At 68.5% G+C, this 57,671-nt stretch carries 46 protein-coding genes (1 of these 46 running past the window's edge); 22 read left to right on the top strand and 24 right to left on the bottom strand.

What is annotated here, in order from left to right:
• From cblC to WS49_RS25285, 4 genes are all read left to right on the top strand, one after another.
• On the top strand, positions 1-1,992 hold the 3' portion of the coding sequence (cblC, locus tag WS49_RS25300; protein ID WP_059534438.1) for a cable pilus usher protein CblC. The gene continues 711 nt to the left of window position 1, outside the view; only the last 1,992 of its 2,703 coding nucleotides appear in the window; the start codon falls outside the window, past its left edge; the stop codon is at positions 1,990-1,992.
• 75 nt (positions 1,993-2,067) lie between these two features.
• Positions 2,068-3,234, top strand: a complete 1,167-nt coding sequence (locus WS49_RS25295; RefSeq protein WP_059534436.1) for a CfaE/CblD family pilus tip adhesin — start codon at positions 2,068-2,070, stop codon at positions 3,232-3,234.
• Entirely contained in the window at positions 3,234-3,416 is a 183-nt protein-coding gene (locus WS49_RS36200) for a CS1 type fimbrial major subunit (RefSeq protein ID WP_059534434.1), read from the top strand. The genes WS49_RS25295 and WS49_RS36200 overlap by 1 nt, the downstream gene beginning before the upstream one ends.
• Before the next feature lie 276 nt (positions 3,417-3,692).
• Complete coding sequence (locus tag WS49_RS25285; RefSeq protein ID WP_059534432.1) at positions 3,693-4,862, top strand: CfaE/CblD family pilus tip adhesin; 1,170 nt, start codon at positions 3,693-3,695, stop codon at positions 4,860-4,862.
• Positions 4,863-4,885: 23 nt separating this feature from the next.
• Here the strand turns inward: WS49_RS25285 and WS49_RS25280 are convergent, their stop codons facing one another.
• The gene (locus WS49_RS25280; protein ID WP_059534430.1) at positions 4,886-6,028 is read right to left on the bottom strand and encodes an FAD binding domain-containing protein; all 1,143 of its coding nucleotides are present in this window, start codon (positions 6,026-6,028) and stop codon (positions 4,886-4,888) included.
• A gap of 291 nt (positions 6,029-6,319) precedes the next feature.
• Complete coding sequence (locus WS49_RS25275) at positions 6,320-7,039, bottom strand: TetR/AcrR family transcriptional regulator (protein WP_059534428.1); 720 nt, start codon at positions 7,037-7,039, stop codon at positions 6,320-6,322.
• 365 nt (positions 7,040-7,404) lie between these two features.
• Here WS49_RS25275 and WS49_RS25270 point away from each other — a divergent pair, with 365 nt between their 5' ends.
• From WS49_RS25270 to WS49_RS25260, 3 genes are read left to right on the top strand one after another with little or no spacing between them, the layout of a single operon-like run.
• Positions 7,405-8,130 (top strand): YoaK family protein, encoded by a 726-nt coding sequence (locus tag WS49_RS25270; protein ID WP_059534426.1) that lies wholly within the window; start codon positions 7,405-7,407, stop codon positions 8,128-8,130.
• Between the two features lie 49 nt (positions 8,131-8,179).
• Positions 8,180-9,121, top strand: coding sequence for a hypothetical protein (locus WS49_RS25265; RefSeq protein WP_059534424.1), 942 nt, complete (start codon positions 8,180-8,182; stop codon positions 9,119-9,121).
• A 14-nt stretch (positions 9,122-9,135) separates the two neighbouring features.
• Positions 9,136-10,578 (top strand): alginate export family protein, encoded by a 1,443-nt coding sequence (locus WS49_RS25260; RefSeq protein ID WP_059534506.1) that lies wholly within the window; start codon positions 9,136-9,138, stop codon positions 10,576-10,578.
• A 13-nt stretch (positions 10,579-10,591) separates the two neighbouring features.
• Here WS49_RS25260 and WS49_RS25255 read toward each other — a convergent pair whose 3' ends face one another.
• Positions 10,592-11,497 (bottom strand): LysR family transcriptional regulator, encoded by a 906-nt coding sequence (locus WS49_RS25255; RefSeq protein ID WP_059534422.1) that lies wholly within the window; start codon positions 11,495-11,497, stop codon positions 10,592-10,594.
• A 104-nt stretch (positions 11,498-11,601) separates the two neighbouring features.
• Here WS49_RS25255 and WS49_RS25250 point away from each other — a divergent pair, with 104 nt between their 5' ends.
• On the top strand, positions 11,602-12,252 hold the full coding sequence (locus WS49_RS25250) for a DsbA family oxidoreductase (protein ID WP_059534421.1): 651 nt from the start codon (positions 11,602-11,604) through the stop codon (positions 12,250-12,252).
• Positions 12,253-12,524: 272 nt separating this feature from the next.
• On the opposite strand, the gene WS49_RS25245 is transcribed toward WS49_RS25250, so the two are convergent.
• A complete protein-coding gene (locus WS49_RS25245) occupies positions 12,525-13,433 on the bottom strand; it encodes an AraC family transcriptional regulator (RefSeq protein ID WP_059534419.1) in 909 nt (302 codons plus the stop codon).
• Between the two features lie 417 nt (positions 13,434-13,850).
• Here WS49_RS25245 and WS49_RS25240 point away from each other — a divergent pair, with 417 nt between their 5' ends.
• The 3 genes from WS49_RS25240 to WS49_RS25230 all read left to right on the top strand — a co-directional run bounded on the left by WS49_RS25240 (position 13,851) and on the right by WS49_RS25230 (position 19,510).
• The gene (locus WS49_RS25240) at positions 13,851-16,742 is read left to right on the top strand and encodes an ATP-binding protein (RefSeq protein ID WP_059534504.1); all 2,892 of its coding nucleotides are present in this window, start codon (positions 13,851-13,853) and stop codon (positions 16,740-16,742) included.
• Positions 16,743-16,862: 120 nt separating this feature from the next.
• A complete protein-coding gene (locus WS49_RS25235; protein ID WP_059534417.1) occupies positions 16,863-18,743 on the top strand; it encodes an amidohydrolase in 1,881 nt (626 codons plus the stop codon).
• Between the two features lie 95 nt (positions 18,744-18,838).
• Positions 18,839-19,510, top strand: a complete 672-nt coding sequence (locus tag WS49_RS25230) for a hypothetical protein (protein WP_059534415.1) — start codon at positions 18,839-18,841, stop codon at positions 19,508-19,510.
• A 77-nt stretch (positions 19,511-19,587) separates the two neighbouring features.
• On the opposite strand, the gene WS49_RS25225 is transcribed toward WS49_RS25230, so the two are convergent.
• From WS49_RS25225 to WS49_RS25165, 13 genes are all read right to left on the bottom strand, one after another.
• Complete coding sequence (locus WS49_RS25225; RefSeq protein ID WP_059534413.1) at positions 19,588-20,700, bottom strand: alkene reductase; 1,113 nt, start codon at positions 20,698-20,700, stop codon at positions 19,588-19,590.
• Between the two features lie 161 nt (positions 20,701-20,861).
• Entirely contained in the window at positions 20,862-22,079 is a 1,218-nt protein-coding gene (locus WS49_RS25220) for an MFS transporter (protein WP_059534411.1), read from the bottom strand.
• Positions 22,080-22,422: 343 nt separating this feature from the next.
• Positions 22,423-23,340 carry a LysR family transcriptional regulator gene (locus WS49_RS25215; protein WP_059534409.1) on the bottom strand — a complete coding sequence of 306 codons (918 nt, stop codon included), beginning with the start codon at positions 23,338-23,340 and terminating at the stop codon, positions 22,423-22,425.
• A 70-nt stretch (positions 23,341-23,410) separates the two neighbouring features.
• The gene (locus tag WS49_RS25210; RefSeq protein WP_059534407.1) at positions 23,411-25,672 is read right to left on the bottom strand and encodes a xanthine dehydrogenase family protein molybdopterin-binding subunit; all 2,262 of its coding nucleotides are present in this window, start codon (positions 25,670-25,672) and stop codon (positions 23,411-23,413) included.
• The gene (locus WS49_RS25205) at positions 25,672-26,172 is read right to left on the bottom strand and encodes a (2Fe-2S)-binding protein (protein WP_059534405.1); all 501 of its coding nucleotides are present in this window, start codon (positions 26,170-26,172) and stop codon (positions 25,672-25,674) included. Before WS49_RS25205 ends, WS49_RS25210 begins: the two co-directional genes overlap by 1 nt.
• Entirely contained in the window at positions 26,169-27,449 is a 1,281-nt protein-coding gene (locus tag WS49_RS25200) for a c-type cytochrome (RefSeq protein WP_059534502.1), read from the bottom strand. The genes WS49_RS25205 and WS49_RS25200 overlap by 4 nt, the downstream gene beginning before the upstream one ends.
• A gap of 452 nt (positions 27,450-27,901) precedes the next feature.
• Positions 27,902-29,026 (bottom strand): FAD binding domain-containing protein, encoded by a 1,125-nt coding sequence (locus tag WS49_RS25195; RefSeq protein WP_059534500.1) that lies wholly within the window; start codon positions 29,024-29,026, stop codon positions 27,902-27,904.
• Between the two features lie 167 nt (positions 29,027-29,193).
• Positions 29,194-30,339 carry an amidohydrolase family protein gene (locus WS49_RS25190; protein ID WP_082725577.1) on the bottom strand — a complete coding sequence of 382 codons (1,146 nt, stop codon included), beginning with the start codon at positions 30,337-30,339 and terminating at the stop codon, positions 29,194-29,196.
• Positions 30,336-32,015: a cation/acetate symporter ActP gene (actP, locus tag WS49_RS25185; RefSeq protein ID WP_059534403.1), complete on the bottom strand. Its 1,680-nt coding sequence runs from the start codon at positions 32,013-32,015 to the stop codon at positions 30,336-30,338. The genes WS49_RS25190 and actP overlap by 4 nt, the downstream gene beginning before the upstream one ends.
• Entirely contained in the window at positions 32,012-32,371 is a 360-nt protein-coding gene (locus WS49_RS25180; protein ID WP_059534401.1) for a DUF485 domain-containing protein, read from the bottom strand. Before WS49_RS25180 ends, actP begins: the two co-directional genes overlap by 4 nt.
• Positions 32,372-32,452: 81 nt before the next feature.
• Complete coding sequence (locus WS49_RS25175; RefSeq protein ID WP_059534399.1) at positions 32,453-33,679, bottom strand: FAD binding domain-containing protein; 1,227 nt, start codon at positions 33,677-33,679, stop codon at positions 32,453-32,455.
• Position 33,680: 1 nt separating this feature from the next.
• A complete protein-coding gene (locus WS49_RS25170; protein WP_059534397.1) occupies positions 33,681-34,163 on the bottom strand; it encodes a VOC family protein in 483 nt (160 codons plus the stop codon).
• A gap of 134 nt (positions 34,164-34,297) precedes the next feature.
• The gene (locus WS49_RS25165; protein WP_059534396.1) at positions 34,298-34,570 is read right to left on the bottom strand and encodes a ubiquitin carboxyl-terminal hydrolase 14; all 273 of its coding nucleotides are present in this window, start codon (positions 34,568-34,570) and stop codon (positions 34,298-34,300) included.
• Positions 34,571-34,779: 209 nt separating this feature from the next.
• Between WS49_RS25165 and WS49_RS25160 the strand changes: the two genes are divergently transcribed.
• A complete protein-coding gene (locus tag WS49_RS25160; protein WP_059534496.1) occupies positions 34,780-36,051 on the top strand; it encodes an NAD(P)/FAD-dependent oxidoreductase in 1,272 nt (423 codons plus the stop codon).
• A gap of 32 nt (positions 36,052-36,083) precedes the next feature.
• On the opposite strand, the gene WS49_RS25155 is transcribed toward WS49_RS25160, so the two are convergent.
• Positions 36,084-41,168: a trifunctional serine/threonine-protein kinase/ATP-binding protein/sensor histidine kinase gene (locus tag WS49_RS25155; RefSeq protein ID WP_059534394.1), complete on the bottom strand. Its 5,085-nt coding sequence runs from the start codon at positions 41,166-41,168 to the stop codon at positions 36,084-36,086.
• A gap of 346 nt (positions 41,169-41,514) precedes the next feature.
• Between WS49_RS25155 and WS49_RS35315 the strand changes: the two genes are divergently transcribed.
• The 3 genes from WS49_RS35315 to WS49_RS25140 all read left to right on the top strand — a co-directional run bounded on the left by WS49_RS35315 (position 41,515) and on the right by WS49_RS25140 (position 44,204).
• Positions 41,515-43,002 carry a winged helix-turn-helix domain-containing protein gene (locus WS49_RS35315; RefSeq protein WP_059534392.1) on the top strand — a complete coding sequence of 496 codons (1,488 nt, stop codon included), beginning with the start codon at positions 41,515-41,517 and terminating at the stop codon, positions 43,000-43,002.
• Between the two features lie 55 nt (positions 43,003-43,057).
• Entirely contained in the window at positions 43,058-43,429 is a 372-nt protein-coding gene (locus WS49_RS25145; protein ID WP_059534390.1) for a response regulator transcription factor, read from the top strand.
• Positions 43,430-43,547: 118 nt separating this feature from the next.
• Positions 43,548-44,204 (top strand): response regulator transcription factor, encoded by a 657-nt coding sequence (locus WS49_RS25140; protein ID WP_257127700.1) that lies wholly within the window; start codon positions 43,548-43,550, stop codon positions 44,202-44,204.
• Between the two features lie 74 nt (positions 44,205-44,278).
• Here WS49_RS25140 and WS49_RS25135 read toward each other — a convergent pair whose 3' ends face one another.
• Together WS49_RS25135 and WS49_RS25130 are read right to left on the bottom strand one after the other, a co-directional pair.
• A complete protein-coding gene (locus tag WS49_RS25135) occupies positions 44,279-45,703 on the bottom strand; it encodes an efflux transporter outer membrane subunit (RefSeq protein ID WP_059534387.1) in 1,425 nt (474 codons plus the stop codon).
• Positions 45,700-46,728 carry an HlyD family secretion protein gene (locus WS49_RS25130; protein WP_059534386.1) on the bottom strand — a complete coding sequence of 343 codons (1,029 nt, stop codon included), beginning with the start codon at positions 46,726-46,728 and terminating at the stop codon, positions 45,700-45,702. Before WS49_RS25130 ends, WS49_RS25135 begins: the two co-directional genes overlap by 4 nt.
• An 83-nt stretch (positions 46,729-46,811) precedes the next feature.
• Here WS49_RS25130 and WS49_RS25125 point away from each other — a divergent pair, with 83 nt between their 5' ends.
• The gene (locus WS49_RS25125) at positions 46,812-48,392 is read left to right on the top strand and encodes an MFS transporter (RefSeq protein WP_059534494.1); all 1,581 of its coding nucleotides are present in this window, start codon (positions 46,812-46,814) and stop codon (positions 48,390-48,392) included.
• Between the two features lie 130 nt (positions 48,393-48,522).
• Here the strand turns inward: WS49_RS25125 and WS49_RS25120 are convergent, their stop codons facing one another.
• Positions 48,523-49,344, bottom strand: coding sequence for an alpha/beta fold hydrolase (locus WS49_RS25120; RefSeq protein ID WP_179949138.1), 822 nt, complete (start codon positions 49,342-49,344; stop codon positions 48,523-48,525).
• 557 nt (positions 49,345-49,901) lie between these two features.
• Here WS49_RS25120 and WS49_RS25115 point away from each other — a divergent pair.
• A complete protein-coding gene (locus tag WS49_RS25115) occupies positions 49,902-50,327 on the top strand; it encodes a DUF3331 domain-containing protein (RefSeq protein ID WP_059534384.1) in 426 nt (141 codons plus the stop codon).
• Positions 50,328-50,352: 25 nt separating this feature from the next.
• Here WS49_RS25115 and WS49_RS25110 read toward each other — a convergent pair whose 3' ends face one another.
• A complete protein-coding gene (locus WS49_RS25110) occupies positions 50,353-50,994 on the bottom strand; it encodes an HD domain-containing protein (protein WP_059534383.1) in 642 nt (213 codons plus the stop codon).
• Between WS49_RS25110 and WS49_RS35310 the strand changes: the two genes are divergently transcribed.
• The 3 genes from WS49_RS35310 (at position 50,993) to WS49_RS25100 (ending at position 54,922) form a co-directional block, all read left to right on the top strand.
• Complete coding sequence (locus WS49_RS35310; RefSeq protein ID WP_156441448.1) at positions 50,993-51,298, top strand: hypothetical protein; 306 nt, start codon at positions 50,993-50,995, stop codon at positions 51,296-51,298. The two genes, WS49_RS25110 and WS49_RS35310, sit on opposite strands and share 2 nt — an antisense overlap.
• Positions 51,299-51,491: 193 nt before the next feature.
• On the top strand, positions 51,492-53,285 hold the full coding sequence (locus WS49_RS25105) for an ATP-binding protein (RefSeq protein WP_059534382.1): 1,794 nt from the start codon (positions 51,492-51,494) through the stop codon (positions 53,283-53,285).
• Between the two features lie 173 nt (positions 53,286-53,458).
• Positions 53,459-54,922 (top strand): mechanosensitive ion channel family protein, encoded by a 1,464-nt coding sequence (locus WS49_RS25100; RefSeq protein WP_059534381.1) that lies wholly within the window; start codon positions 53,459-53,461, stop codon positions 54,920-54,922.
• Positions 54,923-54,948: 26 nt separating this feature from the next.
• On the opposite strand, the gene WS49_RS25095 is transcribed toward WS49_RS25100, so the two are convergent.
• Positions 54,949-55,857 carry a LysR family transcriptional regulator gene (locus WS49_RS25095; RefSeq protein WP_059534380.1) on the bottom strand — a complete coding sequence of 303 codons (909 nt, stop codon included), beginning with the start codon at positions 55,855-55,857 and terminating at the stop codon, positions 54,949-54,951.
• A 153-nt stretch (positions 55,858-56,010) separates the two neighbouring features.
• Positions 56,011-56,292 carry a XapX domain-containing protein gene (locus WS49_RS25090; protein ID WP_059534379.1) on the bottom strand — a complete coding sequence of 94 codons (282 nt, stop codon included), beginning with the start codon at positions 56,290-56,292 and terminating at the stop codon, positions 56,011-56,013.
• A gap of 308 nt (positions 56,293-56,600) precedes the next feature.
• Between WS49_RS25090 and WS49_RS25085 the strand changes: the two genes are divergently transcribed.
• Positions 56,601-57,287, top strand: a complete 687-nt coding sequence (locus tag WS49_RS25085) for a hydrolase (RefSeq protein ID WP_059534377.1) — start codon at positions 56,601-56,603, stop codon at positions 57,285-57,287.
• A gap of 169 nt (positions 57,288-57,456) precedes the next feature.
• Positions 57,457-57,624, top strand: coding sequence for a DUF1427 family protein (locus tag WS49_RS25080; protein ID WP_059534375.1), 168 nt, complete (start codon positions 57,457-57,459; stop codon positions 57,622-57,624).
• The last annotated feature ends 47 nt before the right edge of the window (positions 57,625-57,671 follow it).

The following is a 57,671-nucleotide window of genomic DNA, read 5'->3' as shown; positions in this document are numbered from 1 at the left end:
GGCCGGATGGACAACCGCAATCTCGCGAGCGCGCTCGGCGGCAACTTCGGGTTCACGATGCTGCCGGTCGGCACGCTCGACGGCGTGCGCGTCGGCACGACGCTGGCTTATGTGAACCCCGAAGTTGCGCAGCAGGGCACACCGGTCACGCTGCTGTTGCCGCGCGATTCGCGTATCGACGCGTACCGCGGCCAGGAGCTGCTGGGCACGTTCTACATGAAGGCCGGCGTCAATGCGCTCGATACGTCCCGCTTTCCGGAAGGCACGTATCCGCTGACGCTGCGCGTGTTCGAGAACGGCGTGCAGGTGCGCACGCAAACGACGCCGTTCACGAAGACGGGCGGCGGTGTCAATTCGCGCACGCGACAATGGTTCGCGCAGGCCGGCCGCCCGTCCGACCGGGACGCGCCGGACGGCATGGCGGCGGCAGCCGGCGTGCGGATTCCGCTGTTGCGTGAAATGGCGCTGACGAGCGGTATCGCGAGCGTCGGCCGGCACGTGTACAACGAAACGGCGCTGGAGTGGCGACACGCGTTTCCGCTGGGCGTGCTCTCGGCCGGCGGTTCGTTTTTCGTGGGCAACGACGGCTCGCGCGGCAACACCCAGCAGATTTCGTTCGCCGACGGCGTGTCGTGGAGCGTGTACCGTTACCAGATGCGCGGCGCGGCATGCAATGGTCCGGCCGTGTCATATCGCGACATCGGCTGCTACGACATGCTGAACGCGACCGTGTCGTTTCCGATGGGCAACTGGTCGGCAATGCTCGGCTATACGTACAACAAGAGCGTCGGGCGGTCGCGGAACTGGCAGCCCGACACATCGGACCGTCCGTGGGCGACGCCCGTGTTTCGTGAAGGCGATCAGGTGTCGCGTGCGCTCCAGGCGTCGCTGTCGCGATCCTTCACATGGCGCAAGGTCAGCACGAACTTGCGCGTCGGCGCGTACGCCAACCGCAACACCGGTGCCCGCAGCGAGTACGGCGGCTACGTCGGTGTGACGCTGTCGATGGCCGAACCCGCGAGGCAGCCCGGGCGCGCGTCCGCTTACACGTCGGCGGGTGTCGACGTTCGCGCGGATCGCAACAGCACGACGACGAACTACACGCTCGACCGCAACTGGAACTGGCAGGGCGATGCCTACCGGGAAGTCGCGCTCGGCGTGTCGGGCTATGGCACCGACAGCCTGACCGGCACCGTGCAGGGCCGCTGGAGGGGGCGCTACGGCGACGTCGCCGCGTCGGTCGCGAACAGCTACAGCCGTGACAGCGGCGGCAATAATCCGTCGGTGACGGCGAGCTATTCGTCGTCGTTCGCGGTGGCGCGCCAGGGCGTGTTCCTCGGCGCATCCGCGTCGCAGTCGGATCCGCTGGCGGGGTTCGCCGTCAGGGTCGGCAAGCGCGACGATGCGAGCGGCATGGCAGCCGAGGTGCGCAGCGATTCGAGCGCGCGGATCAAGGTGGGTTTCGGGCAGCGCGCGCTGTTGCCGGTGTCGGCCTTCACGCCGGTGACGACCGAAGTGAACGACGCGGGCGCGCATGCGTCCGCGGGTGCGACGAGCGTGACCGAGGGGCTCGGCAAGCGCACGCTGTTCATGGTGCCGGGGCAGCTCGCACTGCGCAACGTCGACGCGAAGGTGACGTACACGTACGTCGGCCAGGTTTTCTCGAAGGGTGGCATGCCGCTGTCGGACAGCGTGATTCTCAACGGCGCGATGCCGTTGATCGACAGTCAGGGCGGATTCATTGCCGAACTCGACCATAAGGAAAACGAACTGTTCGTCGTGGACGGGCCGACGCTGATGCGATGCCCGCTGCACGTGAAGCGCAAGCAGGACGTGCTGATGATGGTGGGCAAGGTGCGCTGCGAAGTGGCCGGGCCGGATGCGCTGCCGGAATCGCTGCGCAAGCAGGCCCGCGTGCGCAAGCTGCTGGAGCATCGCTATGTGATGTCGATGCGGGCGCGGACGACAGGCGTGACCGACACGGAGCAATGACGCGCACGACCTGTGCCGGCAGGCACCTCACGCTGCCGCTTGCTTTGCCGAAACGATAAGGAAACAGCTACTCAAATGCTTCTGATCAATCGAATTCGCTATTGGGAAATCGTCTTGGCGGCCATGCTGGGCGCAATCTCGCTCGATGCGTCGGCGGCCTCCGAGGCGCCCGCGAATCGTAACGATACTGTGGGAGCCACGCTGGATCGCGGCGCGCCGACGGCGGACGTCATGGTATTCAACGGCGCGTCGGGCGGCTACGACACGGCCGATTTCAGGAAGTGGGGGCGAAATTCGTGGACGTGCCAGTCGTCTACCGACACGGCGACCGGTGCGTGCGCGACCGAGCCGAAATGGGAGGTGGCGGGCGATTCGACCTCGATCCGGCTTTCCTTCAAGGAAGAAACAACTGGCGCCACGGCCGTACTGAATCTGCATGGACAAAATGGGTATAGCCGTCACTTGGATTGCAGCGGCAACCCTGGTCCCGAAGTCGTGTCGATCTCCAGAGAGCCGATCGAGATGGCGCAGGCCGCTACCGTGGGCATTTGCAACACCATAGGCTGGGACGGTCGCAAGCTCTTCGTCAAGATTCCCTCCGCGGAACTGAAGAAGCTCCCGTCCGGCGGAACCTGGAAGGCGAACCTTCAGTTGAACCTGCGACAGTGGGACGTCGGGGGAGTCAACCCGAAGATCGCCACGTTCAAGGCATCAATCAGGCTGGACGTGACCGACACGAACAACATCCAGGTCTATCTGCCGGAATTCACGAGCGCGACACCCACCGTGGACCTCAAGCTGCGCAAGCTGCCGAACGGCAGCCGGATGTCGGGCACGTCGAACGTCGACATGTGCCTGTACGACGGCTACAACTCGCAGAGCACGTGGTTCGACGTGTCGGCGAGCGACGGTCTCACGGTCGATCGCCGCGACAAGGGCCAGTATTCGGTGCTGCTCGATAAGGACAAGAGCGGCGCGTACGAATCGCGCATCGATTACAACGTGAGCCTGACGTACGCGGGCAAGAAAATCGCGCTGCCGAACAACGAGACGGTGCGCCTTCAAGGTGTGAACAACAGCGCCGGCCGGTCGGTATCGCTGCCGGGCATTTCGGTGCCGGTCATCTGCACCCCGACGCCGCTGACACTCGAGACGCCGGAATTCCAGTCGGTGTGGAAGCGTCCGGGCAAGTACAGCAACAAGCTGACGATCACGTTTACGCCGTCGTCGGCGAGTCTCTAGTGCGCTCTGCGTCCACGGCGACGCTGAAGGCAGCCGATCCGTTCCCGGGTGAACTGGTGCAGGGTTCGAACGTGCTGCCGTTGTCGGTCGCTCAGAAGACTGTCGAGACCGTCGCGGCTTCCGGCAACTACCGGGGCGTCGTCAGCTTGATCGTCACGCAAGGCGCTGCATCGGGTGGCTAAACCCGAGCGTTTCGCTGGCGGGCGTGCCTGACAGGCGCGCGTGCAGAAGCTGCCGCAGCAGCGCTGTCTAATGTCGTCGGTGCGGGCGGACCGATCCTCCTGCGTCATGTTGGACGTTGATCCGCTTCGATGATCGAGGTGCCGCTGAAACGGCATCGCTTTTCGAGGAGCAAGCGCGCGATGCATTGCTTCTCGTCGCATGAAGTGCAGCCACGGTAGTGGCCGTCGCGCAGGGGCGCTGACGGACACCCCGGACACGAGGAGACTGCGATTCAAATGACACGAGCGAACAAATTTCACTGGCGAGCCGTTGTGCTCGCCGCTGCGGTAGGGGCGATCCCGGTCGATGCATCGGCGGCGCTCCAGGCGCCAGCAGACCGCAATGATACGGTGGACGCCACGCTGGATCGAGGGACGGCGCAGGCGGCGGTAAAGATCTTCGACAAGGCATCAGGCGGCTACGATACGAACGACGCCCCAAAATGGGGACGAAATTCGTGGACATGCGAGTCCGCTACCGATTCAGCTACTGGCGCTTGTCCGACCGCCCCTGTATGGTTTGCGTCGGGAGAGTCGACCGCTATCAAGCTGAAGTTCAGGGAAAAAAAGACTGGCGCCACGGCGGAGCTGAATCTTCGCGGAGCGAACCATCACACTCGCCACCTTGATTGCAGCGGCAAAGCTGTCTCCGAAATCGTTTCAATCTCGCCAGTGCCCATCCAGGTCGCTGCAAGCGCCTACGTAAAGGATTGTTCCACCACAATCACCTGGGACGGAAGGGCGCTTTCTGTCACGATCCCCGCTGAAGAACTCAAGAAAATCCCCACGGGCGGATTCTGGACGGCGAATCTTCGATTGAATCTGAGACAGTGGGACGTCGGGGGAGTCGATCCGAAGATCGCCACGTTCACGGCGTCAATCAAGCTGAACGTCACCGACAAGAACAACATCCAGGTCTACCTGCCTGAGTTTGCGAATGCGACGCCCGTCGTCGACCTCAAGCTGCGCGCGCTGCCGAACGGCAGCCGGCTGAGCGGCACGTCCAACGTCGACATGTGCCTGTACGACGGTTACAACTCGCAGAGCACATGGTTTGATGTTACCGCGAGCGACGGCCTCACGATTGACCGGCGCGATAAGGGCAGCTATTCCGTGCTGCTGGAATCGGACAAGAGCGGCGCATATGCGTCGCGCATCGATTACAACGCGAGCCTCACGTATGCCGGCAAGAAAATCGTGCTGCCGAACAATGAGACCGTTCGGCTTCAGGGTGTGAACAACAACGCGGGGCGGACGGTCTCGCTGCCCGGCATTTCGGCTCCGGTCGTCTGCATGCCGACGCCGCTGACATTGGCGACGCCCGAATTCCAGTCGGTGTCGAAGCACCCCGGAAAGTATCGCAACAAGCTGACGATCACGTTCACACCGGCGTCGGCGAGTCTGTAAGCGCGGCCGTATCCTGCCGCCGATCACACCCGTCCCATGATCTGCGTGCCGAGCGAGATGCCGAGTTCGGACAGCGAAGCATTGGTCGCGAGCTGGGCGGCTTCCCAGCGCGACAGCGCGGCGTCGAATCCACTTGCGTGCACGCCGCCGCGCAGCGCTTCGGCAAGACCGACCGCGTTCTCTGCCGCCTTCGCGACCCCGGCGGCCGTATGCGGTCGCACGAGGCAGGCCGCGTCGCCGAGCAGCACCGCGCGGCCGAACGCCATGCGCTCGACCGCGAGATCGAGGATCGCCTGCGCGAACGGCGCCCGGGTCGCGTCGACGAGCGCGGCGAGCGTCGGCGCGAGCAACCGACGGCCGGCGTCCACGAGTTCGAGCCGGTTGTCGTCGCGCATCGCGCCGGGCGGCAGCGAGCCGTCGCGCTGCGTGCCGTCCTGCGCGAGAAACAGCGACGGCACGCGATCCTGCTCGAGCCGCCGGTACCAGACCCAGTTCACGCGCCGCTTGCCTGGCTCGATCGCGCCGTCGCGGCCGGGCACCAGGTAAGTCAGGAACAGATGCGCGTTGCCTTGCTGGAACGTGAACCGATCGCGCAGCGCCCGCAGCACCGTGTCGGGAAGCGTGTGCTCGTCGACGAGCCCGCGCCACGCGACGTAGCCCGCATACGCGGGCCGCGCGTCGGGCAGCAGCTGGGCGCGCACGGCCGAGCGGCCGCCGTCCGCGCCGACCAGCAGGTCGGCATGCTCGACGCGGCCGTCCGCGAAATGCGCGATCACGCGCGCGCCGTCCTGTTCGAACCGCTCGAACGATACGCCGGCGTGCACGACGCCGGCGGGCAGCGCGCGCTTCAGCGCGGTGTAGATCACGTTCCACGCGGTCTGCGTTTGCGGCATGTAAAGGCGCTGCACGATCCGGTCGTGCTCGTCGAGATAGATCCGGTCGACCGAATCGACGCCCGCATCGCGCGGCACCGGCACGCCGCCGAATGCAAACGCGCGCTCGATCGGCGGCTGCAGCACGATGCCGCCGCCGCGGCTGTCGAGGTCGTTCGGCGATTGCTCGAATACCTTGACGCGCCATCCGGCCGCGCGCAGCGCGGTCGCCGTGAACAGCCCGCCCACCGATCCGCCGATGACGATCGCCGACGGCCCCGAAACGTCGCTCATGATTCCCTTCCCTCGATGATTTGTCGCGCGCGGCGACTCAACCTTCCCAGTGCTTCAGGAAACACGCCTGCAACGCGTTCACGCGCGCCGGCCGTTCTTCGCGCGCCATGTTGCGCGTGTCTTGGCCGACGGCCGGCCCGCTGCCGGCGTCGGCGGGGTCATGTGACGGTCACCATGCGGTTCGGCCCGCACGCGCCCGGACGCGGGCGCAAATGCCTTTCGAGGATAGGCGAAGCGACCGGCACGCCGGTTGAATTGTTCTGAATTCGTCGGGCGGCGCGCGGGGCCGCGCTACACGCGGCGGCGTCGCCGCGCGCTCGCGCCGGATGCGAGTTGCTTCAGCGTAGCGGGCGTGCCGTGGAGAAACGCGTCGACCAGCCGTTCGATTTCGGTGTCGAGATCGTCGGGCACCGGCAGCCCGTAGACCCACTTGCGAACGCCGAAATAGAAGATGCTCGCGTGCAGGCTCCAGACGAGCTCGATTTCCGCGTTGCGCTGGGCCTCCGTCGCCGGCGTGGCGATGTCGTATTCGTGGCGCAGCTCGCGCAGCACCGGCAGGAACACGCGTTCGCGCAGCCGCGACAGATAGCGCGTGTTGAAGCCCTCGCGGCTGAGCCCCGCGAAGATGAAGGTGCGGATCCATTCGCGCCGCAGGATGGTTTGCGCGTACGCGCGGTAGAACGCGACGAGCCGCTCCTGCAGCGGGACCGTGCGATCCGCGATCATTTTTTCCCAGTCGGGGCTCCACGTGTAGACCTCGTCGTACACGCGATCGATCAGCGCCTCCTTGCTCGGGAAATACCGGTACAGCAGCGGCTGGGTGACGCCGATCTGTCGCGCGAGCTCGCGCGTGCTGCCGGAAAAGCCGTGCGTCGCGAAGTGCTCGATCGCCTTCTCGACGATCTGCCGCTCGCGCGCTTCCGGCGCGAGGCGCCGGCCCGGCGTGACGGCGTTGCCTTCGACGTCCGTCCCGCGCTCGCGGGCGGGCGTGCTGCGTTTTCTTTCGGTCATGCATCGGCTCCTGATCGCGTGCGCGCTTAAGCTATCGATCGAAAAATAACACGATCGGACCGCGAGGACCGCGCGCGGCGTGCCTGTCGACGCGATGCGGGACCCGTCGTGCAAGCGCCTCGCGTCACGTCGAGCGCGCCGTCCGGCCAGCGTCCGGGCGTCCTGTTCAGGAAAATTCAGGCCCATCGCCATGACATTAAGACGCGCCTTAACTAGTCTTGCTTCCGAACAGCCGTTTGGACCGGACGCCAGTCGGCACCGCCGGGCCGTTCGGCACAACCGGAGCGGAACATGCGTGATCTGATCTCGCCGGACGCACGCATCGCGTGCGCCGGCGCCACCGTCGCCATCCAGGAGGCCGAGTCATGCCGACGGTAACCGCGGCCGCGGCGCCCGATCACGTGCGCGGCGAGGACGTGTTTCTCGCGTCGATCGCCGGCTACGTCGACACGCTCGGCTTCGTCGCACTGTTCGGCCTGTTTACCGCGCACGTCACCGGCAACTTCATCCTGATCGGCTCGGGGCTGGCCGGCGTCGGGCAAGGGCTCGCGATCAAATGGCTCGCGTTCCCGGCCTTCATCGCCGGTATCGTCGGTGCGCGCGTGCTCGACCACCGGATGCGTTCGCTGGGCCACGGCCCGCGCGCGCGTTCGCTCTATGCGCTTCAGGCCGTGCTGCTGGCCGGGTTCATGCTGGCCGGCGTGATGGCGTCGCCGATCGCCGACGCCGATGCGCCGCGCACGATCCTGTGCGGTCTGCTCGGCGCCGCGGCAATGGGTGTCCAGAATGCGCACGGCCGGCTGACGGCCCGCTCGGTCGTCGCCAACACGGTGATGACGGGCAACGTCACGCAGGCGGTGATCGACGCGTTCGACTGGCTCGTGCCGCTTGCCGCGCCGGCCGAACGCGACGCCGCGCGCGTGCGGCTGCGGCGCACGCTGCCGCCGGTCGCGGCCTTCGCGATCGGCGCGGGCGCGGGGGCCGCGGCATACGTATTCGCCGCCTTCTGGGCGCTGGCGCTGCCGCTCGCGACCTTGTGCTTCCTCGCCTATCGATCCGGCCGGCCCGACGACGGGCCGGCATCACGCTGAATCCACGCGCGCCGCACGGCAGCGCTTGCCACTTTCAAGGAGAATTTCGATGATTGCACTGAAGTTGCGACAGGTATTGCGGATGACGGCCGCGTCGACGGCCGTGCTCGGCGCATTGCTGGCGACCGCGCCGGCCCACGCGGACGAGACGCGTCTGCTCGAGACCTCGTCGGCGAAGGTGCCGGCCGTCTCGGTCGGCCCGCAATACGACACGACGCACGTGTGCGTCGCGCCGGAAGACTTCGACCGCTTCACCGACAGCTTCGTCGCCACGTTCGGCGGCAAGAAGTCGCAGCAGGGCGTGTTCCAGGTCACGCCGACGCCGAGCCAGACGATGTCGCAGCTCGTGTTCACGCCGTCCGGCACGATCTCGGTGTTCGGCTTCAAGACGCCGATCCCGTATCCGTTCTGCGAGGAGCGCACCGGCTACCTCGTCACCGACATGGACGTCGCGATGAAATCGGCGCGCGCGCACGGCGCGGACGTGGTCGTCGACACGTTCCCCGATCCGATCGGCCGCGACGCGATCATCCGCTGGCCGGGCGGCGTGAACATGCAGCTGTACTGGCACACCCAGGCGCCGCACTACGATCCGCTGCAGACCGTGCCGGAAAACCGCGTGTACGTGTCGCCGGAAAGCGCGAGCAAGCTGGTGCACGACTTCGTCGCGTTCTCGCGCGGCAAGGTCGTGTCCGACGTGCGCAAGGCGCCGGGCATCGAGATCGGCCGGCCGAACGACACGTACCGCCGCATCCGCATCGAGTCGGGCTTCGGCAAGATGACCGTGCTGGCCACCGACGGCCATCTGCCTTATCCGTTCGGGCGCGAGATGACGGGCTACGAAGTGGCGGACCTTGCGGCCACGCTGGAGAAGGCGAAGGCCGCCGGCGTGACGGTGCTGGTGCCGACCTTCACGTCGGACGGGCGCGATGCGGCGCTCGTGCAGTTCCCGGGCGGCTACGTCGCCGAGATCCACGCGCGGTCGAAGTGATGGAACGGCGGTCGATGAGGCGGACGTGGCGGGGCGTGTTGCCGGCCGCCGTGCTGGCGGGCGGCGTCGCGACGTACGCCGGGACGGCGGCCGGCGCCGAGGAAACCGCGGCGCCGGCCTCGACGGCCGCCGCGACGTGCACCGCGAAGCGTCCCGCGGTGCTGTTCAACCGCTGGCAGGAAGACTGGTCGGTGCTCGCGAATCCGTGCGTGCCGCGCAAGCCGCTCGACGGGCTGAAGTACATCCCGCTGGGCGCCGACCCGTCGACTTACCTGTCGCTCGGCGCGAACCTGCGCGAGCGCTTCGAGCTGAACAACGCGCCGCTGTTCGGGCTCGGCGCCGCCCACGACGACAACTACGTGATCCAGCGCGCGACGGTGCACGCGGATCTGCGCTATGCCGGGCATTTCCAGGCGTTCGTCCAGTTCGTCGATGCTCGGCCGTACGGCAAGGACACGGTCGGCCCGGTCGACAAGGATCAGCTCGACATCGAGCAGGCGTTCGTCGCGTACGTCGACCAGCTGGGCGGCGGCACGTTCAAGGCGCGCGTCGGCCGGCAGGAAATGGCGTACGACTTGCAGCGGTTCGTGTCGGTGCGCGACGGGCCCAACGTGCGCCAGGCGTTCGACGCGCTGTGGGCGGATTATGAAATCGGCAACTGGCGGCTGATCGGCTATGTGACGCGCCCCGTGCAGTATCGCAACGATGCGGTGTTCGACGACGTGTCGAACCGACACCTCAGATTCGACGGCGTGCGGATCGAGCACAACGCGGTGGGGCCGGGCGAACTGTCGGGCTACTGGTCGCGTTATACGCGCGACAACGCGCGCTACGTCGCGGGGGCCGGCACCGAGCGGCGCGACGTGTTCGACATGCGCTACGCGGGCAAGTCTTCCGGATTCGATTGGGATGCCGAAGCAATGCTGCAGACCGGCCACATCGGCCAGGACACGATCGGTGCATGGGCGTTCGGCGCGCTGGGCGGCTACACGTTCGCGAAGACGCCGGGCACGCCGCGCATCGGCATCCAGGTCGACGGCGCGTCGGGCGACAAGCATCCCGGCGACGGACGCATGGGCACCTTCAACCCGCTGTTCCCGAACGGCTATTACTTCACGCTCGCCGGTTACACCGGCTACAGCAACCTGATTCACGTGAAGCCGTCGCTGACGTTCAAGCCGGCCGGCAACGTGACGGTGCTGACCGCGGTCGGGTTCCAGTGGCGCGCGACGACGGCCGACGCGATCTACGGGCAAGGGATGCAGGCCGTGCCCGGCACGGCCGGCAAGGGCGGCGCGTGGACCGGCATGTACGCGCAGGCCCGCGTTGACTGGCTCGTCAACGCGAACACGGCGCTGGCGGTCGAGGCGGTGCACTTCCAGCTCGCCGATTCGATTCGCGCGCTGGGCGCGCGCAATGCCGACTATGTCGGCGTGGAGGCGAAGTTCGGCTGGTGACGCGGCGCGCGGCTCAGTGCTGCGCGCCGGCGAGCGTCTCGACGAAGTCGATGAACGCCGTGACGCGCTTCGAGCCGCGCTGATTCGGCAGATACAGCGCGGTGACGACCGAGCGCGCCGCATCGGGCATGACGTCGTACGCTTCGAACAGCCTGCGCAGACGGCCCGACTGGACGTCGCCGTCGACCAGCCAGTCGGGCAGCAGCGCGATGCCGGCGCCGTCGAGCGCGGCATCGCGCAACACTTCGCTGTGGTTCGACTTCAGCCGTCCGGCGACCAGCACTTTCGTCGTGCCGTGCGCATCGGCGAACGACCACGCCTGCTGGTCGCCGCCGAAGTGAAAGCGCAGGCATTGATGGTCGACCAGTTCGGCCGGGCTACCCGGCGCACCGTGCGCATCGAGGTAGTCGTGGCTCGCGACGACGAAGCGCTGGAAGGTGCCGAGCTGCCGCGCGACGACCTCCGCGGACGGCGCCGCCTCGCCGAGCCGGATCGCGACGTCGATCCGGCCGGCGACGAGATCGACGCGTTCGTCGGTGAGCTGCAGGTCGAGGTCGAGCTTCGGGTAGCGCGCGAGGAAGGCCCCGATGTGCGGCGCGATGCGGCGCACGCCGTAAGCGACGGGCACCGACACGCGCAGCGGTCCCGACGGCTCGTCGCCGCGATCGGAGACGAGCGCGTCGGCTTCCGCGAGTTCCTCCAGCAGCCGCTTGGCCCGCGCGTAGTACACGGAGCCGGCATCGGACAGCGTGACCTGGCGCGTCGTGCGGTTCAGCAGCACGGTGCCGAGCGATGCCTCGAGCGCATCCACCGCGCGCACCACCGACGAGGCCGCGAGATCGAGACGCCGCCCCGCGCTCGAGAAGCCGCCGGCTTCCGCTACTTCCACGAACGCGCGCAGCGCGGAGAATTTGTCCATGTCGTTGCCTTTGTGCGTGCCGCAACGATGCGTTGCGTGCCGCTCGCATTCTATCGCCGGTCGGCAAGCGCTATCTTCGAGGCTGCAATCAACAGGAGAGCGCAATGAATTCCGTCGAAGTCACGATCACCTACGACCTCATCTGCCCGTGGTGCTGGATCGCCGAGCGCAGGCTCGCGGAGGCGATCGACGAAGCCGGGCTCGCCGGCGACGTGAAGGTCCGGTTCGTGCCGTTCGAACTGAACCCGACGATGCCGGCCGCGGGCATGGACCGCAAGGCGTACCGCAGCGCGAAGTTCGGCAGCTGGGCGCGCTCGCAGGCACTCGACGCGCAGGTGGCCGACGCCGGCCGCGCGGCGGGCCTCGTGTTCGATCATGCGCGGATCGCGCGCACGCCGAACACCCGGCTCGCGCACCGGCTCGTCTGGTTCGCGCAGCAGCGCGGCGGCGCGGCCGCGCTCGTCGATGCGCTGTTCGCCGCGTACTTCCGCGACGGCCGCGACATCGGCGATGCGGACGTGCTGGTGGAGCTTGCGGCGGGTGCCGGTCTGGCCGGCGACGCGGTGCGGGCGTTCCTCGCCTCTGACGAAGGGCTCGACGCGGTGATCGCGCTCGAGGCCGATGCGGTGCGCGCAGGCGTCGCGTCGGTGCCGTCGACGCGGATCGGATCCACGGTCGTCAGCGGCGCGCAGCCGGCCGCCGTGTTTCGCGATGCGTTGCTCGCCGCGCATCGCGCGCATCATCGGGTCGCATGAATCCGGCCCGCAGCCGCGGCGCGTCGATTTTCAGAACGTTTCATATTCGGCTCAGGATTATTGCGAAACCGAACGGTACGCTCCATGTCGCGCGCATTTCGTCTGCCGGAGCGGCAGGCGCCGCGCGACGTCGACACGCAACCGTGGAACTCGGACATGAACACACTGAACCGGCGCATGCGCGCGTTGCGCTCCGGCGCCATGCATGCTCGCCGCATGGTGTGTCGGCCTGGTTGCCTTGGGCGGGTCGGCCGCCGGGGCGGCCGACGGCGTCAGCGCGATATGCCGCGCCGCCACGCGCCGGGCGGATGGCCGACGATGCGCGCGAAGAGGCGGTTCAGGTGACTCTGGTCGGCGAAGCCGCACGCGGCCGCGATTTCCGCGAGCGTCATGTCGGTCGTCTCGATCAGCTCGCGGGCGCGCATCACGCGCTGCTCCAGCAGCCATTGATGCGGCGTGCGCCCCGTCGTGCGCGAGAACGCGCGGATGAAATATCCGCGCGACAGATCGCATTCGTTCGCGACTTCCTCGATCGATACGCCGAGGTTCGCCTTCTCCATCAGCAGTTCCTTGGCGAGCGCCGTCTTGGCCGGCGACAGCAGGCCCTTGCGCTGCAGGTCGCGCGCATGCGCACTGCCGTACTGGCACGCAAGATGCGTGCCGATCGCGACGCCCATCTGCTCGACGAACAGCGTGTTCAGCGCGCCCGGCACGTCGAGGCTGTCGGCGACCGCGTGCGCGAGGTGGCCGAGCACCGCGTCCTGCACGTCGGGCGCGCAGGTCAGGCCGGCGATTTCGGTGCCGTCGTGCTCGCGGCCGAGACGGTCGAGGTAGCTGTGCGACAGCTCGATCAGCATGAAGTCGAACTTGCCGTACAGGTCGGCGCGGAAATTCCGGGAAAAGTCGCGGATGTAGATGGAGTTGTGCTGAAACCGTCGCTCGGATTTGCCGGTGCCGCCGTAGATCGTGCGCCGATGCCCGCCGTTCAGCGATACGCCGATCAGGAAGCCGCGATCGCTGGCGGCCATCTCGATGCGCTCGAATTGTTCGTCGCGCATGCATTTGCGATGGAGCGTCAGGCCGCCGGCCGACCTTTCAATATCCTTGGAAAGCAGGCTCGACATGCATCCGAGCGTGTCTTTCGGTGGCGCCGCGGCGGGCGCGACGAGGGCATCTGACATGTTGGAGCGTCCTTCGAGGGGTACGGCGCGCGAGCATTCTTGCGCGCAGTTTATACGGCGCGCCCGACAGGCCCACTGTAACTTGAATAAATGTCCGCTTGCTGATGAAAAATGCGCCGGCCGGGCCGGTTCATTGTGCCAGCACGCGAACGATTTCGCCGTCGCGCGAACGGCCTGCGGAGACCGTGGGCCGAATGATACTGCCCCATTCGGGTTCCCGCCGCACGGGTGTCCGCCGCGTGCCGTCGCGGCGGGCGCGAGTGCATTTTCATTCAAGATTTTTCTTTATGCGGCGTTTAGACTCGGCCCACTTTTTGACATTTCGTGCCCCGCGTGCCGCGCAGGCCCGGTGCGGGCTTCCGCCCCGGTGAACCGTGCGTTCACATGGCGGTCATCGTGGGGAACCTGGAGGCGGCCATGATCCAGATCGGGAATTTGTCGGTGGATTTCGAGCAGCGCGACATTCGCCATCACGGCGCGTCGCTGCGGATTGGCGCGCGCGCGCTCGACATACTGGAAGTACTGCATCGCGCGAACGGATCCCTCGTGTCGAAGGACGACATCATGGACGCGGTATGGCCGGGCCTGATCGTCGAGGAGAACCGGCTGCAGGTGCACGTCGCGACGCTGCGCAAGGCGCTGGGCCCGAACCGCGACCTGATCAAGACCGTGCCGGGCCGAGGCTACCTGCTGATCGCGCATCCGCCGGTCGCGCACACCGTGGCGCCGCCCGCGCCCGACGTGGCGCACGATACCGAAGCAACCGCCCATCCGGTGCCGCTCGTCGGGCGTCAAACCGAGATCGGGCAGATCGTCGACATGCTCGAACGCGTGCCGGTCGTCACGCTCGTCGGCGCGGGCGGCATCGGCAAGACGAGCCTCGCCGCGCGCGTCGCGCATGAATTGCGCGCGCGCTCGGGCGAGCGCGTGCTGTTCGTCGAACTGGCGTGTGCGACGACGCGCGACGACGTGCTGCGCGCGATCGGCACCGAACTCGGGCTCGACGCGGACGGCGTGCCTGCCGTCGAGCGGATCGGCGATGCATTCGCCGCGTCGCGCGGCCTGCTCGTGCTCGACAACGCGGAGCACGTCGTCGATCTGGTGGCCGACCTCGTCGAAACGCTGACGTCGCACAGCGCGGCGCTGCGCGTGCTCGTGACGAGTCGCGAGCCGCTTCATATTTCGGTCGAAGCCGTGTTTCGCGTGAGCCCGCTGGCGGTGCCGGACGGGCGCGCATCCGTCGACGAGATCGTGCGCCATTCCGCCGTCGAGCTGTTTTTGGCGCGGATTCGCGCCGCCACGCCCGATTGCGCGGTCGATGCGGCCGGCCTCAGGTTGATCGGCGATATCTGCCGGCGCCTCGACGGATTGCCGCTCGCCATCGAGCTCGCGGCCGCGCGCGTCGCGACGCTCGGGCTCGAGGTCGTCGCGGCGCGTCTCGACGACAGGCTGAACCTGCTGACGGGCGGGCTGCGGTCGGCCTTGCCGCGCCACCAGACGCTGCGGGCCACGTTCGACTGGAGCTACGTGCTGCTGGATGCGGCCGCCCGGTCGCTGTTTCGCCGCATGGCCTGCTTCATCGGCCCGTTTACGTTCGATGCCGCGCGCGACGTCGCGATGGACCCGGGCATGCCGGCCGCCGAGATGGTCGCGCTGCTCGGCGAGCTGGTTGCGAAGTCGCTGGTCGCCGTCGAATTCAACGGCGCGCAGGCGCGCTACCGGCTGACCGAATCGACCCGCGCGTACGCGCTCGAGAAACTGCACAACGAAGGCGAATTCGACGCGGTCGCCGCACGTCATGCGCGTTACGAACACGAGCAGGCGGAAGCGCGAATACTGGCCCAGGCACAGCCCGCGCACGCCGCGGGCCTGCGTCCCGACGCAGACGTGGCGCCGCTTCGCGAACGCGCGGCGGCCGGGCCGCAGGCCGCGGAAATCGACGGGCTGGCGCAGGCGTTGCTCGATCCGGCGCGCATGCGCGAATGTTCGCTACCCGCGCGACGCGCACTCGACGCGCTCGACGCCGGCGCGCCGGAGGCTGTCGACGCCGTGCGCGAGATGCGCCTGCGCGCGGCCTATGCGGCTGCACTGCTGCATACCGACGGCGATACGCACACGGCCGCCGCGATGTGGGACAGGACGCTCGGTCTCGCGGGCCGGGTCGGCGACGACGCGTTCGACGCACGCGCGCTGGTCGGGCTGTGGAACACCATGCTGACGCGCTCCGACATTCATGAATCGCTGCGCTATGCGACGCGCTTCGAGCGGGCCGCGCAGCGGCGGGGCGACCCGTCGCAACGGCTGCTGGCGAGTGCGATGGTCGCGACCTCGCTGCATTACTTCGGCGAGCATGCGCAGGCGCGCGAGCGGCTCGAGGCGGCGACGGCCGAGCTGGCCGACGCCGGTGAACCGCCGTGCGCCGAAGCCGCGCTGGGCATCGACGTCGCGACGCTCGGCCGGACGATGCTGATGCGGCTCGTCTGGATCCAGGGCGATCCGGATTACGCGATGCGGCTGTCGGCGCAGGCGGTCGAATGCGCGCGCCGCAGCGGCTCGGGGCTGGCGTTGTGCGTCGTGCTCGGTGCCGCAGCCGTGCCGATTGCGTTGCGCTACGGCGATCACGATGCGATCTCCGACTATCTCGCGACGCTGCGCGCGACCGCCGACGCAAACGGCTTCGACATCTGGCGCAGCCATGCCGAATGTCTCGCCGGGCGGTTCGACATGCAGGCGGGCCATCCGGGCGCCGGCCTCGCGCGGCTCGAGCCCGCGCTGCGGCGCATCGAAGCGAGCGGGTTCCGGCGGCTGCTCGCGCCGCTGGTCGTCGCCTACGCGGAAGGGCTGACGCGCACCGGCCGCGCGGCCGACGCATGCACGAAGCTCGACGCGACGCTCGCGCGCTGCCGCGCGCACGGCGAGCATCTGTTCGTGCCCGAACTGCTGCGCGCGCGCGGGCTGGCGACGCTCGAACAGGCCCGCGCCGCCGATCCGGATCGCGCGGCCGCGTGCGAAGCGGACGGGCAGCATCATCTGTTGACGGCGATCCAGACGGCGAACGCGCAAGGCGCCGCGATGTGGGCGCTGCGCGGCACGCTGGACCTGGCCGATCACCTGATCGAGCGCGGGCGCATCGCGCAGGCATCGTCGCTGGTGGCCGACCTGTCGGGGCAGATCGACCCGCAGTCGCGCGCGTTCGACGTCCGGCGGCTGGCGCGTCTGCAGAATTTCGTTCGCCAGGAGACCAGCGCGTCGACCGGCTCGACGCGCGCGCGACGCGAGGCGGCGGATGCGATGCAGTCGGCGGCGTGACGGCGCGCGGGCCGATCGTTCAATGTTCAAGGAGAAAGGGATGGTCGGTGGATCGTCAAACCGGATGCACGCCGCGTGCGGCCGCATGCCGGCTTTCGGCGCGGACGGGGGGGCCTGACGGTGCTCGAAACGACGGCATCCGCCGAAGCGGCGGACCTCATCGTATACAACGGCAAGATCGCGACGCAGGACGCGCGGCGGTCGTTCGTGACCGCGCTCGCGGTCAAGGACGGCCGGATTCTCGCAACGGGCAGCGGGCACGACGTGATGCGCCATGCGCGCGACGGCACGCTGCGCATTGACCTGAACGGCCGCACCGTGATCCCGGGGCTGAACGATTCGCACCTGCACGCGATTCGCGGCGGCCTGAATTTCAACCTGGAACTGCGCTGGGACGGCGTGCCGACGCTGGCCGACGCGCTGTGCATGCTGCGTCGCCAGGTGCTGCGCACGCCGGCGCCGCACTGGGTGCGCGTGGTCGGCGGCTGGACCGAATTCCAGTTCGCGGAAAAGCGCGGGCCGACGGTGGCCGAGCTCAACGCGATCGCGCCCGACACGCCGGTCTTCATCCTGCACCTCGGTGACAGCGCGCTGCTGAACGCGGCCGCGCTGCGTGCGATCGGCTACGGCCGCGACACGGGCGATCCGCCCGGCGGCGAGATCCAGCGCGATCGCCTCGGCAGGCCGACCGGCATGCTGATCGCGCGCCCGGACATGGGCGTCCTGCATGCGGCGCTCGAGCGCGGCCCGAAACTGGACCACGACGAGCAGATGAATTCGATGCGGCAGTTCATGCGCGAACTGAACCGCCTCGGCGTGACGAGCGCGATCGATGCCGGCGGCGATTTCCAGTCCTATCCGGACGACTACGGCGCGATCATGGCGCTCGCGCAGCGCGGTGAAATGACGGTGCGCATCGCGTACAGCCTGTTCGTGCAGCACGCCGGGAGCGAGATCGACGACTACGCGCAGTGGGTGACGCTGGCGAAACCCGGCGACGGGGACGCGTTCCTGCGCATGAACGGCGCGGGCGAACTGCTCGTGTATTCCGCGGCCGATTTCGGCAATTTTCTCGAGCCGCGCCCCGATCTGCCGGAAGCGCTCGAGACGGAACTGGCCGCCGTGGTGCGGCTGCTGGTGCGGCACCGCTGGCCGTTCCGGCTGCACGCGACGTACGACGAATCGATCGGCCGTTTCCTGAACGTGCTCGAAGCCGTGCACCGCGAGGTGCCGTTCGACGGACTGCGCTGGTTCCTCGACCACTGCGAGACGATCTCGGATGCGAACATCGCGCGCATCGCCGCGCTGGGCGGCGGCGTGACCGTTCAGCACCGGATGGCGTACCAGGGCGAGTATTTCATCGCGCGCTACGGCGCGGAAGCGGCCGCGCGCACGCCGCCGATCCGCGCGATGCTGGCGGCCGGGCTGCCGGTCGGCGCGGGCACCGATGCGACGCGCATCGCGAGCTACAACCCGTTCCTGTCGCTGTACTGGATGGTGTCCGGGCGCACCGTCGGCGGCACGGCGCTCTATCCCGAATGCAACCGGCTCAGCCGCATGGAGGCGCTGCGCCGCTACACGGTGGGCAGCGCGTGGTTCTCGAACGAAGACGATCGCAAGGGCGCGCTCGTGCCGGGCCAGTATGCGGATTTCGCGGTGCTGACGGACGACTATTTCACGATCGACGAGTCGCAGATCAAGTCGCTGGCGTCGGTGCTGACGGTCGTCGACGGCAAGGTCGTGCACGCCGACGACGAGTTCGAAACGCTGGCGCCGCCGCCGCTGCCGGTCAGCCCTGCGTGGTCGCCGGTGGTCGAGTTCGGCGGCTTCGCGCGGCGTGGCTGGACGGCCGCGATGCCGAAGCGCGCGGCGGCCGACGGCCACCCGGATGCGCGCGCCGCGCGCGGTCATGCGGGCCGTTTCGCGCAGCGCCTGCAGGCGGCCGCGCGGGAGGTCGTCGAGCAGTGCGAAGGATTGGTCTGCCACGGTGCCGCCTTTTAGGACGGCATGGGTCGGCGGGCGGAATGGCGGTGCCGGTGCGTACCGCGCGGCGAATGGATAATTTTGTGCCCCGGCAACGGGCAGAAGGAGACGAGATGAGTGCTGCGCACACGTGTGCACGGGCCGACGACGAAGTTGCCGGCGTTCGCATTCCCCGGACGCCGATGACGATCGAAGCCGTCGAGGCCGCATGCGCGTCGCTGCCGCGCGTGATCGCCGATCATGCATGCCGGGTGTTCGTCCTCGCGTCGCTCGCCGCGCGCCGTGCCGGCGAGACGCTCGATGCCGATGCGCTGTACGTGGCCGCGATGTACGCGAACATGGGCTTGAGCCCGGCCTACTCCCGCTCGACCGAACGCTACGAGATCGACAGCGCCGATGCCGCGCAGGCGTTCCTGTCGCGCCACCAGATTTCGCAGCAGCTGCGCGACGAGGTGTGGTGCGCGATCGCGCTGCATACGACGCCCGGCGTGGCCGCGCGCATGTCGCCGCTCGCGCGTGCGCTGGCGTTCGCCGTGTCGACCGACCTGATGGCGACCGGCTTCGACGCGTATTCGGTGGACGAGCGCCGCGCGCTGCTCGCCGCGTATCCGCGCGGCGAAGGATTCGGCGATGCGTTCCTCGACGCGCTCGCGCGCGGTGTCGCGCACCGGCCGGCGTCGACCTTCGGCACGTGGAGCGCGGATGTGCTCGATCGGGCCGATCCGGATTTTCGCCGGCCGAATTTCTGCGGCCGTGTGCTCGGTTCGCGCTGGCAGGACGCCTGAGCACATTATTCGCCATCCTGATGATCGGGCCGGTTGCGGCGGCAGCGGGGGCTGCCGCCGGCGCAGTGCGCTGACGGTCAGGCGGTCAGGCCCGCCGCGTCGTGACGCGCGTAGTCGACGTATCCCGCGCGGTCGCCGCCGTACCAGCCGACCGTCTTCGGCGCGGCGAGCGGCGCATTCGCCGCGATCCGCTCGACGAGGTCGGGGTTCGCGATGTATGCGCGCGCGAACGCGACGAGATCGGCATCGCCCGCGTCGATCAGCGCATTCGCGGCGTCCGGCGCGATGCCGCCGTTGACGATCAGCGTGCCGCGGTACGCGTCGCGCGTGTTGGCGATGATGCGCGGCAGGTCGGGCTCGCCGCTCCAGCCGTTGGTGTCCGCCGCGTGCACGTAGGCGACGCCGGCTTCGTCGAGCATGCGCCCGACGTAGGCGTAGGTCGCATCCGGATCCGCGTCGCGCACGTTGTTGTACTTCGCGTACGGCGAGATGCGCACGCCCACGCGATCGAGCGGCAGCACGCCGCCGACGGCATCGACGATTTCCTCGAGGAAGCGCGCGCGGTTCGCGAGCGAGCCGCCGTAGCGGTCGTCTCGGCGGTTCAGTGTCGACGACAGGAACTGGTGCGGCAGGTAGCCGTTGGCCGCGTGAATCTCGACGCCGTCGAAGCCGGCCGCCTTCGCCCGAAGCGCCGCCTGGCGGAATTCCTCGACCGTCGCGGCGACCTCGTCGGTCGTCATCGCGCGCGACGGCGTCGCATGAATCTTCGTGTAGTAGCCGTTCTGCAACTGCGCCCACACCTGCAACTGTTCGAGATCGTCGTTGACGCCGGACGGCGACAGCGGCGCCGCGCCGCCGAGCAGCGTCAGCGAACTGACCCGGCCGCCGTGCCACAGCTGCGCGAAGATGCGACCGCCGTTGGCATGGACCGCGTCGGTGACCTGCTTCCAGCCGGCCGCCTGCTCGTCGGTGACGAGCCCCGGCGTGAGTTCGAACGCCGCGGAGGCCGGGCCGACGTTGGTCGCTTCGGTGACGATCAGGCCGGCCGACGCGCGCTGGGCGTAGTACTCGGTCATGAGCGCGGTCGGCAGGCCGCGCGACGGCGCGCGAGAACGCGTCATCGGGCCCATCACGATACGGTTGGGAAGCGGCAGGCCGCGCAGATCGTAGTGGCTGAGCAAGGTGGACATGATGGATTCCTTGTGCGTGGGGCAGGGCGCCGCCGCGAATCGTCCGGCTGCGGCCGGTGCGGCGGCTGGCCCTGCGGGAAGTCGGAGATGACGTGCCGGCAGCGTTCCGTTGCGCGAGAGGCCCGAGCGGCATTCGCGCGTGAACCGGTGCCGGCGCCGGTTCAGGCCTGTGCGTGGCGTTCCGCGTGCGGCCGCCCGATCACGAGGTAGTGGGCGAGCGCGACGATCGGGAACACGCCGGCGACGGCGGCGACGAGCGGCCAGCCGCCATGCTCGTACAGCGGGCTGGCGAGCGCGGAGCCGATGGCGCCGCCGACGAAGATGCTCGTCATGTACAGCGCGTTCAGGCGGTTGCGGCTCGCCGCATGCAGCGCGTAGATCTCGCGCTGGCCGAGCACCATGTTCATCTGCACCGCGAAGTCGAGCACGATGCCGGTGACGACGAGGCCGTACAGCCCGGCGCCGTGGACGAGCGCGACCGCATACGACAAGGCGCCTGCGACCAGTGCGATCAGCGTGGCCCGCACCGTGTGGCCGGCATCCGCGAGGCGGCCGGCGACGGGCGCCGACGTCGCGCCGATCGCGCCGACCAGTGCGAACAGGCCGATGGCCGATTGCGACAGGCCGTAGTGACGCGTGAGCTCGACTGGCACGGCGGTCCAGAACAGGCTGAACGACGCGAACATCAGGCCCTGGTAGAACGCGCGATGGCGCAGCACCGGCATCGTGCGCACGAGATGCAGCAGCGAGCCGATCAGTTCGAAATAGGTCGCGCGATGATCGGGCTGGCGCGACGGGATCGTCAGCGCGAGCACGGCCGTCACGAGCGTCATCAGCACGGCGGCGGCCGCGAACACGAAGCGCCAGCCGAACGCGTCGGCCACCACGCTCGACAGCGGACGCGCGAGCAGGATGCCGAGCAGCAGCCCGCTCATGATCGTGCCGACCACGCGGCCGCGCGAATGATCGGGCGCCAGGTGCGCGGCGAGCGGCACGAGGATCTGCACGGCGACCGAGCTGAAGCCGATCAGCAGCGAGATCGCGAGGAACGGCCCGGGCGTATGCACCATCGCCGCGGCCGCGAGGCTCGCGATCGACACGACGGCGGTCGTGATCATCAGCTTGCGGTTCTCGAGCAGGTCGCCGAGCGGCACGATGAAGAACAGGCCGAATGCGTAGCCGATCTGCGTCAGCGACACGATGAGGCTCGCGGTTTCGCCGGACATGTGCAGGCTGGGTGCGATGAGTTCGGTGATCGGCTGCGCGTAGTACAGGTTCGCGACGATCGCGCCGCAACTGAACGCGAACAGCAGGATGAGGCCCTGCGTGAGCTTGGTCGCGTGCCCGTGGGCAGCGAGCGGGGTGGATTCTGCTGACATGATCGACTCCTTGAAAGAGATGTCGGGAGCCCGTTCTTCGGGCGGGCGGTGCGATTGTCGATGCGGCGAAACGACAGTCGCCGCATTGCCGTCAAGATTATTGATCGATCGATAACAAGGGAATACGCCCGCTGCGCAACCGAGCATTGCGTGGCGCGCAAAGGGGGCGGATCGCGCGTGGAATCACGCGCGGACGCTGCCGCGCGAGCGTGAAGCGGGCCTCCGGCGCGCATATCGCGGCTCGCGAAGCCCATGAAACCAGTCTGGATCGCGCGGACTGAATTGTCCTGAAACGCCGCTTTAAATCATTTGATTCATGCGGCGGGCGACGAGGGTGTCGCTGTCAGCCGCGCTTGCCCTGCAGCGTCGGAATCTCCGCGAACTGGCCCGCGAGCCATTCGACGAAGAGCTTGAGCTTGACCGGCGTATGCCGGTTGGGCGGATACAGGATCGAGATCGGCCGGGGCGGCGGGTTGAAATCGGTCAGCACCTCGCGTAGACGCCCCGATTTCAGGTACGGCTCGACCAGGTACAGCGACGTCTTGATCAGGCCGATCCCCGCGAGGCCGCATTCGATGTAGGTATCGGCGTCGTTCACCGCGACCGTGCCGCACATCTGCACGATGCGCGGTTCGCCGTCCACGACGAAATCCCACGGACGCGGCCGGCCCGTATCGGCCGAGATGTGGCTGACCGCGACGTGCTGGGCCAGGTCGTCCACCGTTTCGGGGGCGCCGCATCGTTCGAGATAGGCGGGGGCCGCGCAGGTGCAGGTGGTGAGGCTGCCGATCCGTTTCGCGACCATGCCCGAATCGTCGAGCGCGCCGATGCGCACGACGCAATCGACGCCTTCGCCGATCAGGTCGATCTGCCGGTCGGTCACGCCGAGTTCGACCGAGATGCCCGGATTGGCGGCGAGAAACTCCGGCAGCGCGGGCACCATGATCTGCTTCGCCATGGCCGGCGGCAGGTTCACCTTCAGGCGGCCGCGCGGCACGTTGCGCGCCTGCGAGACGGCCGCTTCCATGTCGTCGATCTCGCGCAGCACGCCGACGCAGCGTTCGTAATAGGCCTGCCCGTCCTCGGTCAGCGAGATGCGGCGCGTCGTGCGGTTCAGCAGCCGGCAGCCGAGATGCCGTTCGAGCGTGCTCAGCAGCGCGGACACGCGCGGCGTCGTGAGTCCGGTCGTGTCCGACGCGCGCGTGAAGCTGCCCGTCTCGACGATGCGCGTGAACACGCGCATCGAAAGCAAGGTATCCATCGTTCAGAAATCTCCAGCCTGTCGATTGTCGGCGCCGGTGCGTGCCGGCGCGATCGGTTGTGATCCGCGGCTATGCGTCGATGCGTTTCCTGAGCGAATCGCCGGCGAACGGCATTTCGCGCATGCGCTGCCCGGTCGCGTCGAAGATCGCGTTGGCCAGCGCGCCGGCGGTCGGCCCCATCGACGCCTCGGCCGCGCCGAGAAACGGCGCGCCGGGACGATTGATCAGGTGCACCTTCACGCTTTGCGGCGCGGCCGGGAAACGCAGGATCGGATAGCTGCTCCAGTCGAAACTGCGAATGCGCTGCGTATCGTATTTCAACGCCTCGTACAGCGTCCAGCTCGCGGCCTGCACGATGCCGCCCTCGATCTGGTTGCGGATGCCGTCGGGCGACACGATCTGGCCGGCGTCGACGGCGACTTCCGCGCGGTCGAGCGTCACGTGGCCCGTCTCCGGCACGACCGTGACCTCGACCGCGATCGCGACGTAGCCCATCAGGTTCTTGTATTTGCCGAACGCGAAGCCGACGCCGCGATTGCGTGCGCGCGGCGGCCGCGGCCAGCCGAATTTGGTCGCGGCGAGCTGGATCACCTGGCGCGCGCGGTGATCCTCCATGTGGCGCAGGCGGAATTCGACCGGATCGACGCCGGCGGCGTGCGCCAACTCGTCCATGAAGCTTTCGATGGCCCAGACGTTCGTGTGCGCGCCGAGCGAGCGCATCGCGGACGTCTGCAGCGGCATCGTCGGCGAGAAGTTGTTGACGATGTGCATGTTCGGCAGCGCGTACAGCGGGATCGCATTGCGATCGCCGCCGCCCTCGGGCTGCAGCATCGGCGTCGACGGCGCGGACACGAACGGCGGCTCGAGCATGCGGGCGGGCAGCAGCCGGCCGGCGTTGACGATGCGCTCGTTGTGCGAACTGCTCCACAGCGCGTAGTTCCAGTCGACGATGCGGCCGCCCGCATCGAGCGATGCGCTGAGCTCGGTGACCATCGCCGGCGTGAAGTGGTCCCACGTATGTTCCTGGTCGCGCATCCACTGCACGCGGATCGGCTTGCCGGGCATCGCGGCCGCGATCAGCGCCGCATGCGCGGCCGCGTCGTCCGCGCCGTTGTGCCCGTAGCAGCCGGAGCCCTCGGTGTGGATGCAGCGCACGTTCGCCTTCGGCATCGACAGCATTTCCGCGAGCGCGTCGCGCAGCGGATAAACGCCTTGCGAGTGGGTCCACACGGTCAGCGTGCCGTTCTCGAGATGGGCGACCGAACACGATGGCCCGATCGAGCCGTGCAGCAGATAGTTCTTCAGGAACGTGGCGGAGAGCGTCTTCGACGCCGGCGCGCTCGGCGCATGCGTGTTGGCGATCTCGATGCGTTGGGTCGCGATCCGCTTCAGGTCCGCGTGGACCGTCTCGCGGTCGGGCAGCGGCCGGCCGCCGGACCAGCGACAACCGGCGGCCAGCGCGCGCTGCGCGACCACCGCCTGCCATTCGCCCTGGGCGACGACGGCGAGCATGCTGCCGTTGCGCACGATCCGCACGACGCCCGGCATCTTCAGGATCGCGGCTTCGTCGAACGACAGCAGTTTCGCGTCGTACACCGGCGGCATCACGACCCGCGCATGCAGCATGCCGGGCAGCGTCATGTCCTGCACGTAGCTGACGCCGCCCGTGACCTTGTTCGGAATGTCGACGCGCGGCAGCGACGTGCCGATCACGGCGAACGTGGCCGGCGGTTTCAGCGGCGACGTCGGCGTCGCGTTGCGGTGCAGGTCGACGGTGCGCACCGCGTCGGCGTAGCGCATCGTGCGGCCGTCCGGCGCCTTGATGACGGCGTCGGCGACGGTCAGCGTGCGCGGATCGACGCCGAACTGCTTCGCCGCGCCGTCGACCAGCAGGCCGCGCACCTGCGCGGCGGCGTTCAGCAGCGCGGAGCCGCTGTCCGCCATCGTGTGGCTGCCGGCCGTCAGGCCTTCGTCGGGCGACGCGCCGGTGTCGGCGGTCAGGAACGTGATCAGCGAGGGCTTCATGTTCAGCTCCTCGGCGGCCACCTGCAGCAAGGCGGTGCGCACGCCGGTGCCGAGCTCGACCTTGCCGGTGAACACGGTGACCTTGCCGTCGGGCGCGATCTTGATCCACGCGTCCAGCAGCGGATTGGTCTTCAGGCTGCCGGCCAGCGTTTCGGTGGCCTTGGCGACGTGGACGGCGGCGCCTTCGTCCGCGATCACGACCTCGGCGAGCGCGCGCGCGGCGGGCGCGAGGGTGAACGCGACGAAGAGCGCGCCGGAAACCATGAAGTGCCGGCGGCCTTCGTCGATGTCGTCGGGTGCGTTCATCAGATTTCCTTATTGATCATGACGGGCGCGGCGGACGGTTCCGGCTCCGGCATCCCCGCGACCTGGCGTACGGCCGCCAGGATCCGCATGTGGGTGCCGCAACGGCACAGGTTCGGTTCCATGTGGGCGCGCAGCTCGCGTTCGGTCGGCTTCGGGTTGCGTTCGAGCAGCGCCTGCGCGCGCATGATCATGCCCGCGATGCAGTAACCGCACTGCGCCGCCTGGTGATCGATGAACGCCTGCTGCAGCTTGCCGGGATGCTCGGCGGTGCCGAGGCTTTCCAGGGTCCTGACGCGACGCTCGCCGAGCGCGGCGACCGGGATCAGGCACGAGAACATCGGCTTGTCGTCGACGATCACGGTGCACGCGCCGCATTGCCCGAGGCCGCAGCCGAACTTCGCGCCGTGCAGGTGCAGGTCGTTGCGCAGCGCGTACAGGAGCGGCGTCGAGGGATCGATGTCGAGCGTGTGTCGCACGCCATTCACGGTGAGGGCGATCATTGCGCGCGGTCCTCCTTTCTGAGCTTCGCGGCGAGGGTGTCGACGCCGGTCCATGCGGCGCGATCGGAATATGTTTCGCGGAGATAGGCGGCGAGATCCGCGATCTGCCCGTCGTCGTACTGGTCGATATAGGACGGCATGTAGTTCAGCGTGTCCTCGCCGTGCCAGCCGATACCGTTGAACATCATCTGGATCGCGTTGCGCGGCGTGTCGGCGGCGATCGCCGTGCTGAACGCGAGCGTCGGCCGCTCGCCGATCGACTGCATCGGCGACGCCGGCCCGTGGCACTGCGCGCACGACGCCTGGAACAGCACCGCGCCGCGCTGTCCGGCGGGCGTCGTCGGGCCGCGTCCCGCGCCGGCCGTTGCCGGACGGGCGGCGGCCGGCTTCTGGATGGACAGGATGTACGCGGCGATCGCCTCGACGTCCTCCACCGGCACCGTCGCGAGATCGCGCGTGACCGGCAGCATCGGTCCGGCGGCCGCGCCATGCTCGCTCGCGCGGCCGGTGCGCAGGTACGTGACCAGTTGCGCCTGCGTCCACGGCCGGACCGCGTGACCGAGCGTGTTGAGCGGCGGCGCTTCCCAGCCGTCGACGATGCCGCCGTCGAACGCCTTGCCGGCCTGTTCGCCGCCGATCGCATTGAGCGGCGAATGGCACGACGCGCAGTGCCCGAGGCCGTCGACGAGCGCCTTGCCGCGATTCCATTGCGCGGATTGCGCCGGATCGGGCTGGTACGCGCCCTCGCGCAGGAACAGCACGTTCCAGAACGCGACCAGCGGCCGGAAGTTGAGCGGGAAGATCAGGTCGTTCGCCGGCGTCTTCGTCTGGACCGGTTCGCGCGTCATCAGATACGCGTATGCGGCCGCGATGTCCTGGTCGGACATTCGCGTGAAATGAATGTACGGAAAGGCCGGGTACAGCGGATGGCCGTCGCGGGCGATGCCGCTGCGCAGCGCGCGCGCGAATGCCGCCTGCGACCAGCGGCCGATGCCCGTGTCGGCATCCGGCGTGATGTTGGTCGCGTAGATCGTGCCGAACGGCGTCGCGAGCGGCAGGCCGCCGGCGAACGGCTTGCCGTCCTTCGCGGTGTGACACACGACGCAGTCGCCGAGCGCGACGACGCGCGCGCCTGCGCGAATGAGCTGCGGATCGAACGACGCGCGCGCGGGCGGATCGATCGGCGCGATCGACGGCCGGAACATGATGCCGATCGCGACCGCGAGGCCGACGACCGTGACACCTGCCGCGCCGAACCAGAGACGTTTGTGCTTCATGCGCGCTCCCGGCGAGCCGGTTCGTTCGGCGTCGTGCAGTTGGCGAGGCAATGGAAAGGGCGTCGGCCGTGCGGTTCGCGCGATGCGGCGCGGATCCGCTTGCCGTGACAGGCGGGCCGGCGCGTGCCGGCAACGGCGGTCGCGGCCGGGGCCGACGGATGGCGATGGCGCATGGCCGACCGGTTCGGCCATGACGAGCCGGGCCGGCGATGGCGATTCGCGGCGGAGTTCATGTCGTCGTTCCAGAAGGTGGGATTGCGCGCGGGCCGTGGCCCGTGCGGCGGATGATGGGGGCAGTCTACGCGGCGGGCGGCGCCGTTACCTGAAACCGCGCTGAAACGTTCTGAACGCAGGCGCCAGGCATCGCGTGCGGTTCCGTCGTGCGCCTCGGCGCATGGCGGACCATCGTGTCGGCGTTGGCGATATCGATTCCGTCATCGCCGGCCAGCATGTCAAAGCGGTGTGCCGAGGCCGAACGCGGCCGCGAGTTGCGGCCCCTTCTCGAGCAACGCGGTCACTTCCTCGCGCCGTCGCACCGACCATCGCGCGAGACGTTCGACGACGTCGGCCGCGTCGGCCGGCAGCGCTTCGGCGAGCGACACCGCATCGCTCGCCGCCTTCGACGTGCCGGAGGCCGTATGCGGGCGCACGGTGCAGGCCGCATCGCCGATCAGCGCCACGCGGCCGTCGACGAAGCCGGGGCTCAGCGCGTCGACGATCGCCTGGTTGAACGGCGCGCGCGTCGCGAGCACCAGTTGCGACAACGATGCCGGCAATCGTTCTTCCGCCAGTTGCCGCAGCGCGCCGACGGTCTCATCCGCAAGCATCCCCGGATGCACCGATGCATGATGGACGTTGCCGTCACGATCGGTCAGGTGGCGGCGCAGCGCCGTGCGGTCGGCTTCGTTGCGATACCACAGCCAGTTGAAACGGCGCGCGCCCGGCGCGAGCGAGCCGTCAAGCGCGGGAATCAGGAACGCCATGAACAGCTCGCCCGGCGCCTTGTGAAGCGTCATGTTCTCGACCAATGGCGCAATCGCGGCGGCGTCGAACTCGGCTTCGTCGACGATGCCGCGCCACGCGAGATAGCCCGCGAACGACGGCGCGTAGCCGGGAAACAGGCGCGTGCGCAGGGTCGAGCCCGCTCCGTCGGCCGCAATCAGCACGTCCGCGCGGATGCGTTCGTCGCCCAGGTGTACGTCGACGCCGTCGGCGTCCTGCTCGAAGCCGCTGACCGCGCGGCCGTAACGGATGCGTCCGGGCGGCAGCGTCTCGCACAGCGAGCGGTACACGGCGTCCCACGACGAGAACGGCAGCATTTCGGGTTCGTCGCGCGTGACGCTGCCGTCGCGATCGATCCAGCGCCGCCGATGCGTCGGCACGCTGATCATCTGCCGGCAATGACGGCCATGCTGTTCGAGGAACGCCATCATCCGGCGCAGCACGGCCACGCCGCCGCCCTGACCGCGTAGCGGCGACGGCGAGCGCTCGTAGACCGTTACGTCGTGCCCGATGCAGTCGAGCGTCAGCGCGGCCGCGAGACCGGCGATCGACCCGCCGGCAATGATTATTTTCATCGTGCGTGACTCCATGTTCGAAAGACGGCATCGTCGGCCGCTTGCCCGCCCGCGTGCCGACGCGCGTGGTGCCGACGGTTCGCCGGATGATGCCATGTGCGTCGGCGGGCTGCGCCGACCGTGCAGGCGCGGCCGGTCGCATGCGTTTTCGCCGGCCGGCCCGCGCGCTAGATCCGCAGCAGCCTGCCCGCATTGCCGCCGAGGATCATCGAACGCTGTTCCGCCGTCAGGTCGACGCGATCGAGAAAGCGGACCGGTTGTTCGTAGCCCATGTCGAAGCAGTAGTCGCTGCCGAGCACGAGCCGGTCGACGCCGACGTTCGCGATCAGGAAGTCCAGCACCGGCCCGGAATGGGACACCGTGTCGTAGCTGAAGCGCCGCAGATAGCTGCTCGGCTTCTGCGCGAGCCGGCGCGTTTCGGGGCGCACGGTCCAGCCCGCGTCGAGGCGTCCCGCGACGATCGGCAACGCACCGCCCGCATGCGGCAACGTGAAGTGCAGGTCCGGATGACGATCGAGCACGCCGCCGAGGATCAGGTGCGCAGCCGCGATCGCCGTATCGAACGGATTGCCGAGCAGGTTGCTCAGGTAGAAATCGCCGAGCCGCGCGCCGCCGACCGTTTGCTGCGGATGCAGGAACACAGGCAGGTTCAGTTGCGCGATGCGCGCGAAGACCGGCGCGAACAACGGATCGTCGAGATCGCGGTTGTCGATGTTGGTGCCCATGTACACGCCGCGCACGCCGGGCAGCTGCGCGGCGCGTTCGAGTTCGTCGATCGCGTCGGTCGCGTTCAGCATCGGCAGCGTCGCGAGCACGACGAATCGTGCCGGATGCCGCTGGTAGACGCGCGACGCGGCCGAATTCCAGTCGCGCGCGAGCTTCGCATTGAACGGCCGGTCGCCCCAATACGCCATCGGCACGCTGAGCGACAGCGCCTGAACGTCGACGCCGGACGCATCCATGTCCCTGAGCCGCGCGTCGACGTCGATGAACTTCATCGGCAGCGGCCCGAGGCCGCCGGCGGGCGTGCGGAACGTGAACGATGCGTCGTCGCACGTGAACGACCCGCCGAAGCGCTTGCCCTCGCCGCCGACCAGATCGCAAAAGCTTTCGGGGTAGTAGTGCGCGTGGATGTCGATCGCGCGCGGCCTCGGCAGCGACGGGGCGGTCGAGGCGGCCGGGGCGTTCGCGGTATCGGCGGCCGATGCCGAACGGCCGGCCACGGCCGTGCCGGCGAGCGCGGCAAACGCGCCGAGCAGGCGTCGCCGGACCGGCGACGGGCAGCAGGTGCAGGTCAGCGTGGCGTGTCTCATGCGGATATCGACTCCTCGAATCGTGCGGCTCCGCCGCGTTGCGTGATGCCCGTTGTGATGCCCGTTTCGCACGCGACGAGCTGGGTGTCGAACTGCGCGCGCTCGTGCCGCGCACGGGCCGAGCGATCGGTGACGGAGAACAGGACGACGCCGGCGAACGCCGCCGCCATCGAGAACAATGCCGGGTATTCGTACGGATAGACCGCATGCGCGTGACCGAGCACCGTCACCCACACGGTCGGGCTCAACACCGTGAGCGTGACGGCGGTGGCGAGTCCGAGCAGGCCGCCCAGTACCGCGCCGCGCGTCGTCAGCCCGCGCCAGTAGATCGAGAGCAGCAGCACCGGGAAGTTCGAGCTCGCCGCGATCGAGAACGTGAGGCTGACGATGAACGCGATGTTCTGCTTCTCGAACGCGATGCCGAGCAGGATCGCGAGCACGCCGAGCACTACGGTCGTCGCGCGCGCCACGCGCATTTCCTCGCGGTCGGACGCGCGCCCGCGGCGCAGCACGTTCGCGTAGAGGTCGTGCGAGATCGCCGATGAACCCGCGAGCGTGAGTCCGGCGACCACGGCCAGGATGGTCGAGAACGCGACCGCGCAGATGAAGCCGAGGAACACGTTGCCGCCGACCGCATGCGCGAGGTGGATCGCCACCATGTTGGCGCCGCCCGTCACGGCGCCGGACGCGTCGTGGTACTGCCGGTCCGGCGCGACCAGCGCGATGGTGCCGAAGCCGATGATGACGATCAGCATGTAGCCGATGCCGACGATGCCGGTCGCATGCAGGATGCTCTTGCGGGCCGCCTTGACGTCGCCGACCGTGAAGAAGCGCATCAGGATGTGCGGCAGGCCCGCCGTGCCGAAGATCAGCGCGAGGCCGAGCGACACGGCCGAGACCGGATCGGAGACCAGGCCGCCCGGACGCAGGATCGCCGCATGCTTCGGATGCACGCTCACGGCCTGCGCGAACAGCGCGTCGAGACTGAAGCCGAAACGGCCGAGCACCATGAACGCCATGAACGCCGCGCCGGCGAGCAGCAGCACGGCCTTGACGATCTGGATCCAGGTGGTCGCGAGCATCCCGCCGAAGAAGACGTAGACGACCATCAGCACGCCGACGACCAGCACCGCGACCGTGTAGTCGAGACCGAACAGCAGCTCGACCAGCTTGCCCGCGCCGACCATCTGCGACACCAGATACAGCAGCACGATGACGATCGAGCTCGATGCCGCGAAGGCGCGGATCGGCCGTTGCCGCAGGCGATAGGACACGACGTCGGCGAGCGTGTACTTGCCGAGATTGCGCAGCGGCTCGGCGATCAGGAACAGGATGATCGGCCAGCTCGCGAGAAAGCCGACCGAATAGATCAGGCCGTCGTAGCCGCTCGTGAACACCAGCGCGGAGATGCCGAGTAGCGACGCCGCCGACATGTAGTCGCCGGCGATCGCCCAGCCGTTCTGCAGCGCGGTGATCCGGCCGCCTGCCGCGTAGTGGTCGGCCACGCTGTGGTTCTTGCGCGCGGCCCAGCGCGTGATGACGAGCGTCGACGCGACGAACAGCAGGAACATGCCGATCGCGACCGGGTTGTGCCCGTGCGCGAGCGCCGCGGGGCTGGCCGCGAACGCCGGCGCCGTGCCGACGGCGGCGATCGATGCGAGGAGCAGGCGTTTCATTGTGCGTCTCCGTCGCGAATGGACGCGACGAGCGCGTCGTGGACCGAGTTGGCCTGGAACACGTACAGCGCGACCAGCGCGAACGTGACGACAAACATGCCGAAGCCGGCCGGGATGCCCCACGGCGTCGGCCGGCCCGGCACGATCGGCTGGCCGAGCAGCGTCGGCGAAAACGCCAACGTCAAAATGAACGCGAAATAGAGGGCGAGCATGACGAGCGTCAGCGACCAGGCGAGCAGCCTTCTGCGCCTGACGAGCGTGCGAAAACGGGCATCGCGCAGCAGCGGATGCGGGGCCCGCGCCGGCGAGTCCGGATCGGGCGCGGTGCCGGCGGCGGCCGGAAGCATGTGGTTCACGGTGTCTCCTCGATGGGTCGAATGTCGTGGCGGCGGTGCGGGCGTCGCGCGTGTCGTGCGCGGCGTCCGCCGTTGCCGGGCTCAGACGTGCGGCGGCACGGCGGTTTCCCGCATCACGACTTCCGGCGTTCGATAGCGCTCGGCCATTTCGCGCTCGGTGTCGTTTTTCAGTTGCGCCTGCATGTAGGCGCCGAGATGGCGCGCGTGCTGCACGATCGCGACGCCGAACGCCGTGCGCGTTTCGCTGTATTCGCTCAGTGCGTCGAGCGTGTCGGCGCGCGTGGCGAGTGACGCGACGAGCGCGAGCGCATCGCCGGCGGCCTTGGTGACGCCCATTCCGCAATGCGGCCGCGCGACGAATGCGGCATCGCCGAGCAGCGCGATTCGGCCGAACGCCATGCGTGGCACTTCGAGGTCGTAGATCGGCTGGAACAGCGGCTGCGTCGCGCGCGACACGACTTCCGCGAACTGCGGCGCGAGCAGCGCGTGGGCCGCGTCCTCGAGATCGGCGAGGACGTCGCGCCGGATCAGCGTCGGCGGAATGCCGCCCGCCCACAGCTTGCCGGTCTCGTCGGTCAGCAGGTTCGGAAGGTCGGTGTCCTCGCTCGTCGCGCGATACCAGACGAAGTTGTAGCGGCGCTCGCCGGGCAGCGTGCTGTTGCCTTGGCCGGCGACCGGATAGCCGAGGATCTGTTCGCGCGGCGGCAGGCCGAATGCGAACTTGTCGAACAGGGTCGCGTGGGTCGCGTCCGACAGCGCGGCTTCGTCGACCAGCCCGCGCCACGCGACGTAGCCCGCGTATTGAAGCCGTGCGTCCGGCACGAGCCGTTCGCGAATCGCGGAGCGGAATCCGTCGGCCGCGACGACGAGGTCGGCGTGCACGACCGAGCCGTCGGACAGCGTGACGGACGCGTGCGCCGGGCCGTCCGAGACGTCGGTCACGACGGCGCCCGGGTGATAGTGCTGATCGGGCAGCGCCGCGCGCAGCACGTGATACATCTTGCTCCACGCGGTGAGCGTCTGCGGCAGCCGGCGCGCCGACGCCACGGCGCCGTCCTGCGACAGCGTAATGCGCGACTCGACCTTGACGCCGATCGATTCGTCGATGCGCACGCCCGCGGCGCGCATCACGTCGAACAGTTCCGGATGCGTGACGATGCCGGCGCCGCGGCCCGATAGCGCCTCGGGCACCCGTTCGTACACGTCCACGTCCCAGCCATTGCGCAGCAGGAGGTTCGCGGCGAACAGGCCGCCCAGCGAGCCGCCGACGATGACGGCCTTGCGGTGGGTTGAAGTGACGTCGTTCATGTCAGTCTCCGATGGATGCGCGCGCCGCTGCGGCCGCGTCGGGAAGCGCCAGGCCTTCGACCTCGGCGGCAGGGAAGTTGAGTTCGATCGTCACGCCCGACGGATCCTCGATGAAGACCTGGTGCAGCCCGAGGCTCGGCACCGTGCGGTCGCGCCACGGGACGTTCTCGGCGCGCAGCGTGTGCCACGTCGCTTCGACGCCGGTCGCGAGGAACGCGATGTGATCGACGGTGCCCGTGCCGCTGGCCGGCAGCGCCTTGTCGCCGAGATAGGCCGTGAGGCCGTCCGGGTTGGCCGGATCGACGCCGATGATGTGAACGATTCCGTAGTCGGCTTCGTCGCCGCCCTTATAGAGCCACGCGCCCGGAAAGTCGAACGGCGGGCGATAGCCGCGTTTGAAGCCGAGCACGCGTTCATAGAACCGGCACGATTTTTCGAGATCGAGCGTGCGGATCGAGTAGTGCGCGAGTCTGGATACAGGCATGGGACACCTCGTGTTTATCGGGCGATAAGTTATCGTTCGATAAATTCTAGTGGAAAAGATCGGCAGGACAAAGCCGCGATCGAGCGGTGTTTACCCGCGGTCGAAAAGGGTGCCGGATGCCGGCGCGCGATGCGTTACGACGCGATCTCGCCGGCCATGACGTCGTCCGCGTAGCACCACACCCAGCGCTCGCCCGGCTCGATCGAACGGGCGAGCGGGTGGCCGGTTTCGTGGAAATGCCGGCTCGCATGGCGATTCGGCGACGAGTCGCAACAACCGACCTGCCCGCAGCTCAGGCACAGGCGCAAATGCACCCACCGGCTGCCGGATTTCACGCATTCCTCGCAGTAGTCCTTGTCGGTGTTCAGCACGCGTGCTTCGCCGAGGTGAGTGCAGGTCGTGGCCATCTTTCGCTCCGATGCCGGCGCCGCAGAGCGCTCGCAGCGCGGCCGGCGCGAAGCTGCGAGCGGAGGTGGACAGGCTTCATTGTGGACGGTCGCGGGGCGAGCGGACCTTAATTCTTATGAAGCGCGGCGGCGTGAAAGCGATGACGACGTACAGTCGCAAGTGCGGCCGCCGACAGGAAATGCGGCAACGCGGTCACCGGGAGGGTCTCATGATGCAGTCTCAGCAGGTCAAGGTCATCGGTTTGCCGAACAGCAAGGAGGCCTACGCAATTCGCGACTTCCTGAAGCGCGGCGTGGTCGAGTACGCGTGGTGCGAACTGACGTCCGACACCGACTGCATGCGCGAGCTGGGCATCGCGCCGCTGCGCGACATCCGGCTGCCGGCCGTCGTCTTTCCGGACGGCACGTGCCTCTACCAGCCGACGCTGCCGGAGATCGCCGCCAAGCTAGGCTGGGTCGCCCGGCCGCGCTTCGTCGAGTACGACGTGTCGATCTACGGCGCCGGCCCGGCGGGCTTGTCGGCCGCCGTCTATGCGGCGTCGGAAGGGCTGCGGGCCGTCGTGATCGAGCGCGATGCGGTCGGCGGGCAGGCGGGGACCAGTTCGCTGATCGAGAACTACATGGGCTTCCCGGACGGCATACCGGGCGCCGAACTGACCGAGCGTGCGCGCCAGCAGGCGGTCAAGTTCGGCGTCGAGCTGCTGATGATGCGCGAGGGCGTGCATGCGACGTTCGTCGACGGCAAGATTCGCGTCGATCTGGCCGACGGCTCGATCCTGACCGCGCGCGCGAATATCTGTGCGACCGGCATCGAATACCGCAGCCTCGGTTTGCCCGACGAACAGCGGTTTCTCAACGCAGGCCTGTTCTACGGCGCGGGATCGAGCGAAGCGTCGATGTGCGAGGGCAAGCACGTGTTCATTGTCGGCGGCGGAAATTCGGCCGGCCAGGCCGTGATGAACTTCGCACGGCACGCACGCGAAGTCACGATGATCGTCCGCGGTGCGTCGCTCGCGGCGACGCTGTCGCGCTATCTGATCGGCCGGATCGAGCGCATGCCGAACGTGACCGTCCGCTACGGCACGACCGTCGACGCGCTGCAGGGCGACGATCGACTCGAGGCGATCGTGCTGCGCACGGAAGACGGCACGCGTGAAGTGCTGCCGGCCACGCACCTGTTCGTCTGCATCGGCGGTGCGCCGAACACCGAATGGGCACGGGATACGAACATCATCCGCAACGAGGGCGGTTATCTGGTCACGGGCAGCGACCTTTACGACTGTCCGGCATTCGAGCGCGTGTGGCCGCTCGAGCGCCGGCCGTACTTTCTGGAAACGAGCGTGCCGGGTTCGTTCGCGGCGGGCGACGTCCGGTCGGGTTCGGTCAAGCGGGTGGCGTCGGCGGTCGGCGAGGGGGCGATGGCCGTGACCTTCGTCCATCGATTCCTGAGCGAGGACGCGCACCGCCAGCGCGGAACCTGAACCGCGCGGTGCCGGTGCATCTGCCGCCGATATCAGCCAGGCGTCGACACCGGCAGCCGGAACGTCATGACGGTACCGTGCCCGTCGCGTGGCGCGGCCTCGAGCGTGCCGCCATGCGCTTCGATGATCGAGCGGCAGATCGCGAGGCCCATCCCCATGCCGTGCGATTTCGTCGTGAAGAACGGGTCGAAGATCTGGTTCGCGATGTCCGCGTCGATGCCGGCGCCGCGATCGGCGATGCGGACGACCGCGTGGTCGTCGCCGACCTGCGATGTGATTTCGAGTTCGCGCGGCGCGATGAGTCCGTCCATCGCGTCGAGTGCATTGGTGACGAGGTTCAGGATCACCTGCTGGATCTGGGTGCGGTCGGCCATCGCGTGCACGCCGTCGCAGTGCAGGTCGACGCGCAGCACCACACGCTTCGCGTCGATTTCCGTCTCGGTGAGACGCAGCATGTCGCGAACCAGGTCGTCGATCGCGACGGGCGCAAGCGCGGGCGGCGCCTGGCGCGCGAGCGATCGCAACGCGCGGACGATGTCGGCCGCACGCACGCCGGACGCACGGATGTCCTCGAGACTCGCGAGCGCCTCGCCGAGGTCGGGTTGCGGGCCGCGCAACCAGCGCAGGCACGCGCCGACGCTCGACACGATGCTCGTCAGCGGCTGATTGATCTCGTGCGCGATCGATGCGGCCAGTTCGCCCATCACCGTCATGTGCGCGGTGCGCGCGAGTTCGGTGCGCGCGTGCCGCAGCTCGGCCTCGGTCTCGACCCGGCGGGCGTTCTCGTCGATCAGTTCCGCGTAGAGCCGCGCGGATTCGAGCGCGTTGGCGGCCTGCGGCGCGAGCACTTCCAGCATCGCGATGCGCCGCGGCGAAAACACGCCGTTGCTCAGTGCATTCTCGAGATACAGCACGCCGATCAGCGCGCCCTGTTTCAATAGCGGCAGGCAGAACAACGAGCGCGTCGGGTGCGCGCGCAGGCTGTCGACGTGGTCGGGAACGCCGTCGCGCTGCGCATTCGCCAGCACGATCGGCTTGCGGGTCCGCGCGACGGTGTTCAGGATCGACAGCGGCACGTCCTGTTCGGTCGGTTCGCTGCGGGCGATGTCGACGATCACGTCGCTGCCCGCGATGCGCGCCACCGCCTCGATGGTCAGCCGGTCGCGCCGGGCGAGTAGCAGCAGGCCATGACGCGCGCCGGCGTACACGAGCATGTTGCGCATCAGCGTCTGGATCAGGCGCTCCAGCACGATTTCCTCGGACAGCGAGTGGGCCACGCGCATCGCGAGCGCGAAATCGAGATCCTCGCACGCGGGCGCGGCCGGGCCGCCCGGCGACGGATCCATCACGAGGAACGGATGCTGCGCTTCCATCGCCAGGGTCTTGCCGGTCGCGCCCCAGCGCCGGTAGCAGGCATGGGCGAGCCGCAACTGATGGCGGGCGTGGCCGGCGAGCCCGAGCGACGCGGCATGCTCCGCGGCCCGTTCGTGCGCGAGCGCCTGTTCGTGCACGAAACCGCGTTCCGCCGCGAGGCCGGCCGATGTTTCGTACTGCTGCATTGCGATGACTTGCTCGCCGCGCACGCGCGCGAATTCGGCGTCGATCAGCGCAAGCTTGTTGAGAAACGTACCCGGATTTCGCTCGCTCCACGCCGCGAACCGGGCGCGCTGCGGCGCGAAGCGCTCGAGCAGGCGATCGGGCGGCGTTGCGCCGTCGTCGGCCGCGATGCCGGCCAGCACGCTGAACAGGTGAAAATCGGCAAGCATGATGTGCGCGGGCGTCGACCACGCACTCGATGCGGCCGCGTCGAGCGATGCGCGTGCGGTCGCCGCATCGCCGAAGATGAACGCCGCCTGACCGACGAGCACGTCGGTCCAGAACGCGAGGACCGACATCGGAGTCCTGTTCGACGCACGGGCACGCCACGTGCCGATCATACGGTCCTGGCCGAACTGCAGCGCGTCGATGAATTCCGATTGGGTGGAGACGAGGTCGACGATGTCGTCGTAGTGCGTGCCGCGCGCGATTTCCAGCAGCGGGTCGATTTCGTCGCGGATCGTGGGCAGCGCTTCACCCATCGACAGCAGATCGCTGACGATGTGGTTGCAGCTGTAGCACATCCAGCGCAGCTCGGCGCTCGCATTGCCCGCCGCTTTCGCATCGCGTGCGCGTTCGAGTGCATAGGACAGCGGCTGCGTCCAGACGCTCACCTGGTCGAGCGCGATCAGCGTGGCGGAGCGATAGCGCTCGAAGCCGTGGCGATCGACCAGCGCGAGCGCGACCTTGGCGAATTCGAAGCCGTCTTCATGCGCGTCGTGATGCTCGGCGATGCTGACGCCATACCACGCGAGCCCCTGCACCGACGCGGCGGTGACGCCGTGGCGCAGCGTCAGCCGCACCATCGTCGCGAAATGCAGCAGCATCAGCCCGCCGCTCGGATAGAACATCGCGGCTTCGAGCGCGGTCAGCAGCGCCATCGCGGCTTCGACGCGCGTGTCGGTCATCACGGGCAGGTCGACCAGATCGGCGATGGCGCGGCCGTCGAGCGCCGTGTGCACGGCCTCGCAGGCCGCCGCGAGATCGGCCTCGGCCGGCTCGGCGGGCAGCTCGACGCCGAGGAGCGCCAGCCCGGCCAGCGCGACGTCGATGGCTTGCCGGTAATGCGACTCGACCGTGAGCTGCGCGGCCTTCAGCCGATGCGCCTCGGCCCGGTCGGCGGGCGTGCGCGTCCGCGCCATGAGCATGTCGATCGCGTCGGACGCCTGCGCGGTTTCGCCGATCGCGAGCAGCAGGCCGCCGCGCAGTATGCCGATCCGGCTTGCGAGACCGTAGTGTCGCGACCACGCATGCGGGCCGAGCAACGATTGCGCCAGCGCCAGAAACGACAACGCGCGATCGCGCGCGGCGGCCGTGGCGGCGGCCGCCGCGGCGTCGGTCAGCGCGCCCGCGAACGCGAGTGCGAGCGTGTCGTCGAGCGGCACGTCTTTCGCCAGTTCGATCTGGGCAGCGAGCGCCAGCAAGGATTCGGGCGACGGCGCGTTCGCGCGTGCCAGCATCGCGGCGGCGATCCGGGCGTGGCGCAGCGCGCGCACCGGGCTCCCCGTGAGCGCGTAGACCGCCTCGAGGATGCGGTCGTGCGTGAAGCGCCAGCGGTCGCCGGAGAGCGACACGAGGCCCATCTGGCGCGCCGGGTCCAGCCAGAAGCGGAGTTCGGCCAGCGTTTTGCCGGCGGCGGCGCGCAACAGCGCTTCGTCGGTGTCGATGCCGATACAGGCCATCAGCGCCAGCAGCGTTCTCGATTCATGCGGCAAGCGCTGCATCCGGATCGCGAGCAGGCTTACGACATTCTCGGTCTGGTGGTGCGCGTCGATTTCGCCTGCGTTCCATTGCCACGTTTGCCGCACCGGATCGTAGCGGAGCAGTTGCTCGTCGATCAGCGTGCGCAGCAGTTGCTGGATGTGGAAGGGATTGCCGCCCGTCCTGCGATGCACGATGTCGCCGAGCCCGGCCAAACGGTCCGGCGCTTCCCCGAGCATGCCGGACAGCATGCGCGTGACGTCGGGCGCGCCGAGCGGCGCGAGCGTCAACGACGACAGGCGGCCGCGATCGATCTGCTGGAGGAAGCGACGGAACGCCGGCGGGTAGTCGTGCTGCGGCCCGCTCCGGTAACCGGCGACGATGCAGAAATGCGCCGGCGGATCGAGCACGATCGAAGCGAGAAACGCGAGCGTCGCGTCATCGGCCCACTGGATGTCGTCCAGCGTCATGACGAGCGGCTCGGCCGGCGCCGCGAACGCGCGGAATGCATTCACGACGATCTGGCACAGATGAAATGCCGGAATCGCATCGGTGTGGTCGAACGTGACGGGCTCGACATCGAGGAGCCACGCGGTTTCCGGAAAGATCGCGGAAAGGACGCCGGCCTGACGGCCCACGCAGTCGCGCAGCCGCGCGGCGATCACCGCGATTTCGTCGTCGCGCCTGGCCAGCGCGCTGCCGAACAGCGCGCGCAACGCCTGCAGCACGGGCGCATACGGCCGCGCGGGCTGGAACTGATCGATCTTGGCCGATGTGCACCAGGCCGTGCCGGATGCCGCGCGCGCATGGCGGATGAAGTGTTCGGCGAGCGCGGTCTTGCCGACGCCGGCCGGCCCGTCGATCAGGACGACGGCCGTCTCGCCGGTGCGCATGACGGCGTCCAGGCTCCCCTCGAGCAGGTGAATTTCGGCGTCGCGGCCGACCGGGAGGTCGGGCGCGTGCAGACCCGCGAACGGATCGCGGCCGCCGAGCGCGAAGGGCTCGACGCGGCCCGCTGCCCGCCAGTCGTGCAGGATCCGCTCGAGATCGTGCTGCACCGTTTCACAGGACGGGTAGCGATCGGCGGGCTCCTTGGCGATCAGCTTCAGGATCAGATCGTTCAGGATGGCGGGCACGTCGCCGCGAAACGCCGCGGGCGGCGACGGTTGTATCGCGACGTGCGCGTGGACCCAATCGGACGTCGACGCGGCCTTGTAAGGCATCGCGCCGGTCAGCAGGCGGAACAGCGTGATGCCGAGCGCGTACAGGTCGGCGCGCTCGTCGACGGATGCGCCTTCCGAGACTTCCGGCGCCGCGTATGCGGCGAAATCCGTGCGCATCGTGCCCGCCGCCGCTTTTTTCGTGCCGCGCTCCCGGGCATGGGCGAACGCGCGGAGCATGACCGTGCCGTCCGGTGCGACGACGAAACTGGCCGGCTGGAGATCGCCGTGCAGCCAGCCGTGCCGATGCAGTTCGCCGAGCGCGCGTGCGGCGCCGATCGCGGTTTCGAGGAAGACGTCGAGCGGCAGTTGCCCGTCCGTCAGCGTGTCGAACGCACGCACGTCCAGGCGCGGATAGACGAGCACCGGGCCGTCGGCCGCGCGGATCAGCGCCGTCGGCGTGAGCGCCCGCGCCGGGTCCAGGAGCCCGGCCAATGTGTATTCCTGCTCGAACTGCCGGCAGCGCTGATCGGATACCCAGCCGGTCTGGCATGCCGACCACACATCCCCCGTTGCGGCGTCGGTCAGGTCGAACGTCAGGACGTCGCCCGAGCGCACCACGTTCGACAGGCGGGCGCGCGCGAGCCAGTCGGCATCCATTCGATTCGAGGCGTCCGGGTCACGCAAGGGCTGATTCACGGTTGGGGCAGGCTGGGTGGAGCAGGTCGGAAACGGCTCGCGATGCGGGATCGGCCGGGCTCGGTCGCGCACGTCCGGGCGGCGACCCGTGCATTGTCCGACAGCCCGGCGGATTTTGCAGGCCCCCTGCGCCCCGCCGACCGGCCCATGCCGGACTAAACCTATGGATAATGTTCGCGGCGCCGGTTGCGACCTACGATACGGTCGAGCCTTCCGGCCTGCCTTGGCACGGCCGGACGGGCAACCCAGGAGCGCGTCGTCTCGCGAGGCGGCGCAAGGTGCCACGCAGCATAAGCGAGTGCGGATCATGTACACGTTCGGGCAGGTGACAGTTTCCCTTGAATGCCGCGAGGTCTGCGTCGACGGGCAGCCCCGGTATATCGGCGCCCGGGCATTCGAGATCCTCGAGCTGCTGGTGAAGGCGGCCGGCCGGCTGGTGTCGAAGGACGAGATCATGCAGGCCGTGTGGCCGCACACGGTCGTGGTCGAGAACAACATCCAGGTCCACATCTCGACGCTGCGCAAGCTGTTCGGCGGCAAGCACGGGTGGATCCGGACCGAATCGGGGCGCGGCTACCGGCTCGCGCCGCCGGCCGACCGGACGCATGACGATCGTCGGCCGATCGCGTTCGAATCGGCGGGTGCTGCCCGCACGAGCGCCGCGCCGCGCAAATGTCCGATGATTGGTCGTGAGACGGAAGCGGCCCAGCTGCACGAGCTGCTCGAGCGCGAGGCGCTCGTCACGCTGGTCGGCCCCGGCGGCGTCGGCAAGACGCATCTGGCGCTGGAGGTCGCGACGGCCTGGTCGGCGGCGCGCGGGATCGAGATGGCCCGGGTCGATCTGGCCGGCCTGCAGGCCGGCGCGACGCCGGCATCCGCGGTGCTGGGCGCGCTCGACCTGCCGGGCGGCGCGACCGCGGGGCCCGCCGATGTCGTGCGGGCGATCGGCGAGCAGCGCGTCGTGCTGGTATTCGACAATGCCGAGCCGTACGTCGACGATCTGGCGGATCTGAGCGAAGCGATCGCGGACGCGAATCCGGGCGCGATACTCGTCGTGACGAGCCGGGAGCCGTTGCGTGTCGCGGGCGAGCGGGTCTATCGCGTCGGTCCGCTGTCGGTGCCGCCGGCCGGCGCGAACGCCGGCGATATCGTCGCGAGCGGCGCGGTCCGGATGTTCCTGGCGCGCGCGCGCGCGATGGGGACGGACCTTCCGTGCGATGCGAAGACCCTCGACGCGATCGCGACCATCTGCCGCCGCCTGAGCGGCCTGCCGCTTGCGCTCGAGCTCGGGGCGGCCCGTGTCGCGTCGCTCGGCATCCAGGGGCTGGCGGCGGATCTCGACAAGTCCGTGCTGTCGCTGTCCGGCGGCCTGCGCACGGCCCACCCGCGGCAGCAGACCCTCAGGGCCACCATCGAGTGGAGTTATCGGTTGCTCGACGACATGGAGCGCACGGTGCTGTGCCGTCTCGCGGTGTTTCCGGATGCGTTCCGGCTCGACGCGGCCTGCGCGCTCGCCGCCTGCGACGAACTGGGTGCGGAGGAGGTGCTCGACGCGCTCGTCGGCCTGGCATCGAAATCGCTTCTGGTCGTCCATTCCGTCGGGCTGTCGAAGCGTTACTCGCTGCTCGAGGTCGTGCGCGCATACGCGCTCGAGAAGCTGGCGGAGTCGGGCGAGGCCGGGCGCCTCCATGCGCGGTGCGCGTCGTTCGCGGCCGACACGATCGCGGACACGCCGCACCCCGCGCCGGCCGACGCGTCGGCGCAACCCATGCTGCTTGCCGGGGCGTGGGCGTGACCTCCGGGGCGCACGGCGATGTTCTCGATAGACACAATTTTCCGGTTCTTATTTCATGGCCCTTGTTTGCATCATCGATGACGATGCGTCGGTCCGAAAGAGTCTTGCCAGCCTGCTGAAATCGGCGGGCCATACCGCATTGCCATTCGCGTCGGGCGAGGAATTCCTCGCGGCCGGCCCGCTGGACGACGCGGCGTGCGTGCTGCTCGACCTGAAGATGAAAGGGATGGGCGGTCTCGACGTCCAGCGCCTGCTGGCACAGCGCAACGCGGCGCTTCCGGTCATCCTGATGTCGGCGCACGGCGACGACGAGTCGGTCCGCCGGGCGCTCGCGCAAGGCGCGGTCGCGTTCCTGCGCAAGCCGTTTCCGTCTGACGACATGCTCAACCTGATCGATCAGGTCGCATCCGGCGCGCCGCCCGCGTGAGCGGCCCGCCGGCCGTCACGTCGCGCGTTCAGGCGTAGCCGCCCGGATTTTTCTCGGTTTATCATTCGATAATGAAGCGGATGACTACACAGGGAATGCGATGGCGAGCACGCCGGATATGACTTCGAACCGCAACCAGGGCGCGGGCGATCCCGCGCCGATCGTCTATGTGGTCGACGACGACGACACGCTGCGGCGCGCACTGAGCGCGCTGTTGCGCTCGGCGGGATTTCGCGTCGAGACGTTCGCGACGTCGCGCGCGTTCCTCGCCTTCGAGCGGCCCGACGTGCCGAGCTGCCTGATCCTCGACGTGCGCCTTGCCGACGAGAGCGGGCTCGCCGTTCAGGAGGAAGCGGTGCGCGCGGGCCTGAACGTGCCGATCCTGTTCATGACGGGTTACGGCGACGTACCGACCACCGTGAAGGCCATGAAGGGCGGCGCGCTCGATTTCCTGACGAAGCCGTTCGACGACGAGACGATGCTCGATGCTGTCGGCCGTGCACTGGCCCGCGACGGCGAACGCCTCGCGCGCGAGCGCGCGCTGGATGTGGTGCGGCAGGCCTATGCGTCGTTGACGCCGCGCGAACGCGAAGTCATGAGCCAGGTGATCGCGGGCCTGATGAACAAGCAGATCGCGTCGAATCTCGGGCTGCAGGAAATCACGGTGAAGGTGCATCGTGCGCAGGTGATGAAGAAGATGCAGGTCCGCACGCTGCCGGATCTCGTGCGCCAGGCCGAGGCGCTCGGCGTGCGTCCGGCCGGCGCGGGCGACTGAGCGGGCGCGCCGGGGCGTTCGATGCGACGGCATCGGCGTGCGCCAGCGACGGCGGAACGCACGTTCAGGCATTTTCAGAACGGCCCGGCGCGATGCGCGTCGCCCGTCGGCGCCGACGCCGGCGGTGTCCACCCGCCGCCCAGCGCGCGCACGAGACCGACCGTCGCGATGGCCAGCGCCTGACGGCTGTGAATCAGCTGGCGCTGCGCGCTCAATGCATCGCGGTCCGCGTCGATGACTTCCAGATAGCTGACGTAGCCGTGCGCGTAACGGCTCAGCGACAACCGCGCCGCCGCCTCGGTGGCGCGCGCCGCGCCGTCGTAGCGCACGATCCGCTCCTTCTGCGCGGCGATGTCGTTGAGCGCATCCTGAACCTCGCGCAGCGCGCCGAGCGCGGTTGCGCGATAGTTCGCGTCGGCGACGTCGGCGCCCGCCGTCGCGGCGGCCACCGCGGCGTCGCGCTTGCCGCCGTCGAACAGCGTTTCGGCGACGCTCGCGCCGAGTCCCCACAGCGAACTGTTGCGATCGAGAAACGTGCCGAGATCGCGGCTGGCGAAACCGCCCTGCGCGGTCAGCGTCAAGGTCGGCAGCCACGCGGTGCGGGCGACGTCGATGTCGAGCGATGCCGCGTCGACACGGCGCGCGGCCGCGTAGACGTCAGGCCGTTGCGCGAGCAGGGTCGACGGCAGGCCGGGCGGCACGTCCGGCACGCGAACGGCCGATGCGGTCGGCGCGACGGCGAATGCGGTCGGCGACACGCCGGTCAGCACGGCGAGCGCATCGACGAGGTTTTCGCGCAGCCGCCTGCTGTCCGCGAGATCCGCGCGTGCCGTATCGAGATCGGCCGATGCGCGCAGCGCGTCGAGATCGCTCGCCGCGCCGGCCCGCACGCGCGCGGCGATCACGTCGAGCGCGGTGCGCCGCAGCTCGATCGCGCGCGCGAGCGTCGCGAGATCCTGTTCGACGAAATGGAGCGTCAGGTAGTCGGCCGCGACGTCGGTCGCGACGCGCAGGCGCACCGCCGCGCGATCGGCATCCGCCTGCAGCACGTTCTGCCGGCCGATCTCGGCGTCGCCGCGCAGACGCCCCCACAGATCGACTTCGTAGCTCGCGTTGAACGGCACCGACCAGTTGTGCATCGTGCGTTTCGGCAAGGCGTTGTCGACCGTGCCCGACACGCGCGCGCGGCTGAACGACGGCGCGACGCCGACGGTGGGCGCCAACGCGGCTTCGCGTACGCCGAGCAGCGCCTGCGCCTGATCAACGCGCGCCGCGGCGGCGCGGATGTCGGGATTGCCGGCGAGCGCGGCATCGATGAGCGCGACGAGCGGCGGTGCGTCGAACCACGCGGGCCATTCGGCGAGCGGCGTTGCGGGTTCGTGTGCCGCATCGGCGTGGCGAAACCGGTCGGATCCGACCGGCACGGGCGCGAGCGGCCGAGGCGCGATCGTGCACGCGCCCAGCAGGCCGGCGGCGAACAAGGCGGCGATGCGGATCATGGCCGCGTGCGCTCGCGCTGCAGCGTGACGACGACCGACAGGCCGGGCCGGATGCGCGGCTCGCTCGACGCCTGGCCGTCGAGCAGGATCTTGACGGGCACCCGCTGCGTGACCTTCGTGAAGTTGCCGGTCGCGTTGTCGGGCGGCAACAGGGCAAACTGCCCGCCGGTCGCGGGCGACAGGCTGTCGACGTGTCCGCTGAAGGTCCGGTCCGGCAGCGCGTCGAAGCGCAACTGCACGACGTCGCCGGTGCGCACGTGCCGCAGCTGGGTCTCGCGGAAATTCGCGACCACCCACGGGTGCGGCTCGACGAGCGTCAGCAGCGCCTGGCCGGGCGCGACGTGTTCGCCGGTCTCGACGGTCTTCTTGCCGACGTAGCCGTCCGACGGCGCGACGACCGTCGTGTATTGCAACTGAAGCTCCGCGTCGCGCAGCTCGGCGTCGTTCTGGTTCGACACGGCGGCGGCGGCCTGCCACGCGGCCTGCGCGCCGCGCTGCTGCGCGTCGGCGGCGGCGACGCGCGCGCGGGCGGACGTGCGCGCCGCGTTGGCGGCATCGAATTCCTGCTGCGACAACCCGCGCGGCGTTTCGCGGGTCAGCTCGCATGCGCGTGCGTAATCGAGTTCTGCCTTCTCGGCGTCCGCGTGCGCCGACACGCGCGTCGCGTCGGCTTGCTCGACCAGCGCCTTCGCACGGCTCGCGTCGGCGTGTGCCTGCGCGACGCGCGCCCGCTGCAGCGCGACGCGCACGTCGAAGTCGCGCGGGTCGAGGCGGACGAGCGGCTCGCCCGCGTGCACGAAGCGGTTGTCGTCCACCAGCACGCGCTCGACCGTGCCCGCCACGCGCGGCGAGATCACGTGCAGGTGCCCTGTCACGTAGGCGTCGTCGGTGCCGCGCTCATGCGCATCGAATTCGTAGATGAGCAACGCGACGAGCAGCAGCGCGCAACCGGCGATCAGGACGATCGGCCACATGCGTGAGCGCGCGGCGGGTGGGGACGGTGCGTCCGGCGGGTTCGGGGTCATGGTCGGGATACTCCATCGAACAGACGTTTTTTTTCGCATCGCGCTATGCTTGCGCGAGCCTCATGTGTGGAAACCACTCGACGATGAACACCACGTTCGCCCCCGGCGGCGCGACACCGGGGCCGGCCGCCGCGCCGGCCACCGACATACCGACGTTTCGCTCGATCGCCGCGATCGCGTCCGTGCTGCTCGGCGCGATCATCGCGACGCTGACGTCGCGCATCACGTCGCTCGGGCTCGCCGACGTGCGCGGCGCGCTCGGCGTCGGGTTCGACGAAGGCGCGTGGATCAACACGGCGTTCACCGCATCGCAGATGTTCGTCGGCCCGCTCGCGATCGCGGCGGCCTTCGTGTTCGGCACGCGCCGCGTGCTGCTGGCGGGCGCGTCGGTGTTTCTCGTCGTCGAAAGCGTGCTGCCGCTGTGCACGAACTTCGGCACGTTCATCGTGTTCCAGAGCCTCGCCGGCTTCGCGTCCGGCGTGTTCGTGCCGCTGACCGTCGGCTTCGTCGTCCGCACGCTGCCGCCGCGACTCATTCCGTTCGGTATCGCCGCGTATGCGATGAACCTCGAGATGTCGCTGAACCTGTCCGCGACGCTCGAAGGTTGGTACAGCGAACATTTGAGCTGGCGCTGGCTGTTCTGGCAAAACGCGCTGCTGACGCTTCCGTTCATCGTCTGCCTGCTGCTGTCGCTGTCGAACGAGCCGATCAAGCGTTTCGCGTCCGGTATGGACGCGCGCGGCATGCTGCTCGGCGCCGGCGGATTCACGTGCCTGTGCATCGCGCTCGATCAGGGCGAACGGCTGTTCTGGTTCCAGTCGCCGTTGATCGTCGCGCTGCTGTGCATCGGCATCCTGATGGTTGCCGCATTCCTGATTCACGAGCTCACGTCCCGGCGCGCCGGGATCGATCTCGGCTACCTCGCGCGGCCCAACATCGCATGGCTGATCGTGCTCGTCGGCCTCGTGCGCTTCACCGTGCTCAATACGAGCTTCATCCCGTCGGTGTTTCTCGCGAGCACCTACGGGCTGCGTCCGCTGCAGATCGGCGATACGCTGCGCTGGATCGCGATTCCGCAACTGCTGTTCGCGCCGTGCGTCGCGTGGCTGCTGCAGCGTGTCGATCCGCGCCGGATGATCGTGGCCGGCTTCCTGATGGTGGCGGTTGCGTTCGCGCTCGGCGCGCGTCTCACGTCCGCCTGGGCCGAACCCGACTTCATCCCGTCGCAGTTGCTCCAGGCGCTCGGGCAGACGATGGCGCTCACGTCGGTCATCTACTTCTTCGGCAAGCACGTGACGGCTGAGCACGCGCTGACGTTCGGCGCCGTCGTGCAGACGACGCGCCTGCTGAGCGGGCAGCTCGGCACGACGTCGATCTCGGTGATCCAGCGCATCATGGAAGCTACCCATTCGAATCTCGTCGGTCTGCATGTCACGCTGTCGGATCCGCAAACGCTCGACCGCCTGCGGGCCGGCGCGGCCTCGCTGGTGTCGCACGGCGCCACCTTCGCGGCAGGCGACCAGGCGGCCTATGCGCTGCTCGACCGGGCGGTCCGGGTCCAGGCGACCACGCTCGCGCTGGCCGACAATTTCCGGGTCGCGATGGCGGTCGCGGTTGCAGGGGTGATGATCGGCATGCTGCTCAGGCCGGCGCGCGCGCCGTAAGCACCCGCCATCGCGCAGCGACGATCTAGGCGATCGCGCTCGCCGCAACGAAATGGTGCCGGCCTGAAAAATCCTGAATCTTGCTGAAGCGCGCGCCGGCGCAATGGCCGGGCGCGCCGTGCCGCGACGCTTACGCCTTCAGGAACGCGAGCAGTTCGGCATTGATCAGGTCGGCATTGACGACGCACATCCCGTGCGATCCGCCGGGAATCACCTTCAACTGCGCGTGCTTCACGATCTTCGCGGACAACCGCGCCGAATCGTCGATCGGCACGATCTGGTCGTCGTCGCCGTGCAGGATCAGCGTCGGGACGTCGATCTTCTTCAGGTCCTCGGTGTAGTCGACCTCGGAGAATTCCTTGACGCACAGATACTGGCCGTGCACGCCGCCCATCATGCCCTGCGCCCAGAATGCGTCGATCGTGCCTTGCGACGCCTTGGCGTTCGGGCGGTTGTAGCCGAAGAACGGCACGGCGAGATCCTTGTAGAACTGCGAACGGTTCTCGGCGACGTTCTTGCGGATGCCGTCGAATACCTCCATCGGCAGGCCGCCCGGATTGGAGGCCGATTTCACCATCTGCGGCGGCACCGCGCCGATCAGCACGGCCTTCGACACGCGCTTCGTGCCGTGGCGCCCGATGTAGTGCGCGACTTCACCGCCGCCGGTGGAGTGGCCGACGAGCGTGGCCTCACGCAGGTCCAGCGCATTCATCAGCGCCGCCAGATCGTCCGCATACGTGTCCATGTCGTTGCCTTGCGACGGCTGGCTCGAGCGGCCGTGACCGCGCCGGTCGTGCGCGATCACGCGGAAGCCGTGCTGCACGAGGAACAGCATCTGCGCGTCCCACGCATCGGCGCACAGCGGCCAGCCGTGCGAGAAGACGACCGGGCGGCCGCTGCCCCAGTCCTTGAAGTAAATCTGGGTACCGTCTTTCGTGGTGATCGTGTTCATCGCATGGGCTCCTTGATGGGCGGAAGCGGCGTGTTTGGGCGCGGCGGCGGCAGCGGCGGCCGGCAGCGTGGCGGCGGCAACGGCGGTCGCGCCGGCCAGCAACATGTCTCGGCGACGCGCCGAGGGAACGGCGTCGATATCTGCGGGACGCATGGGAACTCCTTGAACGTGCGGTGGAACGGTGCCGCGCTGGTTGGTTGGGTCGGATCTGCCCGCCTGCGGCGATCGCGCCGGCAGCCGGCATGCGTTCGCGTTCGCGCCCGCGGGCGCGCAACGTAGCGAACGAATGCGGACAGGAGCCTATCGCGCGGCCTCGCGTCCTGTACTGAAATCGCGCTGAATTGTCATGAATGCGGCCGCGGCGCGTGTCGCGCGACGCATGAATGCACCGGTCAGAAAAATTAAGCCCGGCATCAAGACTCTTTAGCGGCGGCCCGCTATCGTCAAGGTCAGGTCATCGTGTCGCGGATCGTGCCAGTTCGCGGCGGCGGATGACGACCGCGATGTGCCCGGGGGTGATGCGTCCGGCCCGTCGCCATTTGCCTGGATACGTTGCCATGAACGCCTTCAATCGCTGGGAACACGTGATGACACTGCTCGACCCGTCGCCCGCCGTGAGTCGCAATGCGTTGTCGCAGCTTCGCGACGCGGACGCCGCGCGCCGCTGCCATCGCGACGAGGCGCCGCCCGCGTCGAGCGGCGATGCGCGCCGCCGGTGCGCGATCGTCGCGGTCGAGCGGCAGACCGATTCGTCGGTGTTGATATCGTGGAGCGATCCGACGCGCTGTCGCTACGACGAGCAGCGCTGGATCAGCGCCAAGTCGCGCAGCGCCGGACGCTGCGCGCTGACCGGCACGACGATTCGCACCGGCGACGCGATCTACAAACCGCAATGGCGCGGCGCCAAGCGTCCCGCGAACTATCGGGAGGCGATCCTCGCGTCCGAGCTGGACCGGTTCATCGTCAGGCTGCCCCGTTCATGACCGCGGCGGGCACGGCCGGCCGTGCTCAGTCCGCCCATTTCGACCCGAGCACCAAGCCGCAGAAATTCGTCCGACGATAGTCCGGGTCGCAACGCTCGAGCGCGTCGGCGCATACGTTGCCGAATGCGGTCTCGGGGCGATGCGCGGTGCCCGCGGCGAGCGCTTCGAGGAACAGCTCCTTGAAGCACGGGCCGCGCGGCCAGGCGTTCACGATCTCGTTGCGTTCGGCGCAGCTCACCTCGTCGAAATGACGCGCGAAGAGATCCGTCTCGATGCCGGCGCCGAGCAATGCGGTCAGCGGCGTCATGTGAGGATGAAGGCCGAAGGACGTGTGCAGCGCGATCGCGCGCCATACCTCGGCCGCGTCTTCGGCGGCAACGCCGTATCCGTTGAGGAATGCGCGCGCGACGTTCGCGCCGTCGATTTCGTAGCGCCGGTGCGAGTCGCGGTGGCCTTCGGTCAGTCCGATGTCGTGGAATAGCGCGGCGACGTACAGGAGCTCGGCATCGAAGGCGATGCCGCGACGCGTGCCGATGACCGATGCAAAGGCGAACACGCGCATCGCATGCCGGAACAGGAGTTCAGGCTCGCCGGCCCGCGCGATCGCGGCCGCTTCGCGCGCGATCGCGCTGTCGGGAATCAGGATGCCGGCGATGCGGTGGCCCATGGTCGCCTCCTCGCGGCGTGACGGTGGTTGTCCGGTGCCCATCGTCTCGCGCCGCGCCGCCGATTGTCTTGAGCGCGGCCTGAATCATTCTGAAAGGGAAAATCGCCCGACCGGCGGGATGGGAATCGGTTTCACCAAAATGCCGCGAGTCATCTTTTCCGGAACATTAACGCAATTCATTCGATTCGCCACGGCAAACGACGGGTTGCCAAAGCGAAGCTGGAATAACCGGGTTTTGCTGCCGGAAAAGAATTCATCGGTAAATCACTATTTCGCGTATCGGCGGTGCTGCCGGACGCCGTGATGCGCGATCCTGCGCGGGTGCGAGAACAAAGGCCGTCCCGTCGGCGGTGCTCGCGAATTTCATCGATTCAAAAAATTTGTTCATTGTGTTCTGATAATTTGAATCATTGTTCGAAGCGAATGCCGTAGCATTGGCACGGTAGCGGTGTCATTTCCGACAGGGCATCGACGAATGGAAACGATTAAGAATTCACATGATCCGGATTGGAACGCTTCACGTCTTTCTCGACAGACGTGAAATTCGCTCGAACGGCAAACTGCTGAGAATCGGCAGTCGCGCATTCGAAATTCTCGAACTCCTGATTCGGGCGAACGGCGCATTGGTGTCGAAGGACGAGATCATGCAGCGCGTGTGGCCGCACACGGTCGTGGAGGAAAACAACCTGCAGGTGCATGTCGCCGCGTTGCGCAAGGCGCTGGGCGGCGACCGGAACCTGATCGTCACGGTGCCGGGGCGCGGCTACCGGCTGGTGGGCGGGCAAGCCGAGCGCGCGGCGCCCGTGCGTCCCGCGACGTCGCGGCTCGCGCAGGCGCCGACGGAACTCATTGGCCGGGAACAGACGGTCGCCGAGGTCCTGGCCGCGCTCGACACCGCACGTGTCGTGACGCTGGTCGGCGCCGGCGGCATCGGCAAGACGCGGGTTGCGCTGGAAGCGGCCATGCGCGCCGAGGCGAGCTTTCCGGACGGCGCCGCGTTCGTGTCGCTCGCCACGGTGGCGTGCCCGCAGTTCGTACCCGACGCGCTGGCCGGCGCGTTCGAGCTCGCGCAGCCGGCGGGATCGCTGACGCTCGAGGCGGTGCTCGCCAGCGTCGCGCATCGGCGGATGTTGCTGGTGCTCGACAATTGCGAACATCTGCTCGACGCCGCGGCGCGGATCGCGACCGCGCTGACCGAGGCGGATGCCGGCCTTCGCGTGCTCGCGACGAGCCGCGAGGCGCTGCGCATCCAGGGCGAGCGACTGTGTCCGGTTTTGCCGCTCGAGGTGCCCGACGAGGGCGCGGACGAACGCGCGATCGTGGGCGCAAGCGCGGTGCAGCTGTTCTCGGCGCGCGCCCGCGCCGCCGACCCGCGCTTTCCGCTCGACGAACGCAGCCTGACGCTGATGGCGTCGGTCTGCCGGCGTCTCGACGGCCTGCCGCTCGCGATCGAACTGGCCGCGGCCCGCGCGGCCGTGCTCGGCATCGACGTACTCGCCGCGCATCTCGACGACCATTTCCGATTGCTGACCGGCGGTTTTCGCACGGCGTTGCCGCGTCATCAGACGCTGCAGGCGATGTATGACTGGAGCTACCGCCTGCTCGGCGACGCGGAGCGTCTGCTGTTGCGCTGGCTCGGCGTGTTCCGGGACGGCTTCTCGATCGACGCGGTGCGGGAGATCGTCGGCACGAAGGGACTGGCCGGCGCGGACCTGCTCGACACGATCGCCGGCCTGGTGTCGAAATCGCTGCTGAGCCTGGAGGGCGCGCACGGCACGCCGCGCTACCGGCTGCTGACGACGACGCGCGCCTATGCGCTGCAGCAGCTCGAGAACAACGGCGAATGCGCGGCCGCGGCGCTTGCGCATGCGAACTACTTCCACGCGCTGTTCAGGCTCGCGCCCATCGACGATGGCGGGCAGCTCGCCGAATCGCGGCTCGACGTGATCCGGCGCGAGCTCGGCAATCTGCGCGCGGCGCTCGACTGGGCGTTTTCGCCGAACGGCGACGTACGGGTCGGCATCGCGCTGGCGGCGGTCGCGGTTCCGTGCCTGTTCGACCTGTCGCTCGTGGACGAATGTCGCGAACGGGCGCGCACGGCGCTCGACGCGATGCGCGATCTCGACGACACACCGGAGCACGCCGACGCGCGCGTGCGGCTGCTGGCCGCGTATGCGGCCGCGCTCGCCCATACGTCGCGGCCGACGCAGATCGCGCACGACGCATGGTCGGCCGTGCATGCGCTCGGGTTCGAGGCGGGCGAGGCCGAGGTGTCGCCGCGCGACGCGTAGCGCCCGTGTGCCGATGGCACATTCAGAACATTTCAGACCGAATACAGGACCTGGTCGGCCGGCGCGTCTACATTGCATGCGCGGGGACTGTCCGCTCATCGCTGTCGCGACGCCACTGACTGCCGGCGCAGGGTCCCCGCCCGTCGCGAAGCGCGCCCTCAGCCCATTCCAGCATGCCGAACCTGTCCGACACGGTCGCCTACGGCGCGCCGATCGTTCTTGCCGACCTGATTGCGTGGCGGCTGCTTGGGGCCGGCCGTTCGACGACGAAGGCGATCTGGCGCTGCGCGTCGTTCGCCGCGTTGACTTATGCGCTGTTCTCGACCGGCGTGAGCCCGCTCGCGGTGCCGTCGTCGCCCGACCGCCTCGACCGCCTAGCGATCCAGGCGATCGCCGTCGCGTGGTGGCTGCAGTGCGCGCTGGTGTTCAGTCTGATGCTCGATCATCTGCTGCTGCCGCGTGCGTGGCGCAACCAGCGGCTGTTTCACGACATCGCGGCGGGCGCCGTGTTCGGTGCCGCGGCCGTCGCGGCGCTGGGCTACGTCCTCGGGTTGCCGCTGAGCGGGGTGGTCGCGACGTCGGGCGCCGTGGCGGTCATCCTCGGCCTCGCGCTCCAGAACACGCTGAACGACGTGTTCTCGGGCCTGGTCCTGAACACAACGCAGCCGTTTCGCCTCGGCGACACCGTGTCGATCGGCGAGCTCGAAGGTCGCATCGTCGAAAGCAACTGGCGCGCGACCAAGATGATCAACGGCCTCGGCAATCTGGTCGTCGTGCCGAACAGCGCGGCGGCCAAGGCGACGATCGTCAACCTGAGCGAGCCGGCGAGCGTGCATGGCGTGACGCTGACGATCGAGATCGATCCCGGCGTGCGGCCCGCCGTGGTCGTCGATGCGCTCGATCGCGCCGCCGCCAGTTCGCTCGACGTGCTGACGCGCCCCGCGCCGGTCTCGGTCGTCAAGGCGTTCAGGGCCAACTCGATCGAATACGAGCTCATCTGTTACGTCGACACGTTGCAGAAGAAGATCGAGGTCCGCAACCGCCTCTACGATCTGACCCATCGGCACCTGGCCGCCGCGGACGTCGCGTTGCGCCCGCTTGCCGGGACCGTCGCGGAGCATCGCGCGGTTTCGCGGGGACAGCGCCTGTTGCGCGCGGTCGAACTCTTCCGGCAGCTCGACGACGCGGATCTGGCGGTGCTGGCCGACGCGCTGGCGTCACGCGTGTTCCACAAGGGGGAGGTGATCTACGCGTCGAATGCCGATGCGCGGCTGCTGACCATCGTCGGCAGCGGCGTCGCGTCGGTGTTCGTGCCGGGCGCGGCCGGCGACATCGAAGTCAGGCGCATGGCGCCCGGCGACGCGATCGGCCAGTCCGTCGTGCTCGCCGGCACGCGGCTTCATGCAAGCGTCTACGCGGTGACGGCCGTGACCGCCTATCAATTGAGCAGCCGCGACCTGTCGCCGCTGATCGCCAGGAAGCCCGAACTGGGACGGCTGATGTGCGAATCGCTGACCGAGCACATCGCGACCGAGGAGCGGATGCTGATCCCGCCGGCCGCGAAGGCTCACGCGTCGTTCAATCTGATCGAGTGGCTCGAGAAGGAGATGAAGCGCCTGCACGATGCGTTCGGCTGACGCGGTGTCATGGCGCGGGTGCGGAATCAGGCAAGCGCGGTGAAGCGGTCGACGAGGTCGGGGCGATCGAGTTGCTCGACCCACCAGTGCAGCGCGCGTCCGGCTTCATCGCCGCGCCACGCGATATAGCAATGGGTCGTGTCGCGCATGCCGGTCACCTGGCGCGCGACGAGTCTGCCTTGGGCGATCGCGCGTGCCGCGATGCAGTCCGGGAGCGTGCCCACCGCGAGTCCCTCGCATTGCGCGGCCAGTTTCGCGGCGAGCGTCGGCACCGCGAGATACGGTTGCCCGGCATCGACGGCGACCGAACGCGGCTGCAGTTCGCGGGAGGTATCGGAGATCACCGCGCCGCGATGCTCGACGACCGACGCCATCGACAGCGGCTCCGGCAGCGCCGCGAGCGGATGGTTGGGGGCGATCGCGAACACGTGCCTGAGCGTGCCGATCGGCCGCGTCACGATGTCGGGCAGCTCCGGCGGTTCGCCCGACGCGCCGACGACCAGATCGGCACGGCGCGAAATCAGTGCATCCCAGGTGCCGCCGAGCACTTCGGTGGAGAGTCGCAGCCGTGTGTCCATCTCGAGACCGTAGAACGCATGCACGTACGGCCACATCGCCTCGAAGGGCAGGATCTCGTCGACGCAGATGCGGACCTCGGTTTCCCAGCCTTGCTGCGCGCGCTGCGCCTTGCGTTCGAGCTGCTCGGCGGCATGCAGAAGCCGACGGCCTTCCTCGACGACGACGCGGCCCGCGTGCGTGAGCCGCGCCCGGCGTCCGCTGCGGTCGAACAACGCGACGTCGAGGTCGCTCTCGAGCTTTTGTACGAGGTAAGTCAGCGCGGACGGTACGCGGTGCAACAGTTCCGCGGCTTCGGCGAACGTACCGGTGCGGTCGATCGCGTCCAGTGCTTCGAGCGCTTCGAAGGACAGCTTCATGGCGAATTCCACGGGGGAAGGGCATCGGGCTGTCATGTTAGCGTCAAGCGGCACCGAATCCAATACGGATCGGGCGAGGCATCGCCCGACGTGCCGGGAACGCGCAAGCGTGCGCGCCGACACGCGTTGCCGCATCCGGTCAGCGCATGCCGGTCAGGTCGGCGTCGATTCGCGGCGCTTCGCGGCAGCGTCGGACGCGTGGGCGCCGGGCAGCGCGCCGAACATGTGCTGGCTGCACTTCGCGTCGCTCCACGCGGTTCCGAGGCGGATTCCGCCGACCATCCGCCGCGCGACGGGAAGAATCTGTTCGCCGACCAGAATGCCCAGCAGGCCAATCAGGGCGACGGTCGGCGGCGCCGGCGATTGCACGCCGATCAGCGCGTAGACGATGCCGGCGAGCATGCCGGCGAAAAGCGAAGCAGTGTACGGTTTCATGGAATTGGAATGGAGTGACGACCGGGTGAAAAATCTGGATAACTACCGATCTGGCGTCGATCCGAAAGTCTCGGTTCAGCCTATCAGGTCTGTGCGTTCGTCGCGTGTCGATTCAACCAGATTCAGATCTCTTAAGCCTGAATTTCGAGGATCGCGATGATCAGAACGATTAATTGGCGTGATCGCGAATTTGCGTATTGAATGATGCGGGCCGGCTGTCGAACCTCCCGACACAGCGCATCGGACGCCTCGCGGATTCGTCGGCGAGGCGAGCCTCATTTTTCTCCGCGTCAAAGGACATCACCGCCATGAGCAACCCGAAGCTTGAAGTACTCACTCCGCACAACAGCCAGCTGATCTTCATCGACCAGCAGCCGCAGATGGCGTTCGGCGTTCAGTCGATCGATCGCCAGACGCTGAAGAACAACGTCGTCGGTCTCGCGAAGGCCGCGAAGGTATTCAACATCCCGACCACGATCACGACCGTCGAAAGCGACAGCTTCTCGGGTCACACCTATCCCGAACTGCTCGACGTGTTCCCGAACCAGAAGACGCTCGAACGCACGTCGATGAACTCGTGGGACGACCAGAAGGTGCGCGACGCGCTGGCCGCGAACGGCCGCAAGAAGGTGGTCGTGTCGGGCCTGTGGACGGAAGTCTGCAACACGACGTTCGCGCTCTGCGCGATGCTCGAAGGCGACTACGAGATCTACATGGTCGCCGACGCATCGGGCGGCACGACGCAGGCCGCGCACGACTTCGCGATGCAGCGGATGGTGCAGGCGGGCGTCGTGCCGGTCACTTGGCAGCAAGTGCTGCTCGAATGGCAGCGCGACTGGGCGCACCGCGAGACGTACGACGCCGTGATGGCGATCGCGAAGGAACATTCGGGCGCGTACGGCATGGGCGTCGACTACGCGTACACGATGGTCCACAAGGCCGCGCAGCGCACCGCGACGCCGCACGAGTCGATCCCGGCCGTCCCGGCGAAGTAAGCGCGGACAGTCCTCGACTGTCGCTGCCGAAGCGGCGTGTCCGATCCGGACGCGCCGCATCGGCGATACGTCGACGCGGACGGCGAACCGTGATGATTCACGATGCCGTCCGCCCGGCGTTTGCCAGGACATAGGGCCTGCATTTCAACTTGTCCGGGAGATTGATCGTATGGAACCTTATCTGGTTTCCCTTGGTGCGGGCGTGCTGATCGGTGTCATCTACAGCGCAATCAAGGTCCGCTCTCCCGCGCCGCCGCTGATCGCACTGGTCGGGTTGCTCGGCATGGTGATCGGCGTGCAGGCCATTCCCACCCTCAAACAGCTCTTTGGCTTCTGATCGAAGCGAGGTGATGCACATGACCGCAACCGGGACCCAACCGGATC

The organism is Burkholderia sp. RF7-non_BP4 (genome assembly GCF_001521935.1).
GTDB lineage: Bacteria > Pseudomonadota > Gammaproteobacteria > Burkholderiales > Burkholderiaceae > Burkholderia > Burkholderia diffusa.
The sequence above is the reverse complement of the archived record's forward strand: the minus strand, read 5'-3'. Positions and strand labels throughout refer to the sequence as shown.

What these genes read in the sequence shown, in the direction of transcription:
- WS49_RS25295 (WP_059534436.1), top strand. Translation starts at nt 2,068, where the DNA reads ATGCTTCTGATCAATCGAATTCGCTATTGGGAAATCGTCTTGGCGGCC.
- WS49_RS25285 (WP_059534432.1), top strand. Translation starts at nt 3,693, where the DNA reads ATGACACGAGCGAACAAATTTCACTGGCGAGCCGTTGTGCTCGCCGCT.
- WS49_RS25280 (WP_059534430.1), bottom strand. Translation starts at nt 6,028, where the DNA reads ATGAGCGACGTTTCGGGGCCGTCGGCGATCGTCATCGGCGGATCGGTG.
- WS49_RS25275 (WP_059534428.1), bottom strand. Translation starts at nt 7,039, where the DNA reads ATGACCGAAAGAAAACGCAGCACGCCCGCCCGCGAGCGCGGGACGGAC.
- WS49_RS25270 (WP_059534426.1), top strand. Translation starts at nt 7,405, where the DNA reads ATGCCGACGGTAACCGCGGCCGCGGCGCCCGATCACGTGCGCGGCGAG.
- WS49_RS25265 (WP_059534424.1), top strand. Translation starts at nt 8,180, where the DNA reads ATGATTGCACTGAAGTTGCGACAGGTATTGCGGATGACGGCCGCGTCG.
- WS49_RS25260 (WP_059534506.1), top strand. Translation starts at nt 9,136, where the DNA reads ATGAGGCGGACGTGGCGGGGCGTGTTGCCGGCCGCCGTGCTGGCGGGC.
- WS49_RS25255 (WP_059534422.1), bottom strand. Translation starts at nt 11,497, where the DNA reads ATGGACAAATTCTCCGCGCTGCGCGCGTTCGTGGAAGTAGCGGAAGCC.
- WS49_RS25250 (WP_059534421.1), top strand. Translation starts at nt 11,602, where the DNA reads ATGAATTCCGTCGAAGTCACGATCACCTACGACCTCATCTGCCCGTGG.
- WS49_RS25245 (WP_059534419.1), bottom strand. Translation starts at nt 13,433, where the DNA reads ATGTCAGATGCCCTCGTCGCGCCCGCCGCGGCGCCACCGAAAGACACG.
- WS49_RS25240 (WP_059534504.1), top strand. Translation starts at nt 13,851, where the DNA reads ATGATCCAGATCGGGAATTTGTCGGTGGATTTCGAGCAGCGCGACATT.
- WS49_RS25230 (WP_059534415.1), top strand. Translation starts at nt 18,839, where the DNA reads ATGAGTGCTGCGCACACGTGTGCACGGGCCGACGACGAAGTTGCCGGC.
- WS49_RS25225 (WP_059534413.1), bottom strand. Translation starts at nt 20,700, where the DNA reads ATGTCCACCTTGCTCAGCCACTACGATCTGCGCGGCCTGCCGCTTCCC.
- WS49_RS25220 (WP_059534411.1), bottom strand. Translation starts at nt 22,079, where the DNA reads ATGTCAGCAGAATCCACCCCGCTCGCTGCCCACGGGCACGCGACCAAG.
- WS49_RS25215 (WP_059534409.1), bottom strand. Translation starts at nt 23,340, where the DNA reads ATGGATACCTTGCTTTCGATGCGCGTGTTCACGCGCATCGTCGAGACG.
- WS49_RS25210 (WP_059534407.1), bottom strand. Translation starts at nt 25,672, where the DNA reads ATGAACGCACCCGACGACATCGACGAAGGCCGCCGGCACTTCATGGTT.
- WS49_RS25205 (WP_059534405.1), bottom strand. Translation starts at nt 26,172, where the DNA reads ATGATCGCCCTCACCGTGAATGGCGTGCGACACACGCTCGACATCGAT.
- WS49_RS25200 (WP_059534502.1), bottom strand. Translation starts at nt 27,449, where the DNA reads ATGAAGCACAAACGTCTCTGGTTCGGCGCGGCAGGTGTCACGGTCGTC.
- WS49_RS25195 (WP_059534500.1), bottom strand. Translation starts at nt 29,026, where the DNA reads ATGAAAATAATCATTGCCGGCGGGTCGATCGCCGGTCTCGCGGCCGCG.
- WS49_RS25190 (WP_082725577.1), bottom strand. Translation starts at nt 30,339, where the DNA reads ATGAGACACGCCACGCTGACCTGCACCTGCTGCCCGTCGCCGGTCCGG.
- actP (WP_059534403.1), bottom strand. Translation starts at nt 32,015, where the DNA reads ATGAAACGCCTGCTCCTCGCATCGATCGCCGCCGTCGGCACGGCGCCG.
- WS49_RS25175 (WP_059534399.1), bottom strand. Translation starts at nt 33,679, where the DNA reads ATGAACGACGTCACTTCAACCCACCGCAAGGCCGTCATCGTCGGCGGC.
- WS49_RS25170 (WP_059534397.1), bottom strand. Translation starts at nt 34,163, where the DNA reads ATGCCTGTATCCAGACTCGCGCACTACTCGATCCGCACGCTCGATCTC.
- WS49_RS25165 (WP_059534396.1), bottom strand. Translation starts at nt 34,570, where the DNA reads ATGGCCACGACCTGCACTCACCTCGGCGAAGCACGCGTGCTGAACACC.
- WS49_RS25160 (WP_059534496.1), top strand. Translation starts at nt 34,780, where the DNA reads ATGATGCAGTCTCAGCAGGTCAAGGTCATCGGTTTGCCGAACAGCAAG.
- WS49_RS25155 (WP_059534394.1), bottom strand. Translation starts at nt 41,168, where the DNA reads ATGGATGCCGACTGGCTCGCGCGCGCCCGCCTGTCGAACGTGGTGCGC.
- WS49_RS35315 (WP_059534392.1), top strand. Translation starts at nt 41,515, where the DNA reads ATGTACACGTTCGGGCAGGTGACAGTTTCCCTTGAATGCCGCGAGGTC.
- WS49_RS25145 (WP_059534390.1), top strand. Translation starts at nt 43,058, where the DNA reads ATGGCCCTTGTTTGCATCATCGATGACGATGCGTCGGTCCGAAAGAGT.
- WS49_RS25140 (WP_257127700.1), top strand. Translation starts at nt 43,548, where the DNA reads ATGACTTCGAACCGCAACCAGGGCGCGGGCGATCCCGCGCCGATCGTC.
- WS49_RS25135 (WP_059534387.1), bottom strand. Translation starts at nt 45,703, where the DNA reads ATGATCCGCATCGCCGCCTTGTTCGCCGCCGGCCTGCTGGGCGCGTGC.
- WS49_RS25130 (WP_059534386.1), bottom strand. Translation starts at nt 46,728, where the DNA reads ATGACCCCGAACCCGCCGGACGCACCGTCCCCACCCGCCGCGCGCTCA.
- WS49_RS25125 (WP_059534494.1), top strand. Translation starts at nt 46,812, where the DNA reads ATGAACACCACGTTCGCCCCCGGCGGCGCGACACCGGGGCCGGCCGCC.
- WS49_RS25120 (WP_179949138.1), bottom strand. Translation starts at nt 49,344, where the DNA reads ATGAACACGATCACCACGAAAGACGGTACCCAGATTTACTTCAAGGAC.
- WS49_RS25115 (WP_059534384.1), top strand. Translation starts at nt 49,902, where the DNA reads ATGAACGCCTTCAATCGCTGGGAACACGTGATGACACTGCTCGACCCG.
- WS49_RS35310 (WP_156441448.1), top strand. Translation starts at nt 50,993, where the DNA reads ATGGTCGCCTCCTCGCGGCGTGACGGTGGTTGTCCGGTGCCCATCGTC.
- WS49_RS25110 (WP_059534383.1), bottom strand. Translation starts at nt 50,994, where the DNA reads ATGGGCCACCGCATCGCCGGCATCCTGATTCCCGACAGCGCGATCGCG.
- WS49_RS25105 (WP_059534382.1), top strand. Translation starts at nt 51,492, where the DNA reads ATGATCCGGATTGGAACGCTTCACGTCTTTCTCGACAGACGTGAAATT.
- WS49_RS25100 (WP_059534381.1), top strand. Translation starts at nt 53,459, where the DNA reads ATGCCGAACCTGTCCGACACGGTCGCCTACGGCGCGCCGATCGTTCTT.
- WS49_RS25095 (WP_059534380.1), bottom strand. Translation starts at nt 55,857, where the DNA reads ATGAAGCTGTCCTTCGAAGCGCTCGAAGCACTGGACGCGATCGACCGC.
- WS49_RS25090 (WP_059534379.1), bottom strand. Translation starts at nt 56,292, where the DNA reads ATGAAACCGTACACTGCTTCGCTTTTCGCCGGCATGCTCGCCGGCATC.
- WS49_RS25085 (WP_059534377.1), top strand. Translation starts at nt 56,601, where the DNA reads ATGAGCAACCCGAAGCTTGAAGTACTCACTCCGCACAACAGCCAGCTG.
- WS49_RS25080 (WP_059534375.1), top strand. Translation starts at nt 57,457, where the DNA reads ATGGAACCTTATCTGGTTTCCCTTGGTGCGGGCGTGCTGATCGGTGTC.